Genomic DNA, 41088 nt, shown 5'->3' on the forward strand with positions numbered 1-41088 from the left:
GATGGCGCCTTCAACACGGCTGCTTAAGCTTTTATTCTGCAGCATGAAGTCAGCAAACTCATCAAACACGATAACCAACCTCGGCAGCTTGGCGCCGGTTGCTCGATTATACTGATCGATGCTGTTCACATCCGCTTGTTCAAAGCGCGCATACCGCTGCTCCATCTCGTCAACCAGCCGTTCCAGCATAGTGACGGCTTCTTCAATCTCAATAATGACCTGCAAAGTGTGTCGCTTGTTTTTATATTTGCTGAATTCGACCTTCTTTGGATCAATGAAAACAAATTGCACGTGCTGCGGTTCATACAAGCACATCATGGCGAGAATGATTGAATTGATCGTTACACTCTTACCGCTGCCCGTCCTCCCCCCTATCAACAAATGTGGAGTCTCGGGACTGGAGAAATCCATGTAGATCATTTCTTTCAATTGACCAACGCCAAGCGGTGCTATTAACCGACCTTCCAGTTCGTTGGCCAGCACTTGTGTTCTCACCTGCTGCATGAAGGCCTCGAAATAAACAACAGCCGGCTTATAGCGATTAATGTCAATGTTGATTTTACCGCCTCTAATCTTGATTAGCGGCGGTCCGCAGTCCAACCAAAGCTGAATTTCCTGCGCTCTGCTTTCAATGCTGCTGAAGGGCTTATCGATCGGGATTTGCAGCATGATACGAATGACACTCACGCCAACGACCGTGTCCGTAATCGTGATACGAATGCCGAGCTGATGGAAATTGGCGCGCAGCTTGCGGTGGTAGCCTTCGACCAACAACGCGAGGTCTTCGTCTTCACCGGCAATCGGAGCAAGCTCACCGGCCAATGCCAATTGCTCAGGATTGACCGCCTCAGATGGCGCCTTGGCGGCAGCGACCAACGCACGAGCTTCACTCAGCTCAGCCAGGGCATAGACTGTTTCTGCGCTGCCTATGCACTCAGATTCATCAAACCGCTCGATTTGCCCAACAGTACTAGCTATTTCTTTGCGCTCTTCAAGCCGTTCGCTCGCTTCGTCAAGCTCTGCCGTCCTGGCCTGGCTCGGCAATTCTGTCGTCAGTTGCCGAGCATTACCTTCTTCCTCGTCCTTCACTTCCGTAAACGTCAGCTTGCCTGCTACAATCTCTTCGGCTTGTTCGACTTCCGAATAATCCGGATCAATACTTTCGGCCGAAGCGCCAAGCGCTTTTAAAATATACGACCGGTTATAAATATGATTCACAAATTCGTTGTACAATAGCTCCGTCTGATATCCACCTTGATGATCTGCCATCAACGTGCGTTCAAGCAGATTTGACGTGTACACGAACGTATCGATGGCCCCAGCGAACGACACGTCAATTTGTTGCAGCGAAATATCCTGCAGTTCCTTAAGCAACACGGAATGTTCCACCGAATATACACCAAACTCGAGCAAATAATAGACAAGCTCCTTGCGCATCAACTCGGCGCTTGCGCTCAACTGCTCAAAATCGAACCGGTTGCGGTAAAGCTCAAGCCCCGCCCGCACCTGCTTGATGGCATCGTAGCGTTCCGCCTCGAAGCTGCCATAAGCTATAAATTTCATTTCGATCAGATCAAAATGAACCCTGATGCGTTCTCCGTCACGAGTAATGCGAGTGCCGACCAAATCCGGTCGCCGCTGGGAACCGTGAAACCATGGTAGCTCGTCACAGACCGACCAAACTGTCAGCGCATCCCCATCAGTCCGCACGCGGGCCTGCGTGGATAAATACATGGCCATCAGCTCATGCGCGAACTTGCCCGGTCCTATCGCCCGAAGCACGACGCCTCCGGAAATTTCCTGAACCTTCTCGACCGCTTCTACTAACTTGCGGCGATCAATATGATCGTTCTTGAGCAGTACCACGAACTTCTGATACAACCGATCGTAGTAAGCGTGGTCCACTGTGCCATGGACTAGCTTCCGAATATACTTGGAGGACGAGAGAATCGAGCGAAATTCTTTATTCTTACCTACTTTGGATTTGTACTTGATGATTTGCGCTTCCGATGAAACGTTGCGCAGCAGCGATTTATCTAAATATCGGTCAATGAACAACGACCAGTTGAAGGTTTGGTGCATAAAGGTAATAAGCGAAGCATCCTCCGTACGGTGCAGGGAGATCACATTACGCAGCAAGAAATGCTCCTCGGGCTCCATGACCTGATTCGTCTGCAGCACCGCCTGCAGCTGATAGAACAACTGCAGCACTTTCGGTAGCTTCTCGCTGATGAAGCTGATCTTTTTGACTGCATCGTCCTTCTTCATGGGTTCTTTGTAGATTGTCTCAAACCAGTCTGTGGAGGGCTCCACTCGAACTTTCTCCAGCTTGTACTGAATGCCTGCGGTTTGGCCAAAATAGTTGACCAACACGCCAATATCGGCGTCCTGAATCGCTCCTGTAATACTTGCCTTGATCTTGTTAATTTCCTGCTCGGCAATAATCTGAATCTCTACTCGTGGAAAGCCGTTTACCTTCTGTATGTAAGATTCTTCCTGAGCCAGCCAGCCATTCAAGGAAGCATGAAGTTCAGCGCCGCATTGATCACTGTGAATCGTCGCCTTGATCTTCCTGATCGACGTATGTCTCAGCACGGTATCAATAGCTTTAACGATATATTTGGCATGTGAACAGTAAAGGAAGACGAAGTCCAAGCAGTCCTTGGCATAAGGATACACTTCCAAATAAGTCTTTACCGTGCTCAGAAACTCTTCGGCAAACGTGTCGACCAGTTGGTCCTCCCCGCTGCGCTGTCCATTCAAGGTAAAGACGCCTTCGCCCATGCTAGCCTGCCGCTCGATCAGGTACTGATCGTTTGTCCCTTCCAGGACATAATAAACAGGCGAAAGATGCGCCGTCGCTTCAGCGATGCTCTGAATGTAATCGCTCAGATGGCCCGCCGCCAGCCGCCCTTCAGACAAACCGTCCATCCACGCGAGAAGTTCCAGCTTCAAACGAGCCATCCGTTTGGCATAGCTAATCAAGCGAATCGGATTCAGCAGCGTCAGCGTGCGCTCGTGAGGGTAACCCACTTCATGCGACTGACAGCTCAGTCGATCAATCGCTCCCAATAAGCCCACATACTGATACACATCCCTGGCAAGGATGGACGTCTGAATGCCGGTCAGCACTTCTTCCAGCGCCTGTTCCAATGCATCTACGTCCAGGCTACCCAGACCATGTACCACGATTTCTTGTAACAAAGCGGTATATCCCGTCAAGAAGCTGACAAAATGGTCGTAGGCAATTTGCGTCTTGTGTTCCCCCCTAGCCTGCTCGGTAGCGATATATCCAGATACCCGCTTCCCTACCTCAGCCAGCACATCCACTTTCTGAGTAACCCGGCCGGCGTATTCGCGGACGTAAGGCACATGTCCGTTTTCCTCCAGCACGCCTAACAACGCCGCCAATTGGCCGCTGCCAGCTTGCAGCAGCTTGAATTTCTTTTTGATGGCTTTGTCTCTGGCAACAAGCATCAGTTGAAACGAAACATCGCTCTCCTTGTCCTTCTCACCGATGGCCTCCTCAAGCGATTTGGCGTCAAAATGTATTTTGCCCGTCAGTTTCTCCAAATGACCTAAATGGAAAGCGAGCATCTTGCGCTGTCCCTCGCTCACCTTGCTTGCAACTTTCAGCACAAAATGTGTCTGCGCCGGCTCAAGCATATCCTCCTCACTGAACTCCTCCAGCAAGCGGAAACTTTCCTGCAGCAATGCCTCGGACAGCTCTGTATATTCATGCAGTTGGCGCTGGCGTTCTGCAATTCGTTCCAGCTCCTTACGCAGCGGCTTATTCTCTTGCAATTCCTGTGTGAATTCGTCCAGAAACGACTGGATTACATCAGGGTTGTTGCCCTCATCAATCGCTTCCAGCGCTTCCGCCAGTATTTGCTTCTGCTTCGCATCAAGCGGTGTGCCCAGTGTATCCGTGAAATCTCGGAGCTTCTCCGGCGTTTTCTGCTTTTTTATTTTGAAGGACAGCGCTTGATGTGCCACCTCAAATTCATAATACAAGAACTGCGGTTTGTGATGATGGATAAAGGACAGCGCTTGTTCCTTGAAAGCGTCCGGTTCGACACTCTCCCAAACCTCATGCAAGTATCCATTTTCCTCTTCTTTGGCAAGAAAGGCATATAAATTCTCAATCATGTCTTCCTTGCTTGCCGATCTACCGTCTTTCTCCAGGCGGGCCAGCTGGTAATTTTTGCGTAACCTCTGCTCCCCTTCTTTAGAGAACTTTAGTGAACGATCACGGAACAACTGCAACTGCGGCAGATTACGATTGATATTGTCCACCATCGACTGCTCGGGATGACATAAAACCGCCTCAAGAAACAACAAGACATTGCGTAACTGGGGCTCAGCGATTTTGGCATATAGAACAAAAAAATTGCGAAGCATCTCCAGCTCCTGACCGTAGATACCATACGTCTCAGCCAACATGTTGTACAGGATCGACAGACCCTCTGTTCGCATCAATCTGGCTTCATCAATCGTGAAAATGTTTTCCAAACTCTGTGCCTCAGCTGAATGCTCCGTCATCGCAATAATCAATGCATGACCGGCTGCCGTATTGTTGCGTAACCATGTGCTTGTCTCATGCTCACGGCACCCATAACGTTCGAAACCCGCCACGGGAGAGAGCGTGCGAATTACAGGCTTATAGACAGCCGCCAGCTCGGCCTCTGCTGCCTGCAGTTCACCAATTACCGCTGGCCAGACTGCTTCGTCGACACCAGATATTTTGATAAACAACTTATCGCCGTTCTGATTTTTCTGTTCCTTGCTGTACTGCCTGACCAATTCCACTATCCACTTACCAAGCAGCACCTGATTCGAATTAGACATAGCTGCCCTCCATCGCGCTGGCATAAGGATTGTGAATCATCGCGGTCGCATCTGAGAATTCCACCAACAGCCCATTAAGCTTGAGCTTACTGCGGAGCGCCTTCTCATTTTCCTGAAAATACCGCACATTTAGCTTCGATCTGGTATAGAGTCCACTGCTCTTTGCCTGCTGTTCGCCGATCACGATGTGATAATCCTGGTAGAGCGTCTCAAGGAATTCGTGGTATTCCATCTTTTCCTTAGGCCTTACCTTCGTGAACACAAGCATTTGCAGAAACGAATCCGAGATCGTGTACCGGTAATTTGCCCCTGAACCCCGACGGAACGTCGCAAAGCCCCCATCACGTGAAAGTGTACGTGTAACGTTCAGTTGGTGCTTCTTCATTTGCTCAGACACCGCTTCGCGTACTTCCGAATACAGCTTCGTCAACACATCATCGGTCGTGACGCACTTGGCTAGTACACGTTTGATCGCTTCTTTGCGTTTGACCATCGATTTGAGACCCAACTTATCGATGAACGCATCAGGATCCAACTTCCAAGCCGGGAGTTGTTCTGCAATCTGCTCAGGCTGCCCTACCGCATGCCTGAAGTTCTGCTCAAACTCGCGTTCAAAACGACTTTTTATTAAATTCTCATGCTCGTCAAAAATACGTGCAGACTGCTGAAATAACGGTTTATTACCGCCTTCCAGACAATCGCAGAAATACAAGTGGTCCGAGTCCTCTTGCAGCGAGCGCTCATGCATGTACCGGGCTAACTGGAAACAAACAAGCGAGGTCAGCAGATGAAACATATCCAGAATTTCGATATCGACCAATAACAATCGCTCAAGCTCATAAGCAAACTGCGTGAACAGTTGCTTATTCTCCTCGTAGGCTGAAGAAGGCAGCATGGGTACTTCATCCGGAGCATTCTTCCCGGTCCCTGTTTTTTTTGCATACAACTGCCCTCGCTCTTCTTTCTCACGAATTTCAAAGGCACCTGTAATTTTCTCCACCACTTTTTCAATGGCCTTGTTTCTTGTCAGTAGATTGGCAATGCGCGATTCAATAAATGCCCTGCGCTGAGGCTCTCCATCTGTCCCATGCGACAGCATCAAGAAATACAATTCCCCGCCACGCGCATAGAAGTTTCGCTCCGATTGCAGCTTCTTTCCTTTCTTACGCATTTCTACATATAAAAGCGACTGATGAAGAGGGTACAGCGACTTCGCATACCACGATCGGTCCGCTTCCTTGCCCGTTAGGTTATAGAGGATGACTTCCTGGTTACGCAAAAATTGCTTCAGCGCATAGCGGTCCGCTTCCGGCACCGCTTGTGACAACCTCATTTTTTCTTCCTCGTCAAGCACCAAAGTATCCCCGCCGCCGCCCGCCTTGACTCCTTCAAAGATGAATTTGCGCAGCCCCTCCGACTTGCGCCGAATATAGGAATCACTGCTAAACGAGTAATCCGCACCAAACAGTACGTTCAGAAACTCAAGAACATACTCGGGCCCCCGCTGACTATCACGGAAGCGATGCCCCCAAATACGCGCCGATAGCTGTGATGTAAAATGATCCAGATCATTCGTTTGCTCCTGAACATCCATTCGGCTTGAACCCCCGTGTTAAATTTCGATTTGATGCGGCACATAGACACCCCTTCGATGATCCATCGCCAATATTTGCAGGCTGCAGTCATTCAGTTCACTTTGGCTGATAAGATCATTCTTGAACGTATTCAGCAGAATATCCACTTCCTGCTTCAGAGTGATGAACAAGCCCCCACTGGCGACCCGTAGCAAATATTCAAATACGGGCAGCTTGATTTCAAAACGAATGTCCTCAATCGTCAGCATTAGGCGGGAGGGTGCATAATCAATGTCCTCGCGCACTTGGTCCACACTAAGCTTTAACTGACTCTGAGCGAAATCCTGATGAATGAGCAGATTCTCACTCACGGCATATAGGCTTCTTTCCGAACGACTAACTAGCTTCTTGGCAAATGTATTATTCAATCCCTGAACTAGTTCCCGACGGACATTCATCTGCTCTTGTCGACTCATCAGGCAGTGGATGAACCTCGAGAAATGCTGATACGGCAGTAGCGCCTGCCGTGTCCCTCTAAGCCCCTCATCGTATTCAAAATAATACTTGCGCCTAAATTTCGGCATGTTCTCGAAGATGCGCTCCGGCTCAATATTCGGATTGTGCGTTCGATACAACTCGATGATTTTGCGATAGTACCCTTGCAGTAGATCAATCTCATCATCAAAAATCCTCGCATGGCTGTCGGCCACCTGCTTCTCTTCGCTTAGATCCCCGTTCAGGAGGAAATCATCCAACGATGAGATTGATACCTGTCCAGGATCAAGCTGTCGGAAATGGCGTACTGCCCCCATCTCACCACTGCTGATATCCGGCATTTGCACACCATAAAAGTTATCGTAATACGCCAGCCCCGCCTGCCGCTGAACCTCATCGCGATCGGCATTCTGTATATCACTGCACGTTAATCCGCCTGTGATAACATAACTGAGATGAATTAGAATCTCACGCATCGTCACATGGATACCCAAACAATCCACAAGCCGATACTGCTCAACCAAATTGCGCTTTACCTGCTCTTGGGCCAGCTTGCGATGATTGAGCGCGATGATACAGCGCTTCTGCTTGCTGCACATTTGGCAAGCTTGCCAGTATTCCTCTTTGTTCCACTCTTGCATAATCCGCTCTGCGTATATGGAAGATGTTACGTCCTGCAGGTTCACCAGATGAAATTGTGTATCGTTGGTTTCGTGATCCATAAACCGCTGTTCAACCTGCTTGTACAGCATTTGCAAGGACGGATGCTGTGACAAAAACTTCGTCAGTTTGCCCTCATTGGCTGCGATTAAATAGAAAAGGTTATCGCTGTGCCTGCATTCAATCTGCTGCTGCAGCTGCGTCAATTCACGCAAAATGACGAGCTCCGTGAGCTCGGACAAATCCTTGACGATCCGAATTCGACCATGCAGGAAAGGCACTTCCACAATGCCCTCCTCAGGCCATTCCGCCAGCTTCTCTGTGGTCAGATGCTCATACACGGTCCTGCACAACCTTGTTTTCCCGTCGCCCGCATTACCTGTCATTATTACACTCCGTGGAGCTTGCGCGAACAGCTCCCGGAGAAAACTTTCAATCTTCGTCGAAATACGAATGGTATAGGCGTCCGCTGGATTGGTGTACTCGTCATAAATTTTGGCGTGATTTGGCGAAAGCACATTGAATTGATCCAAATAAGTGACAAAAGCATTCATTTTGTGCCCTCCTGCAGAAGCAGCATAGTTCTGAAAACCCAATATATATAAATATTTGGGCCTATATCCCATTTTTAATATCTTAACACCATTAACCTATAGGTTCAATTTAAAATTTGGGATATGTTGTATTTATTTGTCGATTGCTATAGTCGAATTGGGTGATATATTGATGAGCTTTGATTATTCCATCATAGGCAAACGCATACGCAAGGCAAGAGAAAATAAAGGCTTCACTCAGGAACAATTAGCCGAGTCCCTAAGCGTTTCAAACGTATATGTAAGTAAAATCGAACGCGGTAAAACGCCAATTAATCTCGATCGGCTTTCCCAAATCTGCATGGTGCTCGAAGAATCGCCCGAATACATGATCGGCGGTGCTAACCATGCAAGCGAGGATTACTTACGTCACGAAATCATAACCATGCTCGAGGGCTGTTCCCCGGAGAAAATTAAGCTGATCTCTTCCGTGATCAAGCCAATCATCGATTACAAAGAGGGACCAAAATAAGCCCCCCTTCAAGAAAGAATAAAAAAGGAAGCCACGAACCGATTTCTCGGCCTGTTGCTTCCCTTTTCGCAGTTAGAATTGAAACTTCGCTGTCGTCCTTGCCGGTGACCGGAATACCTCCTTGAAATGCCACTGAATGTGACGCTCTCTTGGTTTGTAGTCTGGATGAATCGGCCGGCGGAGTTTGCTGCCGTGGTACCGCATCAGCCATTCCTCGAAGCCGTTGTTCCCATAGGCCTCCTCGGATACAAGCATCTGATGCTCCTCCGTAATCGTGAATACACCGCGATCAAACAACTTATGGTGCAGTGAGCATAAGGCGATGCCGTTATCTTCCACGTCCGGTCCTCCAGACTGATGCCACCGAATATGCGCCGCATCAACTGCCACGAGATTGCTTCCGAGACGCACATTGAATCCACAAATTGCGCAGCTATACTCGTAAGCTCGCAGAATGCGTTCACGAAAGTGCGGGTCGCGCGGTATTTTGGCTCTCGGTGCCAGCTCAAGCCCGATTTCTTCCAGAATATCCGCATGCATCGTCTCGGCGAAATGCTGCTGCAAGATCTGCTCCGCCACTTCGGCTATCAACACCGTGTTGTGTTGCAGCAGGCTCAATACCTCGGGCTGAAAACCTCCCTCGATTTTGTTCATGAGCAATTGCTTCTCCGTAAACTGTCTCTTATCTACATCCTGGCTCAAGTGCCAAATGCCATCGCCCGTCAACCGCACGAACGGCTGCTCGGGACTAGCCGCTCGCGGCGGTCCAAATTCCGCAAGCAACTTGGTTAACTTCGGCTTGACCTCCTTATACGGCAGCATCGCCTGCTCCCGCTGCAGCTGCGCGAGCGCATACAACACAAGCAGTGGCTTATGCGGCGCGCGTTGGCCATTCCTTTTCCAAATCGTCAGATTGGCGAGTCTGTTCTTCAGCTCCTCGACATCCATCGACCGCTCTCCTGTCTGCTTAACTTGTCACTATTGTATCATAGACAGCGGCCTCGGAAAGATAATTTTTCCAATTCCCAGTATCAAATCAAGAACCTCATTCCATCACCTTGCTTAGTCGCTACGTCACTATAACTTATTGTTCACTCTTCCTTGTCTCTACTCTATAGGAGCTATAGCTCATTCTACTGAGTGTCCTACAAGGACGTCAAACAGATAGCCAGCGACCTGAAACCACTTTACAAAGCACCCACCGAAGAGGCCGTTCAGTTGGAGACGGAACGGTTCAAAGAAACATGGAGAGATAAATATCAGCTCATTGTCAAGTTGTGGCGGCATAACTGGGATAAATTAACTCCCTCCTTCAAGTATCCGCCGGAGCTGCGCTAGCTGAATTACACCATGAATATAATGGAAGTTACCTTCGGTAGCTGTGTAAAGTGACCAAGGGTAAAAGCATTTTCTAATGGATGAATCCTTGCTGAAAATGCTGTACCTTTTACGATGGACAGAGTTTCCCTATGAAGCAATTTTTCCACTCCTTACCAAGATATGCTGATTATGCAACTTGAACAAGAACCATGCTATAATATTAATAAGTACGGATTGGAGTTGATTCAATTGAATGACCTTCTTGATCCCAAGAATGATTTTGTCTTTAAGCGAATATTCGGAAGTGACGAAAACAAAGACGTATTGCTAGCATTCCTAAACACTACCTTTATCGAAGCCGGTGAACCGCCACTGACAGAAATTCTCCTAATAAATCCCTACACTGATAAAGATGCGCCGCGCGACAAGCAATCCATTTTTGACATTCGAGCCAAAACAACAACCGGTGAACTGATCAATATTGAGATGCAGCTTTTTAATCAATATGATATCGAGAAACGGACACTTTTCTACTGGAGTAAACAGTATTCAGGACAATTGGAAGAAGGCCAGAGGTACCGCCAGTTAAAGAAGTGCGTAACCATCAATATTCTCAACTACTCCTTTCTACCGAATAATCTTTACCATAGTGTATTTCATTTGAGGGAAGACCACAGCGGCATCCCATTGAGTAACGATATAGAAATCCATATGATTGAACTTTCCAAACTGGATGAGCAAATTATTCCTATAAAGGGCGGATTGGTGAATTGGCTATTGTTTTTGAAAGGCGTTAGTAAATCAAACTGGGAGGTATTGACGATGAATGAGCCCGTGTTGCGTAAAGCTATGGATACCTTGGAGTTTTTAAGTCAAGATGCGGAAACTCGGCGCTTGTATGAAATGCGGCAAAAATTTCTACACGATGAAGCTTCCATGCTGGCTGGCGCAAGAGAAGAAGGAGAAGCAAGAGGGGAATACAAAAAAGCGACCGAAGTAGCCAAAAAGCTGCTAGCTAAAGGCACAGATATCGCTGCAATTGCTGATATTTCTGGACTCTCTCAAGAAGAAGTTGAGCGTTTACAGTCGCATTGAATAAAATTAGGCTAGTGGGTTTCTGTTACATCCAAATGTTATTGTGAAAGCGTGTTAGATCGAACCGGGGATTTACAAATGAATAAGCCCATGTTCTGTGAGACTAAGGATCGTTAAGATACAGAAGTGCAGTGTTTGTATGGAATATGTAAAAAATACCGAAAATTTGAATTTCCCATACTAACTGGTTCAAGAGAAGAAGGAGAAGTGGTAGGGGAACACAAAGAGGCGATTGAAGTTGTTAAAAAACTGTTAGCTACGGAACAGATATTGCCACTATCGTAGGGTCGTATTACTATGCAATGGCAAAAGGTCCGGAGCTCTCCCCTGATCAATACGTCCTTCTCAAAATCTTAAATGCTCGAACGGAAGATAATGTTCAGCACGTTGACGAAGTAGCTTTAATCGCTTTAATTAAAGTGATTAAAGCTACTGACGAAGCAACCAGAGAATTACTGAAATGCGAAAGCAACAACATCGTCTATCACACCGGGCAAGAAAAATAGCAATAGAGCTTAGAAAAAATCTGTTCTTCTGATCTTCAGCGAATGAAATGTATCAGCACTGTTATGGGGACGTTAATTGCACCGCGTCCCCATTTCGTCTCCAACAGCCATCTACACTCACTCAGAACCTTTATAAACTAAGTCACAAACGACCTTCACATGCACCGTATGCGGGAAGCGACCCCGTTGCCGCGGCATCTGTTATAGCCGCTTAATACCGCATAGAATCATTGTTCTTGCAGTCAGTTGTCTATGTACTCTATTTCTTTACTTGCCCTTATCACGAATTTTTGCGGCAGTTTTACGGCAGGTATTGCAGTTCTGTTTATTCGAACTCCCCATACACTTTTCGTCACGAAAGTGATATGGTGTTTATCAATCCAATATTCATCAAAAAATCAAGAAAAGGAATGATTTATCTTGCTAAAACTGAGGGACGCCGAAATATTTGGCTTCGAGATAACGGAGAATTACTATTTGTATCACCTCAATTATGCATTAACAACAGACCATGAAGAAGATTCATGGCAAGCCTGCCTGGCATACAAACAAAGAACGAAAGCAATGGCAGATGGATATCTATGAAGGTTCAGCTGCTCAATTAGATTCAAGAGAAAGTGATTTTCTTGATGCCTGTCTGAAAGCACTTAAGACTGAACTCAATGCACATGTGAAGATGCTTAAATCAACTAATGCCAAACCTGATCACGGAACTTTGTACAAATATTTGGTGGTAACGAAGGAAGAGAAAAATCAGCATGTAAAAGACCAAACTTAATTCGGTTCTGGTAGATTGTTTAGGCGAGAAGAACCAGCCTTCCCAATGAAATCTTAGGCTCGTTTAGGCGTACTAAGCAGAAGTATAATAATTCCCAAATGTGAATTTGCACTTTATTTCGACATGAACGAATCAAAGCGGCGGGGACGCAATAACACGCGTCCCCAACTAGAAAACTTTAATCTTGTTTCGAGTAGCCGTTAGACTTCAATGCTCAGCTTTAATGGTTACATCATGCCGCCCATGATTCAAGGCTGGTTTTATATAATTTTATTGTCCATTCTCCAAAAAACTCTTCATTATGTCGAACAAGCATAAAGTTTACGATGAGTTCGTGCTCAAATGGTGGTCGGACAATCACGAAACAGTAGTTAGCATATTTGTCGAGACGGTGAAGGAAAATTAGCATTTATCATTACAAATTTTTATTGACGACAGTCCCCATAAAACTATACACGCTCTTAAAGAAGTTATACGTATTCTCTTTCTCGATTATTGATTGTAGTACTTTTTTATCCTTAATGACATTTAAAAGACTATCAGCGACTCTATCCCTATATTTAATGCCCTGCATTTTATTACCCCAATACCCTCTAAGTTCCAACCAGCAGATATCTTCATTATAAATATTTTCCTTTAATAAAGTATAATAGTCACCTGAATTTTTTTCTCTATATTTCTTAAATAAATCATCAGTTTCATATTTTATTGCCATAAGTAATGCTGCGTCCATGATCTCCTTATTATCGAGCATTGTATTGATTTCTTTATCAATATGATATAAAGGGGCTTTACATGTACTATCAAATTCCTCATATGATATATTTTTTGCTTGGACATAAATATCATAATTATCATAAATCCCTTTTCTATTTACCGAAGCACGAATTACCCCTGCACTAAATTCAGTTCTTACTTGTTTATTCAAACTTTCAAAGAACAACTCATAATTCTTTTCAAGATCATTAAAGCACGATCTAACAGTATTGCTAATTTTTATTAACTTGTCTTTATGTGAGTCTTCAATTTGATTATTATGAAATATATTTAATTGACGGCTTATTTCTCCCAATTCCCGACTATATTCTTCATACATTCTGCTCAGCTTGTTATCAATAATTTTAAGAATAGATTTTCTCTCATTTTCATATTTTGAAAAATCAACACTTATTATTTCTTGTTCATCACTTTCATACTTTATACCAAAGAAGGAGTTATAAAAAAATACATTTTCCTCATCTAAACAAATATTTCTCCAGTTATTTATGGCTTCTTCTTTTTTCTTATCTTTACCATTTTCACGACCAACAGCTCCATTGGCTTTTGATAATTGTGCACCTTGCTCTAGACCCATAACAAAATTTCTATACTTTAGATCTTTGTTTTTTAATATAAATTGATTTTTGAGAAATCCCTCACTTGCAATATTACCAAAGTTTTTAATCTCGTCACACATAATACAAATATTATTTATATCCTTACAAATTTCTATTACGTCCTCACGTACACCTTCCCCATCAATTCCTCTTGTATCTCTGACAGAAGCGATAAAATCAGGAATATTCACTTCGATGTCTTGGTCGCTAATTGAAAGCAACATTTTAGAGGGATACGGTGCTCCTTCCATTTCACCATCATTTACTTTTTCAATAGTACTCTTTATCCAGTCCTCAATAGCATTCACCCCATCAAATATGAATGTTTTTTTCGTTCTGCTAGAATAATTAATTCTTTTCAAGATAGCCCTTTTAACTTGTGATTTACCATCCTCTTCATTATATTCTTCTTTTAGCACATCAAAGACATACTGGATTTGTTTTTCTTTATCTTTTAGAGGAACCCCCGACATATTTCTAATTGCTCGATGATCTTCGAGCGAAGATTCTAATTTTTCTTCGTTATCGCTATTAAATTTATTGAATAGTGCTGAGCAAAAATCATCTACCAACTCCGAAAATTCACTATACTCTAATTCCTGAATTTCGATTTTTGTTTTACTGTTACTAGTAAAGTAAATTATTGTTTCACAAAGTGTCGTTCTTCCTTCGGCAGTTTTTAATAACGGAATATCAATAAGTTTATAACCAATTTCAATCTTCCTCTTATCAACAAGACCTAATAAATTAGTAATTGCAGTAGACTTACCAACTCCAACTTTTCCGATGAAACACAAATTATACTTTTCAACAGAGCAAATTTCCTGTATGTAATTAATTCTATTAATTAATGGTTGAGTCATGGTTTTCACTATCTGGTTTATGTTTTGATTATTAATTATTCCATTTGCCATATTAAGATTTTCTAAGCACTTTTCAATTACCTCATATCGAAGCATAATTGTTACTCCTCCTTGATAATTTTACTTTTTGCTTAACACATGACTCTCACGTATCACATACTTTCCAAAGTCAACGCATATTCCTTGGCCTTGATCGCCATGTGAAGCGGTAAAGGAAATAAAGTATCATCATTATACTGATAACTTGTCCCTTTTCTAAGCTGATGTGCTAAAATAGCCAACTGCTCCTGCGTTTGCGAAGAACCACACACAGGGACTACAATCTCTAATGCCGTTTCTTTGCGATTATATTGGTAAGGATTATCGAGCTTAGTCAGTCCAGCAGCTGCTTGAACTGAGCTTGGTTTTTTAGCAACACTGAAATAAATAAAGTCATTTAACTTATAAAGATTTGTGTTTGTTGCCTGAGGCCACACCTCTACATGTTCATGTTGCTTTACACGCCCAATCGTTTTATAACCTATCAAAGACCACTCAGGAGCTTCGTATCCCGACTCGTCCCTAAATCGTATTACAGAAATTTCCTTAGTTGATAAAAACGACTCTCCACTGAAATGAAAATCCGAAGTACTAATCTGGCCGTTGTTAAACCAGGGGATAGTCCCCCGAATGTTCTGCGCATGGGCGAATATAACCACTTTATTTGACTTTAAATTCTGGATGGTCTGCGCAATGAAGCTTTTGCTTTTGTCTGGCTGGAGTGAAAGCCGATGAATTTCCAAGGACTTCTGCCCCAGAACAATTAAAGCCTCGCGGTAAGGTAACCATTCTAGTCCTGGAGCCGTCAAGTAAATTTCACCACGTTCAATTAAACACATAATCGGATAATCCAACGTCTGGTTTCTCATCATATTTTTTCGCTTATCAATATTATAAATTCCGATATATGCTGTATCTTGTGTTACTAAACCTGATATTCTAGCCCCAACCATTCCCAATTGTCTTAACAAATCTTGAGCAGCTCTGCTAAATCGATGAGCACTGTTCTTTGAAGGATCATCAGACAATTGATTGATAAATTGAACAAGGCGATTGGAGCGGGCAAATGCGTAGCGCAACAATTGCTTAGGATCTAATAGTTGATCGTTAAATTGATCTTTAGACGGCAACTCGAATAAACATGCTGTGAATCGTTTTATCGGTAAGAATTCATTCATTAACTTAGGCAAATGCTCTTTAAGCGCTATCGCTTTGTTAACTTCTTTAGCCTTTATAATGTTTATATCCAGATTGCTTCGGATGGGTATTATGTTGATATTACTCTGGCAGTGCTCCAGTTCCCCGAGTAAACTCTCTTTAGTTAAATCGAGCCAGGCTTCATTTTCGTAGTAAATTTCAAAATCAATTTCTTCAGGAAACAAAAAATCCGATTCTTTTTTCCTTACGTTTACAGTTGAACGCACTTTTTGTACTTTTTGTAATACATTTTCAAGATTATCGGCAATACTTTGGGCGAATCCATACCTCTCAGGCATGCCTGCTCCAGCTTCCATAAGAGTTTTATTTTTTAAATGGGTGCTGTGAGGCACCGCTAATATGCAAGATGTTTCCGCTGCTTCTAAATAGCGAAGCGAATCGTCCATCCACTCCGCACATAACGGAAGTAACGAATTAAACCCTGTTTTCTTCAAAATAGCTCCGATTCGATTTCCCCAGTACCATCCCTCATCATTTCTTGATGCTTCAATTAATGTAAACCCGGATGGAGAGTCTCCAATCGCCCAAGGAAACTGTTCCTTTAAATAGACATGAAATCTTTTACTATTAGGATAAATCTTTTCATTAGTCACCCATCTTAATGTTTCTACATGAATATACAGGTATGGTTTAGGCACAAAAGGAATGGTTTGAACACTTAAATTAATTCTGTATGAGAATTTAAAGTCGTTTTTCTCAAGTGGGGGCCAGCTCACCAATTGTCCAAATCTTTCATTTTGTACGGGAATAAAGTCAATCGTTTGCTCCAAGGACTCTATCGCATATTTTCCTCTGAGTCGGTTTGCCAGAAACTTGGGTAAATAATGAAAAACAAAACGATCATCAAATTTCACTCTATTCTTTTCATCAACTGTATATTTAAATTGCCGCAATTCCGGAGTCCACTCCATACCCTCAAGATGCTCGGACTCCAACTCAGCTTTGAATGTCAAACCAAACCACGCCGATATTAGCTTACGGATGTGCCCCAGATCAATTGGGTGCTCTGCAAACAACCACGGTTCGTTTATATTCCAATCAATTCGATTATTAATAAACAATAAATCCGATAATAAACTAAACATAGATTCATGAAGTGAAACTAAGGGCATTTTTTGCATACGCTTGTCGTTCTCAACCTTGATCCGATCTCGAAGCCTGACTGGAAAAAACAAAGCAAATCCTTCAATATTATACGCATCCTGTTCCAGTGGGATCATATGAAGATAAGCGTGATCGCCAGTATATTTAGGCGTAGTTTTCGTACCCGTCTTCTTTTTTGTCATTCTGAATTACTCCCTCCAGATTATCCAAACCGTTAATCATCGCGTCAAATAGTACTTTTATAATTGGAGAGTCTATGTCGGAATCAGCCTTTCTCACAAACTCGTCTTTCATGGCCAGAAGTAGGCTGGTTTCACTACTGTCTGCTTCTTTTATAGCACTCTTCGGAGCGAAACTAGCATCCACATATAGTATTCTGGCATCAACACCACCGCGAATTAAACGTCCAATTAGTTGCCAAATATTAACGAACAAATCAAGAATTAAATGCCTTTTTTCATCCTCATCCATAGATTGAAAACCTTTATTTCCGCGAATTACATCTTTCTGAATGATATAGGCAGTTTTGCGAATATGATCCACTTGCCCTTTTAAATCTTCATGTTCTGTCGATTGCTTGTAAGCTTTAAGAGCAAACTCATTAATTCGATTAACAACGCGTGAAGTATCATAAGGTCTAGGAAATGGTCGTACCAGAAATAAAGCAGTAGAAAAGGCAGCAACTTTTCTGCCATCATTCTCCGTTAAAATGTTATGGCCTCTTTCTAGCGCCATCAAAGGAGCAACCAGAATGTTGCCCCCAGATTTTGCAAACAAGGATACTTTTTGCCGCGGCCATGCCCCTTCCTCATTCACGGCATTTTCCTTCACCAAGTGATAAATCTGATTGGAATCATCAGCATTCTTTCTTAATTCGTTCGCTACATGCCATGCTTCGACGTAGGATCCGACAACCAGCAAAATTCGTTCTCTTCCAGTTGGGCATCTTTTCAACTCATTTTCCAAAACTTCCTTTGTGAGGGTTCTCCGAGCCAGCATCCTTAGTGTTTCAAAGCGCGATTCGCCCTTTTTTCCGGAAATTTTTAATGGTTCATTATTTCGGGTATACGCTGGTGTAAATGTCTGTGCGATCCGCGGTATCTGATCATTTTTACGTTCCACAATATAGGAAACAGGCACATCCACATGATATTTAGGTGAGCCAGGAAGATAGCTTGTACCACTTAATAAAACTGCATCTGCACCATTGCATCCATCTAGTTTTGAGAATAGCGAGCTCAGATTGGTTAAAACATGACGTCCTACTCCAATGTATCTCATTAACTTGAATGCCCCATTTTTTGCATGGGCCTTTTCATCACTCACGTATTGAAAACCAAGCCATATCCCTGTCGGAGCTGTAGGCACAATGCCATCGTAATCTCGAGGTACTCCTTTAAAAATAGAATATAAGTTACTTTGATTTGCGAGTGCTTCGCCCAAATCAGCTTGTACTCCTTCAAAGTTATGAATTAGATAAAATAAACGATTCTCTAGATACAAAACTGAAAGCGCAAATTTCAGTTTATTTTGTAATCTCTGCAGGTGATCTTTCGGGAATAAATACTCAACTGCTAACTGCTTTAGAAAGAGCTCCAGATACATATCTGCATTTTGATCAAGTATAGCGTGGTAGGCAAAATACAGAGAAGGGGACTCCTCAAATTCCACCAAATCTCCAAACTCTTCATTAGATCTGACATTTTGAATCAATTTTTGAAATCTATCATGCAATTCGTGATAAAACTCCGTTTTCTCCTTTGCTTCTTCTATAAAGTCTTCGAAATCAAATATCTCTGCTAAAAACTGCTTAATGAGTTTATATCCCGTGAAAAATTGTTTCCCAACAAAATCAAAAATACTTTTCTCCTGATGTAATTGCCCGTAGATATGAATTGTTGCCCCCATTGCATTGTGTACAGCTCTTATCCATTCACTTACATGAGGCTTCTGTAGACATGTTTTATCTTTTCTTAAATAATTATTAATCTTATCATGTATATTCTCAAGCCAGCTTCCCTCCGTACCAGCGATGTCTTCTGTAGGCGCAAACATATCATCAAGTTGAGATTGAACACGATCAGCCTCATCTACCAAAATTAGGTCCGTTTGTCTTAGAACATATTCCAACATCCTCATAGTGCTTTCACTGATTGCTGGTGGCAAAGAACTTAATACCAGTCCTTGAATCGTAGAAACAATCACATCTGCATCAGGCAAGTCATGAAAAGCATGATGATATTCACATTGATGGAAATAAGGACATAGTTTCTTTACTCCCCCTTGTTCCATATGAAAACATGGTGGTCTTGCTGTTGTATTCATATCTTGGAGGCTCTGAACAAGACATACATCAGTGAGATAACGCATGGCAGGTCTTTTTAATTCATCTAAACTTTCAAATTCTTTTTGTAAGGAATAAAAATATTGTTCGACATGTTTTTTTCGTTCATTGGCGCTTATAATGGGAACACATTTAATGTCCATTTTATGGAACATGTCTACTTTTTCCAATACTGCCGTAACATCGCCAACCACAAGCACTGTTTTACCGTTTCTGTGTTTCGCGACATGATAGGCTATTACATCCATTATGGTTGTTTTGCCTGCCGATAATGTGCCTAGCCAATGCTGGGTACCATTTATAATCAAGTTCTCGGATTTCATCAATCGAGATTCAGACCACTCAGAAAATTGAAGGTTTTGAATTCGACCCTGCCAATCAGACGACACACCTTTTTTCTGATCTAACACGTCCATTTCTTTGGCCGACTTCATAAGCTCTTCCTTTGAGATCTCCAATCGCTTCGATCTTTTCAAAGAACTTTCTATTAACGATACTTTCTTATCAATTAAATATTCGGGTAGCTTGGTTGAGACAGTAATACGATTAAATTCATCGTAATAAGAAATCTTTTTCTCCGAGATCACAAAGGTTTGTAAATTTGGCTTGTGAGCAAGTGTGGAACTCAGTATACGTTCATATGCATCTGCGCGGCTCTCCCCTTGTTTGGGTGGTTGCCAATAAAACACTCCATAATCGTCGATAGCAACATGAAGATATCTCAGTGGCTCAGATAGATAACATCGTAATGTTTCATTAATGTATCGTTTTGCCTTGAATTTAGGAAGAAGAATCTGAAGGTTTTGCCAAGCCAATTGATAATCTTCATTCCGTTCCTTCAAATAAGGATAAAAGGTTCCGGTAAACAAATAAGGAAGCTGCTCAGTTGTATGTAATTGGACAGGTAAAAGCTTTCGCATTCCGTAAACAGCTAATTCAATAGAAACAATCGCTTCTACCCTTTCATCTCGCAGGTCGGTTTTTAAGATTGAAGCTACCGCCTTCAACTGGTCTTTCGCAGTAATTGATAAGGAGACCCTCATTGTCCACCAGCTCTCAACAGCTTTATTTTCTTATCAATCGCCTTCAGTGTTTGAGCAACACTTTTAACCTGTACACCTTTTTGAGCTTTCGGCTTGTACAGGTACATAAATCTATCAAAATATGCATCCGATTTGTAGTCAGGAAATACAAGAAAAGCCTTCTTCCATGAATGTGGATCTAAAAAATGAGGAGACGCCTGTGCTAAGCTGGCTGAGCAAGACCAATCCTTCAAATCAAAAACCCACACTTCTCCATCTTCAAATTGAATCCTCAAATCAAATTTGTCAAACTCGGGATACAATTCCACCTTAAGATTCGTTTTTAGATATCGTTTTACTATTGTGCGGTAAAGTGACATCTCCGTTAACCCAGGATCGACAATATAACGACGGATCCCCCTCTTTACTCTCATAAGCTTCCGACTTTGAATATGTTTCTTTTTGGTCTCAAATTCACCGATAAGCTTCCGACACTTCTCTGTATCGCATTCAAAGCGGCCTTCCTTCGTCTTTTTTAATGTCCAACCGCATCTTGGACAAAGATTAATAATTCCGTTTATGGCATAGTAAGAGGGAACTGCCTCATAGAATGATCGAAGTTCACCTTCGTAATTCAGCAGTTCTTCATTATTGTTGTCTATAGAGAGACTCACGTTCGGATCAAGCGTGCTGTGTTCAATAAGAAATCTACGAACTTCTCGGTAGACCGATTCTTTCCCCGCCAACTTCAATTTGTTTCTTAAGGCCATAAATGCCCTCGTATCCTGTTCATAAATTGGATCATCGCCTTCTTGCGCAATATTGACACAATAATCGGTGATTCCTAACTGCTTATCGTATAATATAGGCGGTGATTCATCTTCCTCGTATGAAAACCATTTTTCACATTGAGGAAACTGCCATTTATTTAACGGCAGTGACCACCAGTTTATCTGCTCATCAAGTGTTAAAGGAAAACGAACTGTCAAATGATTGGCTAAAGAGATCAGTTGCAGCCGACCAGAAGCAATCCTCCATGAGGCTGGTAGACCGGCCAGGTTCCCGTTTTCTCGTCCATCATCTATTTCACATAGACCTCTGGCAAGTAAACGTATCGCATCAAAAAAATAATTTTGATATTCACTTGAATCAGACTCAAAATGAAACATCTCTGCTCCCCCTTCGCTTATCAAGTATTTATTGTAAAGGAATTCAAGTCCAACTCTTTAATTTTCTACCTATTTCGACAATTCTCATTTCAGTTCCTGCCTAGTCAATCATTTTTCAATATTAAACAAAATAACCACCGCTTCTAATTTAAGAAACGTTGGTTATTTATTGGGGAGGGGTTAGACAAAAGCTCACATTTCGGTAGTTTGTGACTGAAGCTGGAGAAAATCCGAAGTGCTAAACCAACTTATCTGTGCATAAATCCCGGAAGTTACAGCCACGACATTTCATCTTTGCTGGTGAAGTCGGGAATCTATCTTGAGGATAGGGTTTGTTTCTTTTCGCGTCTTCAAGCAAAAGCTGCATTTGTGAAACACTTTGTTTAACTCGTTCAGTGACCCGGTCTACTTTACTTCCATCTACCTGATAAGATTTGTACTGACCTGTTAAAAGATATTCCAGCCTAATCTCGGCCTTATCAATCGGAACCTGATATTTATTATTCAGGAATAAGGCATACAGCAATAGTTGCTCTTCGTTTTCTTCATCCTCTAGTCCTGTCTTCCAATCGACAATGACCCAACGGTCTTCCGATTGTAAATGATATAGTACATCCAGCTTCACAAAGACAGGAGTATCTTCCACTTGAAATGTGTTCAACTGCTCTACTTCAACAATCCTGTTGTCTTTCAATAAAAGATCCTGTAAACTTCGGCAATTGCGTAGATTTTCCACACACTGCTTAATTCTTTCATTCACCTTGATTACACGGTTTTGAGGCAGTCTACCTTCATAATACATCTCATGAAGCATCATTGACTTCTTCGGTGCTTGCAGCCATTGTGACATGTTCCGGGAATCCGTGAAGGCACGATTAAGATAATTTCGTAATTGCTGTTCAAGAATGCTGACATTAACAGTAAGCTTGTTTAACTTCAAACTTTCTTTCAGTACCCGTTCTAGAAGCTGATGCAGCGCATCTCCAAACAGAATATAAAGATTGGCGAGTTGCTTCAGCCGATAAGCAGATTTTGCTTCTTCAGGCGAATCTCTCAACCATCCGTTATGCGAAGCATAATACTGATAATAATATTTTCTCTGACATTCTTGAAAAATAGTGTCCCTTGTTTGTGACCAAGACCATTCTGGATATTCGCGATACTCGAATGCCATCTCAATCTCCTTTAACTATCACCTAATATCAAGGTCGTTGTGTATCCCAATCAAAGAGTGCTTTCCAAAATATTGATGGCTGTTTCCAACGACCGTTTCGAATCTTCGATCTCACTAAATAGCAACGACTTTTCGCTCTACTTACACATACAAAAAGAATCCGATGTTCCTCTTCGATTTTTCTTTGAGTTGTGCTTCGAAAACTAGGGAAGTATCCCTCTTCAAGACCTAAGAGTATTACGGCTTCAAATTCTAAACCTTTTGATGAGTGACGTGTGCTAATTGTTACTTGTTTACTTGGCTTGCCTAGTTGACCAAAGTCACGAATGGAAAATGAAGTAAACTTACCTTCTCTGGCCACGTTTAGTAAATTCTCTAGATTATCAACCTCATCGGGATAAGTATCTGATTTATCTAGCAGTTGTTTCAATCCTGATTTATCCAACAGACACTCAATCCATTCACATAAGTTTTCACTCTTGGCTTCACTTGTCTTTAATAAATCATAAAGCTTTCTTTTTTCAACCATGATCCTCTTCCCAGAGATATCAATATCATGTTTAATCAATAAACTTTTCCAAAACAAAAATAAAGATTCAAAGCTAACTTCTTGAGAATTTGAAAGCCATAATGAACAGTTTTCAAGCCACATGACCACTTGAGTACGTTCAAACTCGTGCTTGACTAAATAGTAAGGAATCCCTTTTTCATCAAAAAGCTCACTTAATCCTTTTAATTCAGCTTTCCCTGCCACAAGAACCGCAATCTCTTCACGTGGGATGCCTGACTCAAGACAATTGGGAATAACCCAATTTACCACATGTTCATATTGTTCATGTATTTCACCTTCACAAACATGAAAATCAAATCGCGCTTTCTCATTTATTCTTGTTCCAGCTTGATAGTTTCTTTTCACTGGTGAATTTAGCGCGATTTCAGAGGCATTAATGATATCCTGATTGCTCCTATAATTTGTCTCTAGTTTAATAGATCTCATATTAGGTAATGCATATAGCTCCAGTAGATAATCGGGAACAGCGCCGTTAAAGCCATAAATCGATTGGTCCGGATCACCAACTGAAAAAAAATGACTCTTCGTTCCTTTCATTAATGCAAGAATCATTTCATGTAAAGGTCTTCCAAGGTCTTGATATTCATCAATCAGTATCCAAGGGAATTTTGCTTCTAAGCAATTTCGAACATATTCTTCATTCTGAATAAACTGAGTTGCAAATTTTACGATCGAAATAAAATCCACAACCCCCATTTTCATCAACTTCTCTTCGTATAACACGGCAGCTTTAGCAGCCAAATCGTATGTCGCTATGTTAACCTTAGATTGTCCACTTAAACTCGAACTTCGTTCACTGTCCATTTCTGTTGAGCTTAGATCTCTTTCTTGTATGCCGAGCTCTGCTCTGACTTGTTGAAAAAGAATATTTTTCTTTTTATTTGATATGATTCTGAGTGGTAATGGAATTCCATAATGCGGGTATAATTTTGCGAAGGGAATGAGTACCTCTGCAATACAAAAAGAATGGACTGTTCCCAGAAATACATTATTTCTTTCTCTCACACCTAGTTCCCTTAAACGTTTTTTGAATTCTTTTGCCGCTTCATTACTGAAAGTAACGCAGGCAAGTCCCCTTGGTTCCTTTATCTCCATGAGGAGGTTCACTATTTTCATAGTCAGTACTGTTGTTTTCCCGCTCCCGGGTCCGGCAAGCACAACAGTATTATCACTGGATTGGAAAGCTTCATACTGCTGATTATCTTCCTTAATCTGTAGAAGTTTCTTCTCATATTTCCTCATTTTTATACATCTACTTTCTTACATATAAATTCGATTGCCTCTCTAATATATTCCGGAATATGCTCCTCTTTACAGTATAATGCCAGACGCTGTGCAAATCTGCCTTTACCAATTCGGCTATGAGGTGATTCGATCTGAGAAAGACATTTCCAATATTCAGATGCCTCTAAATTTTTCTTGAAGTTTTCCTTTTGCGTATCCCCGCCTGATGTCAGCTCGTTAAATACTTTACAAATATCCTCGCTACTTTGAATATCTCCATGACATTCATCCATAATATCTACTTCAGACGTATAACGTCCGATGAAGAAACCACTTTCACGGAACAATTGATCTCTTTTATCAATATCCTTTGGAATTGTATTGGGCTTCATCATTCCAAGATCAACAATCGCATTCTCTATTATCTCAAGACCTAAATACCCGTACCCTGCAGATGAACTAGTAGGGATATGGTACTTCCTCTTCCCATCGACGATCTCATAATAATCTCCATCCGTAACAACTGCAAATGGAATCTCCAAAGCTCTTAGCAACTTAATATATGGCTTGAAATTCGTAGAATTAATATTACATACAATGATACCTTTATAATCCAACGGCTGCCCCATAAGCTCTGCAAACTTCGGAATGAGGTATTCTTCTGTTATACCTTCGACTAATAATACTCCTTGACCAAAGTATATTTCCCCACGTTTTGCATCTATATATCTGGCCAGGTCATTATATTCTTCTGGCGTGAAAACAAGTGATGCACTCGAGCAAGCTTTCGTTTTCCCCTTGCCTTCCCTATAGAGATGTAACACTGATTGAAGCGGAGTGATTGCAGCAATATGCGTAGAATGGGTCGTCATTAGAACAGAAGTTGTCGACCTACTGAAAACATCTTTGTAAATTGTACGTTGAATTGCCGGGTGTAGATGTGCCTCTGGTTCTTCAATAGCTAATATTGTCGTTCCTTCGTCAATAGGGTTGTTAATATCCATAAACTCGTACAGATCCTTCTCAACTGAAGAAGTCAATACTACTTTAAGAACCCTATTCCCTAACGAATCAGGTACATATGCGTTAGCCAAAATATTCTTCTTGTCATAAGCTTGAAGCTTTGAATATAACTCCTGATTTAAGAACGCCGGTATTGTGCGGTCTTCAATTGATAATAAAATAAGAGTGATGTATAAAATATTGGTTAATCCTAGACTCGTATCTCCTGTAGAGCGTCCTCCAAGAAGCAACTTTAATGCATAGAGAATTCGACTCGCGTTTACTTCGTTAGTCCCCAAGTTAATAGCATCTGGTGAAACGTCAATGAACTTCTTAAACCTCTCGTTTATCCTTCTCTCGAGATCCTGAAGCTCACCTAACGCAAGGATCTGATCGTTCTGTACCTTCATGCTGGTGGCAATTGTTTCAAGAGCGGTTTTATCAATGCTATATCCTTTAAGCAGGGAAACAAGCGGAGATTTTCTTCCGCTCTTAATCTCAGCCTCCACATCACGCACAGGCTTAATGACTTTTAAGTTCAAATATTTACGATCCGTGTGCGTGAATTCATTATCCTCATTATCTCCTTTAAATATTTTATAATCATAGCCTTCAACTGATCCATCTTCCTTAAATCTAGGAAAATAACGATATGTCAACCGAATTGTATCCGGATTTACCGATATGGTGGCATCACTTAATTGACATAAAAGATTCTTATTATGCTTAATGTGTTCAATTTCAATTACAATTTCGACGATTTCCCCATTCTCCATCGGAGATACTATGGCATTATAGAAATCAGTCTCCTCTAGGTAACGGTCTTGATCGCTCAATTGAGGATCGAGAATTAACTGAATTGCTCTTAAAAAATTAGTTTTCCCTACGTTGTTCTCCCCAACAACGACTTGCTTCTCTTTTAGTTTGACATCCACCATTTCAAAATTCCGATAATTTTTGATCTTCACCCTTGAAATAAAAGGAGATTGCATGGTTATTCCTCCGTTGTAGTTAGTCAGTTATCTGCTAAATATACATTAGTTCGACAATTTACAGATATATCCTGCGAAATTCTAGAGGAAATTTACACATAGAAAAAAGAAGTCGGCATCCTTTATAGGGATTATTAGGAAATTGTTGCATTAACACAACGTTTGTTCTAATCCTTCATTTAGGTTGTCGCAGAATTGAAGGCCATTCCTTTATTCGATTAGCAGGATATCGGCACCTAAAATAATGTCAATAACTCTTGTAGCGCGTATAGCGCCACAAATCAAATCTATATTATTACAATAATACAGACATGAAGCTGAGTAGAAAGTAACCACTCGTTCGACTTTCATGTCTTTTTAAATAAAATGCATCTAAACATGCTGTTTTATAAATCAAATTAATAGGAGATGATTCAAATGCCAGCCAACATCGAAACCATGTTCTACGTAAGACAAGCCCCATGGCACGGACTCGGAAATCGGGTCGAACACGCACTCAGTTCAGAAGAAGCTCTACATGCCGCCGAACTCGATTGGGAGGTTATCCAGAAATCCATCCAAACCGAGGATTATGCCGAAATCCCCGGCTACAAAGCGAACATCCGAGCAACCGATCAACGGTTGCTCGGCGTTGTTTCGGACAGATACAAGATCGTCCAGAACCATCAGGCGTTTGCTTTTACTGATGAATTGCTTGGTGAAGGAGTTCGCTTCGAGACTGCCGGAAGCTTGCAAAACGGCAGGAAAGTATGGCTGCTTGCTCGCCCGCCGGAAAACTACATCATTGCTGGAGATCGCATCAGCCCTTACTTGGTGTTCTCCAACAGCCATGACGGCAGCGGAAGCATCAAGGTGGCGATGACGCCGGTTCGTGTCGTTTGCCAAAACACCTTGAATTTGGCTCTTCAAAATGCCAAGCGAATTTGGACAACCATTCATGCCGGAGACATCCCGGCGAAACTGGATGAAGCACGGAAGACATTGCTTTATGCCGAATTGTACATGGACAGACTTGGAGCGGAAGTTGAGCGGATGAATCGCATCAAAATCCCCGATCACAAAGTCAAGGAGTACATGGAGTTCCTACTGCCTTTGCCGGATAATGCAACGAAAGTGCAAGAAAGGAATGTCCAGCAGTTGCGCGACGATTTTCAAGCAAGATATTTCGATGCTCCTGATCTGAAGGAGGTCGGGAAAAACGGGTATCGTTTTATCAATGCCGTGTCGGATTTTGCCACTCATGCCAAGCCGCTTCGAGATACAGCTTCCTTCAAGGAAAACCTGTTCCTTCGAACGATGGAAGGCAATCCGCTGATTGATAAAGCTCATGAACTGATCTTGGCTTCGGCCTAATGTGGAGGTTGAGAATGTCGGAACAAATACCATACGAATTCAGACGGCTGCTGGCGGACTCGCTTTGCGAAAAACCTGGCAGCTATATTATGGAGCAGTTATTTTCTGTGTTCCCAAGGACCGAGGATTTGATCGAAGCTACTGAACAGGAACTGACTGCATCGATCAAAGGCGTAGGAAATATTAAGGCCCGACAAATTGTAGCCGCGCTGTCGCTTGCTCGTTCCTTAATGCCTCCCAAACTCCCTTCCTATAAAATCTGCTCTCCCGCCGATGTATACAGGCTTGTAGAACCGGAACTTCGTTATGCAAAAAGAGAACACTTCATCTGTCTATTCCTGAATACCAAGAACGTGATCATCGCTAAGGAATTAATTGCCCTTGGGAGTCTTAACGCTTGCATCGTTCATCCAAGAGAAGTATTCCGCCAAGCCATTAAACGTTGCAGTGCTTCGATCATTTGTGTGCACAACCATCCGAGCGGTAATCCCGAACCAAGTCCGGAAGATGTCGAAATCACGAAAAGGCTAATGTCCGCCGGTACGATCATCGGTATCGATGTACTGGATCATGTCATTATCGGCGATCAGCGTTATATCAGCCTAACAGAGCGCGGGTTAATGTCTCTCACACATTAATCCGCGTATCCTTTTATTTGGAGGTAAATATAAAATCGATGGCTACAGCACTTAAATTTCATGCAGACATTTTAGTCGAGACCAACCGATTATCGCATGCTCAATGGCTAAACTATCGCCGCGGCGGAATCGGCGGCTCAGATATTGCAGCCATTTGCGGGTTATCCAAATGGCGAACACCTATTCATGTTTATCTGGAAAAGCTGGGCGAAGCTCCGGAAGAGTCATTCAGCGAGGCCGCAGAATGGGGGACACGGCTTGAACCCCTGATCGCGGACAAGTTCGCCAGCGAACATCCCGAATGGGCGATTACCGAGAAGCCGGTCATCTATTGCCACCCTGAACAGCGATGGGCGCTCGGCAATCTGGATCGTATGCTGATATGCCCACGACGCGGTCGCGGTATTTTTGCCAGCGAGTTTCTCCGCCACGAATGGGACAATGACAACATTCCAGATTATTATTACGTACAACTCCAATGGTACATGTATGTCACCGGGTTGGAATGGGGGTATTTCGCTGCGCTCATCGGAGGGAATAAATACCGTGAGTACGAAGTGATGCGTGATGACAATATGATTTCCCAACTTGCACGTCTTGCCGGAGACTTCTGGCACCATTATGTACTGGCAAGAAGCTGCCCGCCGGTTGACGGCTCGGAAGCTTGCGTCAAGTTGTTGAACCGTCTGTATCCGGAAGCAACCGGCAGTATCATCCTTCCTGAAGGCGAAGCTGGACGAATCGGTACATATCTTGATTACAAACAACAACAGCGCCAGTTGGAAGTAGCAATTACCGAAATTGAAAATCGGTTCAAATCGCTGCTCGGAGAGCACGCCACAGGGACAACCGATGAGTATATTGTGAAATGGCAAAATCGCAACCGAACCGGCGTGGACAGCAAGATCCTGAAAGATATGCACCCCGATATCTTTGAAGCATGCTCGAAGATGACCCACTACCGACAATTCAGCATCAAAAAGGCGGGTAAGTCGAATGACGACTAGAGCGGGAACCTTATTCGAACAACTGAATGCCCCCTTCCCCTTCGCAGAATACCAATACGATTCATTCGGCGATCATTGCTACATTTCGGGTCAATCGGTTACGGAACGATTGAATCAAGTGCTGGGTGTTGGCTACTGGAAGTATGAAGGATTGCAACATACCGAAAAAATCGTCCAAGACCCGAACGGGAAAAATCCGCGTGTCAAGATTTATGTCCAGTTCAGCTTCTTTAATGCCGACTTGCAAGAATGGATTACGTTTATCGATGTTGGCAGTGAGCAAATAAAAACGGGTATGAACGAAGGAGATGCCACTAAGAGCGCAATCACGGACGGGATGAAAAAGTGTGCCAGCCGCATTGGCGTGGCCAGCGATCTGTACAAAGGGTTAATTCGATGGAACAAGCAACAGCAGACCATTCTCTTGCCCGATCATTATCAGCAGTATTATCAAGAAAAATGCTGGGTGAATGCTCCTGTTGCCACTTCTCCTTCTTTATCTAACAACCGTACATCACGCAAATCCGAGTTAACCGACAAACTCAAGAACAAGTCTTCTGCCATCCAACAAAAAATCAAAGCAGCATGGCAAGAGTTAGCCGGGAGCTTGGATGGACTGGATGAGTGGTATGCAAAGAAGCAACAAGAGCAAGCTACCGATCAGCAATTGTTAAGCATTCTTCAAAAGAAGTTGATCGAAAAAAGGAGCGCGGCGAGTGCGCAAATTAAATAAACGGTCGGACATCTCATCCGGCCGTTTATTTGTGTATTTATGTTCAGGGAGATGATGACCATGTTTACCGGAGACAAATACTGTACGCCAGGCATTCGATCCCGGATTCCCGTTTACTTGCAAAACATACTGTGGTACATGATCGAAACAATGGTAGTCCCGCACAAGGATGATCTACAAGTTTTTCAATTAGAAGGCGTTTATGAAGCCGGCAAGTGGAAGCAAAAAATCGTCCACTCCCAAGCACAATCGGATTACAGCCAATCATACGCCATCTGCACAAAAAGCATCTTTACCTGCAAAATCTTCGTCATCGACGACCGCACGCATTGCACCATGTTACTGGCAGAAGAGTATTAAGTCCGTACCGAAATTTGTGTATTTTGGTATATATATTATAACCAGGACATCATGCTAGATGATGGTCACCAGAAACGCGGGGGAACGTAGGAACGTCTCCCCTCTTATTTTTTGTCTCGAAACCAAAGAACCTGCTTCACGAACTCATAAACAGCCTTCTTCTCTTCTTCCGTTCTTCCACGCAGTTCAAAGAGGATTTTATCCGCATAAGATGGCTCCGCCTCGATAGCGGTGCCATGATCGAAGTGGAACAATTCATCCAGTCTCGTATCCAGCGCTGTTGCAATTTTATCTAAAGTCACAATAGTCGGGCTCTTTTCACCGCGCTCTACTTGTCCCAAATAGGAAGTGTTTAACCCGGATTTAAAAGCGAGTTTTTCCTGGCTTAGTCCTCTGCTCTGTCGTAAAGCTCTGATCTTTTCACCAACCAAAACCGCAATATTACTCACACAACCACCTATCTTCCTGCCTTATATATCAAACGATAGATGGTCTAACACATAGTAACAACGCACTATAGAAACTATATTTAATAGCGTCTATAGACATTGATAAAAGATGTCGAATTTCATATACTTAATGGAGAATCTTGGGGAATTCAGTTTTATCCTGTACTAGAATTCCAGAAGGGAGAAGTCATATTTGTCTATTGAAATTACGAATCAGACAGAGACAGTTCGCAAAAAATCGTTATTTAAGAGGTGGTGGCTGTGGCTTTTAGTCCTTATCGGAGTTGTTGTCATCATCGGGGCTCTTGCTTCCTCGAATCCAAAACCACTCGAATTATCAGACTTATCCGGAGAAAGTAAGGAAAGCGCTATTGCCAAGCTCGGCAAACCGGATAAATCATGGATCGTTCGAGACGATGAGGACGGCTTCTATTACATGTATCCGTTCGGGGTTACACTGTTTGGCAATGGAAACTTGGTATCGGAGATTTCTCTGACTTATGCCGAGGACGGAGCTAAAAGCAATAAGAAATACAGCATCCTCGGAATGACCTTAGGTATGAATTTTAATGACTACACCAAAGAAAATCCCGATGTTTTTCGAGCACCGAATCTGGATCTGGTCTCCCCGGAAGGACAGCGCTCTCGTATGTATCATGATATGCAGGAAGACACCATTCTGAACTTGCTCACCGAGTCCGACCGCATCGTCGGTGTCCGTTATGTCCACTACACAAATAGCGACGAGTCGAATGCGGTAGACCTTGCCAACTACATTGGAAATATCAAGCCGGAGCAACTTATGGGAGAGTTAGGCGTGACATCTACGATTACTGGTAATGCAGAAAACACGTACTACTTTGGACAAGCCAATAAGGCCAACTGGGTCAAAAGCGATACCGCGAACGGTCAAATTCGCGAGATCACGATCACAGACGGACGATTCTTTAATATCGGTGGTCAGCGTGTCGGAGATACTGCGGAACAGGCCGCCGCGGCGCTTGGCACCCCGATTTCTACAACAGAAGAAGCGGATGGAGTGACCGTCAGTACGTTTAAATACTCAGCGCCCAATACATTAAACGATTGTATCGTAGAAGTTCGCAGCTCCAACGGAAAAATCGTCTCTATACAGGCAACCTTACAATCTACACTCGCCGATTCGTTATTGCCATCGGTCGAAGAGAGAGAGTCTGCGCCTGTAACGGAGAAATCATCGGATACGCCTACAGATACTTGGCCAACGCTAAGTTTGGAGCAACAGATTGAATTCAACCAATATTTCAGTGAATTCAGTGCAGTGAACTTCGGTACTTCCCCTTATATCAAGGATAGTGCGATCAGTTCGTACAGTGCGGATGAACTCATTCGATTTGCAATTGAGCGGAATCTAAAATTTGGTCAAGACAACAGCTATAGTTTCGATCCGAAAAACGACAATGAGTTGATCATGCATCAAGACTTGGTTGCTGAAGTTATCGAACAATTCTTTGGCATTCAAATTAATCACAAGTCCATTTCCGGTTACAAATATAAAGACGGATTCTATCGATGGGATGCGTACAGATGGGTATATACGGATTCTAACCTATTCTCTCAAGTACAACGGTTATTGGATAATCAGGACGGCACATTGACGGGTGAAATTGGCGTATATCAGGACCTGAACGACTATGGCTTCTTTAATAATGAAGACCCAAACAATTTGCAGGCTAAAGCCATTCGCTATCAACCTCAAACTGCTTGGTCGGATGCTTCAAACTTTTCTTATATCGGCACAGTAAAAGCAACGATTAAACAGTCGGATTCCAAGAGCTGGATCGTGACTGATTATAAAGTGGAGAGCATGTACTGAGTTTATGAAAACTTCACTTTAGGAAAGGGGAAAACAATCTTGATCGCTGTTTACGTACTACTTTGTATTCCTTTTGGCTGGGCCTTTATTAGCCGTTTGCAGAAGAACGTCACTGTGTTCACTTCTATTTCCAACTACATCGTATATAAGATTATTCTGGCTACTTTCATCGGATGGACGGTAGCTCCGTTTTATCTGATCTACTTTATCTTCAAAATCATTCGTGGGTCTAAGAGTAAAAAAGAAGCACCAACAAAATAATCGAAAGAAAGTAGGACTCCCATGAAAAAACCATTATTCAGCATGATTCTTATTATTGCCCTGTCATTCTCCATGTTTCAGACGGCATTTGCATCATCCGATCTTTACTTTAAACTTGGTCAAAATGAAGATGGTCCACACATCTCAATAACTGAAGATGGTGTCGAAATGTTCCCAGTTGATCAGATATTTAAGTTTGTTGATCCTGCGGATCAAGGTGGGGAATATGTTAATCTGAATCAATCTCCATGGCAGTCTAGTATAGTATTTCAAAATCGGTGCTTTGTAATAACAAGAGGATCGACAGAAATTAATGAAATGATAAATAGTGATGCAGGCTGTTTTGAAGTTAAGAAAACCTATACGATAGAGAAACCGGCACGTTATTTAGATGATCCGACAAAAGGTGTTCTTGCACCACTAAGTTTTATCAGTAAAGTTTTATCAGATAACCCTGACAATAACTTCACTAAATTCGAAACAAAATATGATGATAACAATGATATACTGACGTTCACTCCATATACAAAGAGTGCAGCCGGAACAAGTAAGAAGCAAATCGTTAATCCCGTCAAGCTTGCGATGAAGATCAACAGTCCTTGGTTGTTGACAGCAGATGACGGTAAGAACTTTGACGATAACGATCATAGCGTCACTCCCGTTATCCGTGGCGGCAGCACACTACTTCCTATTGCACCTGTTATCCAACGATTAGGCGGAACTACCACATGGAATGAGGATGAACGGAAAGTCACGATCAGTCTCGCAGATACCACAATTGATCTCTGGATCGATTTAAATATCGCGTCCGTGAATGGAGTTAAGAAAAAATTAGAAGTTGCACCGACAATAATCAACGGGAGAACAATGACTCCTCTTAGATTCGTTACGGAAAACCTCGGAGCCACAGTTAGCTGGGATCAAGGTTCCCAAATGATATTGTTGTATTATGGTGGAGCTGAAGAAAAGGCCGCCGATTTATTAGAATTCAGTTTTAAAATCGGCATACTTGATGCTACCCAAAAGAGTCAGGATAACCGAAAATCATTGGTTGATATTGTGAGCGAGAATCAAAAGAAACATGATATGGTGCAATATAATGATAATGACCCATTGGATTATTACGGAAACACGATACACGTTGGAGATACTGTGATGTCTGGGACATTTTATGGCGTTGTAAAGAAAATAGACCGAACCAAGGTCCTCGTTTATTGGAACAGAGCCAATTATCTAGTTATTGGAAAAGGTGAGGAACTTAAGACAGCTGCACTATTTGGTATCGACTGGTTAGGTGAACAATGGTTTGAGGCTAAAACAGTTACAGTCAGTAATTGAATAACTCCCCCTGTTTCGGCAGCTTCATTCTTTTACTTTTTGAAAAACAACTAATTAACAACAACTCTCAATAGCTGCGTAAACTCCTTATCCATTTCTTCAACCAAATTGGGGATATGCCTGTATCCCCAATTAACAGGAATGGTAACGGGGTTTATGCCGCTTTTTTTAATTTTTTTAATCAAGGCATTGAATGCTTCTACTCTTTTGAGTTCCGTCGCATCCTCACTATATGCCATCTTCGCCTTATGAATGGAACGTTTCTGATTGATCAACAACAACACTTCAATCATTTTGTTAATTGTCTTGGACTTGTACTGAGTATTGCCCTGGATCATCCGCTTCGCTTCTTCCAAAGTATAATAATCCTCGAATCCGACCGTCTTCTCATAATAATCATAGATCAGTTTTCTCGACAATTCCTCATTCATAAAATGATGACAATCACGGTACCTCCAGCCTAGTTTCTGCTTTAAGCTGTTTGTTTTCCCATTCAGACATTGAATTTCAATCCGAATAATTTGGTTCGCATCTTCAAGCCTCTCATAGTCCGCAAACTCACTTTGCATTTGGTACTCTTTGTTATAAATATTGACTCCTACTGAGTGGCCCTTTGTCTGTATATAGAAGCTATTCTTATAAGCGACCTGCCTCCCAGACTTTTTATCCAATTCCGTAACAAGATAAAAGTGAGCAGGGATATCTGCCCTGCTGATTAACTCCATATAGGCTTCATGTAAGACCGTACGGATATTGATACAGTAATCAATTCGTTTGACCTGATACTCGTCAATGGCATTAAGTTTGTAAAATAGTTGTAATGGGCTTAACTCCACACGCTCTTGAAGCGGCTTTAAGGCCTCCTTGAACCGATCACATATTTGTGGGAATTCACTTGCCTTTGCGACCTTTACATACTCTCGTTTTTGTATAAGTGCTTTTGGATTTAGTCGTATTTCAATAGCATGATAGTAGATTCCAGATGAAAATTCCTCTGCATACTTTTCACACGAGAACCTCGGACCCTTGAGTAACGTACGACGGAGTAAAATGGTAATACCACGGCTACCGTAAAGGGTATATACATTTAAATCGGGACACCTTTTATCTCGATAGCGCCTGGAATTCTGTTCGTCAGACAGCTTCTCCAAAATAGATTTAATAATTGGATAGTCGATTGCCTGAATTGGTTGAAATAATAATACGGTGTGGAACATAGTTATTTCTCCCTTCCTCAATATACTACCTGCACAATTTTGTGGTTAAACAATTGCTTTTCATGTTACGGAAAAATAACTGATAATTATAAATATTGTTAATTAATATTATTAATAAAATAAATACATATATATCGCCTCATCTCTTTTTTTAGACATTCAATTAAATAACTGTTATGTAAAATGTAATAAAATATAAGGTCGTGCAACAAAGTTAGAGTTGATTTAATAAACAGTAGATTAATAAAAATTGCGTGAGGAGCGTGAAAAAATGTATGATGATTACAATGAAATTTTGACCGTTTCACAATTAGCCGAGTTGCTTCAAATCGGTTTAAATACTGCTTATTATCTGGTGAATTCTGGCGAGATCGAATCGTTCAAAGTTAAAAACTCTTACCGTGTACAACGAAGTGCCATAACTGATTACATAATTAGTAGGAGCAAAAGGAAATTGGGGGAAGATTGAATGTTGCATTCAGAATTCATTATTGAGAGAAAAAAAGCGCTGTTCTCAGATAAAAATAATATGAATTTCCCGGAAAAATATCACATTCAAAAAAATGTACTTTTCCCACCTGCCTTTTTTGATAGATTAAACGATGCTACGAGCCCTACAGAATTCAAGCTGCTCTGCATTATCCACCATCATTTGTATTTGTTTCCCGATACAATTGCAAACTTTATCGATAATAAAGGGCTTGAAATTGATATAATTGATGATCTCACACAACATCTTGCCTTGATTACCCACGTAGCTACAAAGACAAACGAGCAACCTATAGAGGAATCGGTAGCCATTCCTTATGTTAATCAACTGATGAAGTTCCTTATTAATAAGGAAGAGAATGAGGAATTGGATCTAAAAGATCATGATCCCAATAACGAGACTCGTCTACATGGCGATGATATCTCTTATCTGCCTCGGGAACAAAAAGCAGACGCAATAATCATCGATTTAACCACTTATAACTCTCACTTACCCCCGCAAGCTCTTCCGCTACGGGCATTCATTGCTATATATCAACAACTGCATAATGAACTTAAATACAGTAAGGGGAAGAGACCCAGTATTGAGGCATACAAAAACTTCGGGGGTAATCTTACTCCTGAAAGAAAGCTACATAATCGCTATTGGGGTTATTTTCGTAATTCATTGCAAATGGTTCCTTCATCCAGTTGGAATTTAAATTTGGTGCTCTTTGAATGGGAGTATAATATCGTCTTAGCCAGCCACATCAATGAAGCTACAAAGGAACTGCCGAATGCTTTTAAGCTCTGGTCACGCAAAGTGTTGAGTTTGACCGCATTATTGCCTATCGTTGAGAGCAGATTGTTTTTAATTAAATACTATACTGAGCATCAAATATCGATTTTGGAAGAAACAAATTGGAGTGCACCCACACTCTCAGTAAAAAAATCAAATATCACCGATGCAATGCTTAAACTCGCTTCAGATTGGATTTCAATGTCCTTAATTATTATCCCCATATTGGAAATTAACACACAACGCATATTGGCCGATGAAGATAGCACCCTTTTGGAAGAGCTATTGGATGGAGAAACTCCCCGCTTAATTTTAAAGGATGTTGAAGAAATTGAAGAAACCTTGCATGAGATTCACCACGTCCAGTCCCTTTATAGAAAACATAAGCTTTGGGATATCCAGTTGATAATAAACGAATTTCTAAAAGCAAACCCCGACGATAATTTTACAATTGACAGTCAGACGATTGAACTCGTTTGTAATTTTGTGAGAGACAAGTATTTTCGTGACTTCCTGACATAATGCTCCGAACAAGTTCAAGTGCTCACATATTATAGAAAAGCCATCTTTCCCCGACGGGAGAGATGGCTTTTCTATTTCCATTTCACAATCTTTGAATTTTGTCAACCGATCTAAATCATTCCCATTTTTTATGTAATATCCCGAATCGACAAATCCCTCTAGACTGAAATTGTAAGTTCACACGAGGGAGGAGAATAAATGTCGAGCAAACACTCAAATCCAGTAATAGCCCTTAAGCCGCCTTAAGTCACTTCAAATTCTTACATGATCTTTGAAAACCAAATAGTCCTAAAAGGGGAGTACGCTATGACAGCCAACACAGCAAGTCTGTCCAGCATCCTGAGGGGTGTAGCTGATTCCGTTAAAAACGGCCAGCAATTTGAGGCCGCTCTGATTGAACCTCTCAACAAATTCTTGGCCTCAGAATCGCTTCGTACCAATTTTCTGATAAAAGAAGATGGGAGCGTGAGCGTAATCAGACGTACAAAGGAATTCAAGCTTTCCAATACTTTTGTTCTGCCCATAGGTGACAAAATTATTCACCATCCTGACCATGACGAACGATACCTTAAAGTCATTTGCTTGATGAAGGGCGCCTGGCATGCGCCGATATATCTTTCTCCAAGTCAGCTAAGGAATGATCAAGACTGGGTGAGGAAATCACTCGGTTTCAAATCCGTAATCTGGGGAAGTTACAGTTACGTTGTCGAGTACGTCAATACGTTATGTGCGCTTGTGCCAACTGTTCATGAGTACGCCTATATTGGCTGGTCAAAGACCCATACAGGTATTTATATCACCGGAAGTGGAGTAATTGGAGACAGCGGAACGCTTGATATTGCTGCTCATCCTTCTATTCAGAAGTTCGAGCTTCCGAAACCGGAAATCACGAAATACACTGCTCTAAAAACTGTCATTGAGACGTTTCTTGAACTTGGTTCGCATGGCTTCACTTTCACTGCACTGTCGTATATGCTTCTCGGTTGTTACAAATCGTTGTTGGAGCAGCTCCCTTTTAGCCCTGAATTTGTATATTACATTTATGGCACGACTGGAAGCAGGAAGACCGCCTCTAGCAAAGTATTCTTCAACACCTTCAACGATTGGGAGAGAGTCCCTGTGAATTTCACAGCCACTGCGCCCGCTATTGAGTTACAAAGAATGCTACGGCGGGATACCGTCCTCTTAATTGATGACATCCCCCCTACTGTCAGTCTCCAGGAGCGGAATGTCATTCAATCGAAGCTTGAAGCTATTTTTCGGTCAACCGGCGATTCTACCGGACGTCAAAAGATGGTGAGTCCGAATCATAGCATGGAGATGAAAGCACAAGGGCTGGCGGCAGTGACGGCGGAAGACGTATATGTAAAGAGCGCATCATCGTTAGCCCGCGGCTTCTTTGTCAAGATGGATTCCAACACAGTCAGACTTGACAAGTTATCCCTTGCACAGCGCCTTCACAATCATTATTCAGCTATGATTTATCACTTTATCGAATACATCTCGAAAGATGTGAATTCGTTCGTCACCCGTGTGGCCGACTTGTACAAGACATACGAGCATTTCTTTTCTCGTCATCATGAAACTGCACATGGCAGACAGATTGCAAGTGCCGCGTGGCTTCAAACGTCGTTTGAAATCTTTCTAGAATTTGCTCTGGCTCACGAAGTTCTGGAAGAAGATGAAATGACGGAGTTGCTTCAAGAGAATGAAGACATCCTGCATGACAAAGTTGCCGAAATGGTCAAACATAGTCATGCAAATGGGGAAGTCGAGCTTTTTGTTCGAGCCATCAAGGAATTGCTGGCTTCTGGATCACTGCTCTTATCCGACATTAAGCTGATAGACCGAAGCAAAACTGCGGACTTACCTCCGTCACACCCAAAAGCGCTTGGCTACCGTGATTCGGCGTTCATCTACTTGTTGAGCGATTCTGTTTATAACCGAGTATGCGCACACTATGCCAAGCAGAACAAAACATTTCCCGTAACACAGGAGATGCTATGGAGCAGCTTGCAGGACAAAAAACTGCTTGTACCGGATCGCAACAAAGACGGCACTCGAACTGTTCGTTTAACGGTTAACGGAGATCGCATCCCGGTTATCCGTTTGAACCGCGAAGTGTACGAATGTTGGGGAGAACATCCTTATGACGTGGATGCTAGATTTTTGCCAGGCAGCTTGGCAGGAATGCTTAACTTCCGATAACTACTGCGGTTATCCTGCCGAGTTCTAGCCGGGCAATGCCCATCGTGCCAAAACAAATATACTGAAGGAGTGTTTCCACCATGCGTTCAAAGCCTCCCATATTCGAACGTTTCATCATAGCGGACTGTCTCTACCATCAAGTGTTGAATGATGAAGAAAGTACTGCATTCGACCAATTAAAAGCAGAAGCCCGCAATCGAAATCCCTGGGCTGTAACGCGGCTAGCTCAACTCGCCATTGAAGGAAGGTCCATGTATTACGATGTTAAAAACTCAGTTGAACATGGGATACAAATGCTCCTCCCATTGGCAGAACGCGGGTTTGCATTCGCACAATACAGGCTGGCGGAGGCTTATCTGATGTTAGACCAAGAAGCAAAAGCCATTGATTTATTGGAAAAATGCCTGAAAGCAAGGATTCCAGATGCCGCACATAGGCTTGCCCTGCTATACGAACATCAAAATCCTAAGCGCGCAGAAAAATGCCTCAAACTCGCAGAGAAGTGGGGATTTAATGAAGCAGAGTTTGTTGAATCAGCTAGAGGCAAAGCCATCTCGAATAACAATACTGCTTCTAGTAATCTGCCTATTACCGATACGAACTTTGACCGTGAAATTGACTCCGATTATGTTGAACGAAAGTCGGTGCTCTGGCTGAATAGAAATCGTTGGGAGTCGACGTCAGATGTGCAAGTCTACAAATCCAGGAGTTCAAACGGGCAGTAATGGAAAACTCCATAAAGTGATTTATACATCATAATAGTAGGAGGAACATGAAATGCGTCGAGCAAAACAAGAACTGACACAAGCTGATGTGTCTAAATTGTGGGATGAAGAAACATGCTTGCTTCATCTGGAAAAGGAGAAGTTGAACCTTGCATGGCTGTTATTCCGCCTTCTATTTCCATCCAATAGTCATCGTACCAAGCTGTATTGTCCTAATCGCACCGAACATCCAACTGATCGGATGATTAGGTTGGGATATTCTGAATTCGATCATACTCTTGTTCTCGCTGTATTGAGGTCGTGGATTGATCTGGAAGAAAAGCATTTCGACCTTACCAGTGCTTGGGATGAAGCAAGCGATGAAACAGGAGATTATCGTTGCATCGTCACGAGCCACAGATTCCTTTGTCCCGTGTTGTTAGTTAGGACGCTGATTAAATTTCTTATTCAGTTTTCAAAGCATATTCAATACTTAGGAGAGAGCTACAAAGTCGGTTGAACGTCAAGCCTCATCCCTCAATATAAACACTACTTTAAACGGAGGTATCAAAATGGAAAAAATCACTTTGTCAGTTAAAGATGCCGCTAATGTGAATGCTAATCTAAATTGTGACCACCCTGCAGGGGTTCGCTCATCAAAAAAATGACCACCTGAGCATCACTTTCCTGTAACCTTGGAGTTGCTGAGACAACAAGGGATACAGGAGGAAAGGGAA

Annotated in this window: 30 protein-coding genes (1 of these 30 only partly in view); 17 read left to right on the plus strand and 13 right to left on the minus strand. The window is 42.3% G+C overall.

Annotation, left to right across the window (positions count from 1 at the left end; genetic code table 11):
- The 3 genes in view from EYB31_RS06445 to EYB31_RS06455 are tightly spaced (at most 18 nt apart) and all read right to left on the minus strand, a layout consistent with a single transcriptional unit that may run on beyond the window.
- Window positions 1–4848, minus strand: partial view of an FtsK/SpoIIIE domain-containing protein gene (locus EYB31_RS06445; protein ID WP_165452257.1) — the 5' portion only. 309 nt of this gene lie to the left of the window's left edge; 4848 of the gene's 5157 nt are visible here — the first part of the coding sequence; it begins with the start codon at window positions 4846–4848; its stop codon lies off the left edge, out of view.
- Window positions 4841–6442, minus strand: coding sequence for a hypothetical protein (locus tag EYB31_RS06450; protein WP_131012456.1), 1602 nt, complete (start codon window positions 6440–6442; stop codon window positions 4841–4843). Before EYB31_RS06450 ends, EYB31_RS06445 begins: the two co-directional genes overlap by 8 nt.
- Before the next feature lie 18 nt (window positions 6443–6460).
- Entirely contained in the window at window positions 6461–8131 is a 1671-nt protein-coding gene (locus tag EYB31_RS06455) for a hypothetical protein (RefSeq protein ID WP_131012457.1), read from the minus strand.
- Between the two features lie 172 nt (window positions 8132–8303).
- On the opposite strand from EYB31_RS06455, the gene EYB31_RS06460 reads away from it, so the two are divergent.
- Window positions 8304–8642 (plus strand): helix-turn-helix domain-containing protein, encoded by a 339-nt coding sequence (locus EYB31_RS06460; RefSeq protein ID WP_131012458.1) that lies wholly within the window; start codon window positions 8304–8306, stop codon window positions 8640–8642.
- Window positions 8643–8714: 72 nt separating this feature from the next.
- Here EYB31_RS06460 and EYB31_RS06465 read toward each other — a convergent pair whose 3' ends face one another.
- On the minus strand, window positions 8715–9590 hold the full coding sequence (locus EYB31_RS06465) for a phosphorothioated DNA-binding restriction endonuclease (RefSeq protein ID WP_131012459.1): 876 nt from the start codon (window positions 9588–9590) through the stop codon (window positions 8715–8717).
- Between the two features lie 192 nt (window positions 9591–9782).
- On the opposite strand from EYB31_RS06465, the gene EYB31_RS06470 reads away from it, so the two are divergent.
- From EYB31_RS06470 to EYB31_RS06485, 4 genes are all read left to right on the plus strand, one after another.
- Window positions 9783–9980, plus strand: a complete 198-nt coding sequence (locus EYB31_RS06470) for a transposase (protein ID WP_131012460.1) — start codon at window positions 9783–9785, stop codon at window positions 9978–9980.
- Between the two features lie 231 nt (window positions 9981–10211).
- On the plus strand, window positions 10212–11057 hold the full coding sequence (locus EYB31_RS06475; RefSeq protein ID WP_131012507.1) for an Rpn family recombination-promoting nuclease/putative transposase: 846 nt from the start codon (window positions 10212–10214) through the stop codon (window positions 11055–11057).
- 302 nt (window positions 11058–11359) lie between these two features.
- Window positions 11360–11563 carry a hypothetical protein gene (locus tag EYB31_RS06480; protein ID WP_131012461.1) on the plus strand — a complete coding sequence of 68 codons (204 nt, stop codon included), beginning with the start codon at window positions 11360–11362 and terminating at the stop codon, window positions 11561–11563.
- Window positions 11564–12074: 511 nt separating this feature from the next.
- Entirely contained in the window at window positions 12075–12341 is a 267-nt protein-coding gene (locus EYB31_RS06485; RefSeq protein ID WP_131012462.1) for a hypothetical protein, read from the plus strand.
- A 415-nt stretch (window positions 12342–12756) separates the two neighbouring features.
- Here EYB31_RS06485 and EYB31_RS06490 read toward each other — a convergent pair whose 3' ends face one another.
- From EYB31_RS06490 to EYB31_RS06520, 7 genes are all read right to left on the minus strand, one after another.
- Window positions 12757–14676 (minus strand): hypothetical protein, encoded by a 1920-nt coding sequence (locus tag EYB31_RS06490; RefSeq protein WP_131012463.1) that lies wholly within the window; start codon window positions 14674–14676, stop codon window positions 12757–12759.
- A 56-nt stretch (window positions 14677–14732) separates the two neighbouring features.
- Entirely contained in the window at window positions 14733–17123 is a 2391-nt protein-coding gene (locus tag EYB31_RS06495; protein WP_131012464.1) for a pPIWI_RE module domain-containing protein, read from the minus strand.
- A complete protein-coding gene (locus EYB31_RS06500) occupies window positions 17086–20292 on the minus strand; it encodes a pPIWI_RE_Z domain-containing protein (protein ID WP_131012465.1) in 3207 nt (1068 codons plus the stop codon). Before EYB31_RS06500 ends, EYB31_RS06495 begins: the two co-directional genes overlap by 38 nt.
- 32 nt (window positions 20293–20324) lie before the next feature.
- A complete protein-coding gene (locus EYB31_RS06505; protein ID WP_131012466.1) occupies window positions 20325–21476 on the minus strand; it encodes a restriction endonuclease-related protein in 1152 nt (383 codons plus the stop codon).
- A gap of 238 nt (window positions 21477–21714) precedes the next feature.
- Window positions 21715–22650, minus strand: coding sequence for a PD-(D/E)XK nuclease family protein (locus tag EYB31_RS06510; protein WP_131012467.1), 936 nt, complete (start codon window positions 22648–22650; stop codon window positions 21715–21717).
- A gap of 28 nt (window positions 22651–22678) precedes the next feature.
- Complete coding sequence (locus EYB31_RS06515) at window positions 22679–24463, minus strand: ATP-dependent helicase (protein WP_131012468.1); 1785 nt, start codon at window positions 24461–24463, stop codon at window positions 22679–22681.
- Between the two features lie 2 nt (window positions 24464–24465).
- Entirely contained in the window at window positions 24466–26439 is a 1974-nt protein-coding gene (locus tag EYB31_RS06520; protein WP_131012469.1) for an ATP-dependent nuclease, read from the minus strand.
- Window positions 26440–26856: 417 nt separating this feature from the next.
- Between EYB31_RS06520 and EYB31_RS06525 the strand changes: the two genes are divergently transcribed.
- The 5 genes from EYB31_RS06525 to EYB31_RS06545 are packed head-to-tail and all read left to right on the plus strand — an operon-like array spanning window position 26857 to window position 30530.
- Window positions 26857–27792 (plus strand): DUF932 domain-containing protein, encoded by a 936-nt coding sequence (locus EYB31_RS06525; protein WP_131012470.1) that lies wholly within the window; start codon window positions 26857–26859, stop codon window positions 27790–27792.
- Window positions 27793–27806: 14 nt separating this feature from the next.
- The gene (gene radC, locus EYB31_RS06530) at window positions 27807–28430 is read left to right on the plus strand and encodes a RadC family protein (RefSeq protein ID WP_131012471.1); all 624 of its coding nucleotides are present in this window, start codon (window positions 27807–27809) and stop codon (window positions 28428–28430) included.
- Window positions 28431–28468: 38 nt separating this feature from the next.
- Complete coding sequence (locus EYB31_RS06535) at window positions 28469–29437, plus strand: YqaJ viral recombinase family nuclease (protein ID WP_131012472.1); 969 nt, start codon at window positions 28469–28471, stop codon at window positions 29435–29437.
- Complete coding sequence (locus EYB31_RS06540) at window positions 29427–30170, plus strand: Rad52/Rad22 family DNA repair protein (protein ID WP_131012473.1); 744 nt, start codon at window positions 29427–29429, stop codon at window positions 30168–30170. Before EYB31_RS06535 ends, EYB31_RS06540 begins: the two co-directional genes overlap by 11 nt.
- Window positions 30171–30230: 60 nt before the next feature.
- A complete protein-coding gene (locus tag EYB31_RS06545; RefSeq protein ID WP_165452258.1) occupies window positions 30231–30530 on the plus strand; it encodes a DUF960 family protein in 300 nt (99 codons plus the stop codon).
- A gap of 104 nt (window positions 30531–30634) precedes the next feature.
- On the opposite strand, the gene EYB31_RS06550 is transcribed toward EYB31_RS06545, so the two are convergent.
- Window positions 30635–30979 carry a helix-turn-helix domain-containing protein gene (locus tag EYB31_RS06550; RefSeq protein WP_165452259.1) on the minus strand — a complete coding sequence of 115 codons (345 nt, stop codon included), beginning with the start codon at window positions 30977–30979 and terminating at the stop codon, window positions 30635–30637.
- Window positions 30980–31172: 193 nt separating this feature from the next.
- Here EYB31_RS06550 and EYB31_RS06555 point away from each other — a divergent pair, with 193 nt between their 5' ends.
- On the plus strand, window positions 31173–32834 hold the full coding sequence (locus EYB31_RS06555; RefSeq protein WP_131012476.1) for a hypothetical protein: 1662 nt from the start codon (window positions 31173–31175) through the stop codon (window positions 32832–32834).
- Between the two features lie 282 nt (window positions 32835–33116).
- Window positions 33117–34433, plus strand: coding sequence for a copper amine oxidase N-terminal domain-containing protein (locus EYB31_RS06560; protein ID WP_131012477.1), 1317 nt, complete (start codon window positions 33117–33119; stop codon window positions 34431–34433).
- Window positions 34434–34483: 50 nt separating this feature from the next.
- Here EYB31_RS06560 and EYB31_RS06565 read toward each other — a convergent pair whose 3' ends face one another.
- Window positions 34484–35650: a hypothetical protein gene (locus tag EYB31_RS06565; protein WP_131012478.1), complete on the minus strand. Its 1167-nt coding sequence runs from the start codon at window positions 35648–35650 to the stop codon at window positions 34484–34486.
- A 271-nt stretch (window positions 35651–35921) separates the two neighbouring features.
- Between EYB31_RS06565 and EYB31_RS06570 the strand changes: the two genes are divergently transcribed.
- From EYB31_RS06570 to EYB31_RS06590, 5 genes are all read left to right on the plus strand, one after another.
- A complete protein-coding gene (locus tag EYB31_RS06570; RefSeq protein ID WP_131012479.1) occupies window positions 35922–36119 on the plus strand; it encodes a helix-turn-helix domain-containing protein in 198 nt (65 codons plus the stop codon).
- On the plus strand, window positions 36120–37439 hold the full coding sequence (locus EYB31_RS06575; RefSeq protein WP_131012480.1) for a hypothetical protein: 1320 nt from the start codon (window positions 36120–36122) through the stop codon (window positions 37437–37439).
- 306 nt (window positions 37440–37745) lie between these two features.
- Window positions 37746–39647: a hypothetical protein gene (locus EYB31_RS06580; RefSeq protein ID WP_131012481.1), complete on the plus strand. Its 1902-nt coding sequence runs from the start codon at window positions 37746–37748 to the stop codon at window positions 39645–39647.
- Between the two features lie 80 nt (window positions 39648–39727).
- The gene (locus tag EYB31_RS06585) at window positions 39728–40372 is read left to right on the plus strand and encodes an SEL1-like repeat protein (protein ID WP_131012482.1); all 645 of its coding nucleotides are present in this window, start codon (window positions 39728–39730) and stop codon (window positions 40370–40372) included.
- A gap of 52 nt (window positions 40373–40424) precedes the next feature.
- Complete coding sequence (locus tag EYB31_RS06590; protein ID WP_131012483.1) at window positions 40425–40871, plus strand: hypothetical protein; 447 nt, start codon at window positions 40425–40427, stop codon at window positions 40869–40871.
- Window positions 40872–41088: the final 217 nt, after the last annotated feature.

It is taken from the genome of Paenibacillus thalictri (genome assembly GCF_004307995.1).
Lineage (GTDB): Bacteria > Bacillota > Bacilli > Paenibacillales > NBRC-103111 > Paenibacillus_AF > Paenibacillus_AF thalictri.

Bases quoted from the DNA above. Each gene is read 5' to 3' on its own strand.
- EYB31_RS06545 (WP_165452258.1), top strand. From the start codon at position 30,231: ATGTTTACCGGAGACAAATACTGTACGCCAGGCATTCGATCCCGGATT.
- EYB31_RS06570 (WP_131012479.1), top strand. From the start codon at position 35,922: ATGTATGATGATTACAATGAAATTTTGACCGTTTCACAATTAGCCGAG.
- EYB31_RS06575 (WP_131012480.1), top strand. From the start codon at position 36,120: ATGTTGCATTCAGAATTCATTATTGAGAGAAAAAAAGCGCTGTTCTCA.
- EYB31_RS06580 (WP_131012481.1), top strand. From the start codon at position 37,746: ATGACAGCCAACACAGCAAGTCTGTCCAGCATCCTGAGGGGTGTAGCT.
- EYB31_RS06465 (WP_131012459.1), bottom strand. From the start codon at position 9,590: ATGGATGTCGAGGAGCTGAAGAACAGACTCGCCAATCTGACGATTTGG.
- EYB31_RS06585 (WP_131012482.1), top strand. From the start codon at position 39,728: ATGCGTTCAAAGCCTCCCATATTCGAACGTTTCATCATAGCGGACTGT.
- EYB31_RS06480 (WP_131012461.1), top strand. From the start codon at position 11,360: ATGGCAAAAGGTCCGGAGCTCTCCCCTGATCAATACGTCCTTCTCAAA.
- EYB31_RS06560 (WP_131012477.1), top strand. From the start codon at position 33,117: ATGAAAAAACCATTATTCAGCATGATTCTTATTATTGCCCTGTCATTC.
- EYB31_RS06510 (WP_131012467.1), bottom strand. From the start codon at position 22,650: ATGGCATTCGAGTATCGCGAATATCCAGAATGGTCTTGGTCACAAACA.
- EYB31_RS06565 (WP_131012478.1), bottom strand. From the start codon at position 35,650: ATGTTCCACACCGTATTATTATTTCAACCAATTCAGGCAATCGACTAT.
- EYB31_RS06505 (WP_131012466.1), bottom strand. From the start codon at position 21,476: ATGTTTCATTTTGAGTCTGATTCAAGTGAATATCAAAATTATTTTTTT.
- EYB31_RS06455 (WP_131012457.1), bottom strand. From the start codon at position 8,131: ATGAATGCTTTTGTCACTTATTTGGATCAATTCAATGTGCTTTCGCCA.
- radC (WP_131012471.1), top strand. From the start codon at position 27,807: ATGTCGGAACAAATACCATACGAATTCAGACGGCTGCTGGCGGACTCG.
- EYB31_RS06515 (WP_131012468.1), bottom strand. From the start codon at position 24,463: ATGAGGAAATATGAGAAGAAACTTCTACAGATTAAGGAAGATAATCAG.
- EYB31_RS06490 (WP_131012463.1), bottom strand. From the start codon at position 14,676: ATGCTTCGATATGAGGTAATTGAAAAGTGCTTAGAAAATCTTAATATG.
- EYB31_RS06520 (WP_131012469.1), bottom strand. From the start codon at position 26,439: ATGCAATCTCCTTTTATTTCAAGGGTGAAGATCAAAAATTATCGGAAT.
- EYB31_RS06535 (WP_131012472.1), top strand. From the start codon at position 28,469: ATGGCTACAGCACTTAAATTTCATGCAGACATTTTAGTCGAGACCAAC.
- EYB31_RS06450 (WP_131012456.1), bottom strand. From the start codon at position 6,442: ATGGATGTTCAGGAGCAAACGAATGATCTGGATCATTTTACATCACAG.
- EYB31_RS06460 (WP_131012458.1), top strand. From the start codon at position 8,304: ATGAGCTTTGATTATTCCATCATAGGCAAACGCATACGCAAGGCAAGA.
- EYB31_RS06485 (WP_131012462.1), top strand. From the start codon at position 12,075: ATGAAGAAGATTCATGGCAAGCCTGCCTGGCATACAAACAAAGAACGA.
- EYB31_RS06540 (WP_131012473.1), top strand. From the start codon at position 29,427: ATGACGACTAGAGCGGGAACCTTATTCGAACAACTGAATGCCCCCTTC.
- EYB31_RS06590 (WP_131012483.1), top strand. From the start codon at position 40,425: ATGCGTCGAGCAAAACAAGAACTGACACAAGCTGATGTGTCTAAATTG.
- EYB31_RS06525 (WP_131012470.1), top strand. From the start codon at position 26,857: ATGCCAGCCAACATCGAAACCATGTTCTACGTAAGACAAGCCCCATGG.
- EYB31_RS06495 (WP_131012464.1), bottom strand. From the start codon at position 17,123: ATGACAAAAAAGAAGACGGGTACGAAAACTACGCCTAAATATACTGGC.